The sequence below is a fragment of the Streptomyces sp. R33 genome (assembly GCF_041200175.1).
In the GTDB taxonomy this organism is placed as follows: domain Bacteria; phylum Actinomycetota; class Actinomycetes; order Streptomycetales; family Streptomycetaceae; genus Streptomyces; species Streptomyces katrae_B.
This window is the reverse complement of record NZ_CP165727.1, coordinates 7226264-7282050: the sequence shown is the minus strand read 5'-3', so window position 1 is coordinate 7282050 and position 55787 is coordinate 7226264. Positions and strand designations below refer to the sequence as shown.

At 73.8% G+C, this 55787-nt stretch carries 51 protein-coding genes (2 of these 51 running past the window's edge); 25 read left to right on the top strand and 26 right to left on the bottom strand.

Annotated features, from left to right (window positions below; translation table 11 throughout):
- A protein-coding gene (locus tag AB5J51_RS33465; RefSeq protein WP_053790747.1) for a GNAT family N-acetyltransferase crosses the window boundary here: on the bottom strand, positions 1 to 238 show its start. The gene continues 302 nt to the left of window position 1, outside the view; only the first 238 of its 540 coding nucleotides appear in the window; it begins with the start codon at positions 236 to 238; its stop codon lies off the left edge, out of view.
- 130 nt (positions 239 to 368) lie between these two features.
- On the opposite strand from AB5J51_RS33465, the gene AB5J51_RS33460 reads away from it, so the two are divergent.
- From AB5J51_RS33460 to AB5J51_RS33450, 3 genes are all read left to right on the top strand, one after another.
- Positions 369 to 911: a DUF5134 domain-containing protein gene (locus AB5J51_RS33460; RefSeq protein WP_369779334.1), complete on the top strand. Its 543-nt coding sequence runs from the start codon at positions 369 to 371 to the stop codon at positions 909 to 911.
- Between the two features lie 91 nt (positions 912 to 1002).
- Positions 1003 to 1941 carry a M56 family metallopeptidase gene (locus AB5J51_RS33455; protein ID WP_053790749.1) on the top strand — a complete coding sequence of 313 codons (939 nt, stop codon included), beginning with the start codon at positions 1003 to 1005 and terminating at the stop codon, positions 1939 to 1941.
- A 177-nt stretch (positions 1942 to 2118) separates the two neighbouring features.
- A complete protein-coding gene (locus AB5J51_RS33450) occupies positions 2119 to 2748 on the top strand; it encodes a TetR/AcrR family transcriptional regulator (protein WP_369779332.1) in 630 nt (209 codons plus the stop codon).
- Positions 2749 to 2760: 12 nt separating this feature from the next.
- Here AB5J51_RS33450 and AB5J51_RS33445 read toward each other — a convergent pair whose 3' ends face one another.
- A complete protein-coding gene (locus AB5J51_RS33445) occupies positions 2761 to 4242 on the bottom strand; it encodes an LVIVD repeat-containing protein (protein WP_369779331.1) in 1482 nt (493 codons plus the stop codon).
- Positions 4243 to 4321: 79 nt separating this feature from the next.
- Here AB5J51_RS33445 and AB5J51_RS33440 point away from each other — a divergent pair, with 79 nt between their 5' ends.
- Together AB5J51_RS33440 and AB5J51_RS33435 are read left to right on the top strand one after the other, a co-directional pair.
- Entirely contained in the window at positions 4322 to 4975 is a 654-nt protein-coding gene (locus AB5J51_RS33440) for a DUF305 domain-containing protein (RefSeq protein ID WP_133898783.1), read from the top strand.
- 52 nt (positions 4976 to 5027) lie between these two features.
- Complete coding sequence (locus tag AB5J51_RS33435; RefSeq protein ID WP_369779330.1) at positions 5028 to 6386, top strand: FAD-dependent oxidoreductase; 1359 nt, start codon at positions 5028 to 5030, stop codon at positions 6384 to 6386.
- On the opposite strand, the gene AB5J51_RS33430 is transcribed toward AB5J51_RS33435, so the two are convergent.
- The 3 genes from AB5J51_RS33430 to AB5J51_RS33420 form a co-directional block, all read right to left on the bottom strand.
- Positions 6383 to 6736, bottom strand: a complete 354-nt coding sequence (locus AB5J51_RS33430) for a helix-turn-helix transcriptional regulator (protein ID WP_053790754.1) — start codon at positions 6734 to 6736, stop codon at positions 6383 to 6385. The two genes, AB5J51_RS33435 and AB5J51_RS33430, sit on opposite strands and share 4 nt — an antisense overlap.
- Before the next feature lie 86 nt (positions 6737 to 6822).
- Positions 6823 to 7956, bottom strand: a complete 1134-nt coding sequence (locus AB5J51_RS33425) for an NADH:flavin oxidoreductase/NADH oxidase (RefSeq protein WP_369779329.1) — start codon at positions 7954 to 7956, stop codon at positions 6823 to 6825.
- Between the two features lie 80 nt (positions 7957 to 8036).
- Positions 8037 to 9392: a wax ester/triacylglycerol synthase family O-acyltransferase gene (locus tag AB5J51_RS33420; protein WP_136222295.1), complete on the bottom strand. Its 1356-nt coding sequence runs from the start codon at positions 9390 to 9392 to the stop codon at positions 8037 to 8039.
- A gap of 211 nt (positions 9393 to 9603) precedes the next feature.
- Between AB5J51_RS33420 and AB5J51_RS33415 the strand changes: the two genes are divergently transcribed.
- From AB5J51_RS33415 to AB5J51_RS33405, 3 genes are all read left to right on the top strand, one after another.
- Positions 9604 to 10695, top strand: coding sequence for a sialidase family protein (locus tag AB5J51_RS33415; RefSeq protein ID WP_136222297.1), 1092 nt, complete (start codon positions 9604 to 9606; stop codon positions 10693 to 10695).
- A gap of 23 nt (positions 10696 to 10718) precedes the next feature.
- Positions 10719 to 11405 carry a uracil-DNA glycosylase gene (locus AB5J51_RS33410; protein ID WP_053790758.1) on the top strand — a complete coding sequence of 229 codons (687 nt, stop codon included), beginning with the start codon at positions 10719 to 10721 and terminating at the stop codon, positions 11403 to 11405.
- 109 nt (positions 11406 to 11514) lie between these two features.
- Positions 11515 to 12435 carry a sirohydrochlorin chelatase gene (locus AB5J51_RS33405; protein WP_078613310.1) on the top strand — a complete coding sequence of 307 codons (921 nt, stop codon included), beginning with the start codon at positions 11515 to 11517 and terminating at the stop codon, positions 12433 to 12435.
- A gap of 91 nt (positions 12436 to 12526) precedes the next feature.
- On the opposite strand, the gene AB5J51_RS33400 is transcribed toward AB5J51_RS33405, so the two are convergent.
- The 6 genes from AB5J51_RS33400 to AB5J51_RS33375 form a co-directional block, all read right to left on the bottom strand.
- Positions 12527 to 13612: a lactonase family protein gene (locus tag AB5J51_RS33400; RefSeq protein ID WP_369779328.1), complete on the bottom strand. Its 1086-nt coding sequence runs from the start codon at positions 13610 to 13612 to the stop codon at positions 12527 to 12529.
- Between the two features lie 59 nt (positions 13613 to 13671).
- Positions 13672 to 14808, bottom strand: coding sequence for a nitric oxide synthase oxygenase (locus tag AB5J51_RS33395; RefSeq protein ID WP_133898775.1), 1137 nt, complete (start codon positions 14806 to 14808; stop codon positions 13672 to 13674).
- Positions 14809 to 15077: 269 nt separating this feature from the next.
- Complete coding sequence (locus AB5J51_RS33390) at positions 15078 to 16571, bottom strand: FUSC family protein (protein WP_136222664.1); 1494 nt, start codon at positions 16569 to 16571, stop codon at positions 15078 to 15080.
- Between the two features lie 274 nt (positions 16572 to 16845).
- On the bottom strand, positions 16846 to 17502 hold the full coding sequence (locus AB5J51_RS33385) for a class I SAM-dependent methyltransferase (protein ID WP_369779326.1): 657 nt from the start codon (positions 17500 to 17502) through the stop codon (positions 16846 to 16848).
- A 109-nt stretch (positions 17503 to 17611) separates the two neighbouring features.
- Positions 17612 to 19804, bottom strand: a complete 2193-nt coding sequence (locus tag AB5J51_RS33380) for an FUSC family protein (RefSeq protein ID WP_369779325.1) — start codon at positions 19802 to 19804, stop codon at positions 17612 to 17614.
- A 47-nt stretch (positions 19805 to 19851) separates the two neighbouring features.
- On the bottom strand, positions 19852 to 20445 hold the full coding sequence (locus tag AB5J51_RS33375; RefSeq protein WP_136222305.1) for a histidine phosphatase family protein: 594 nt from the start codon (positions 20443 to 20445) through the stop codon (positions 19852 to 19854).
- A 265-nt stretch (positions 20446 to 20710) separates the two neighbouring features.
- On the opposite strand from AB5J51_RS33375, the gene AB5J51_RS33370 reads away from it, so the two are divergent.
- A complete protein-coding gene (locus AB5J51_RS33370) occupies positions 20711 to 21280 on the top strand; it encodes an RNA polymerase sigma factor (RefSeq protein ID WP_369779324.1) in 570 nt (189 codons plus the stop codon).
- Here AB5J51_RS33370 and AB5J51_RS33365 read toward each other — a convergent pair.
- From AB5J51_RS33365 to AB5J51_RS33355, 3 genes are read right to left on the bottom strand one after another with little or no spacing between them, the layout of a single operon-like run.
- Complete coding sequence (locus AB5J51_RS33365) at positions 21207 to 22232, bottom strand: MerR family transcriptional regulator (RefSeq protein ID WP_369779323.1); 1026 nt, start codon at positions 22230 to 22232, stop codon at positions 21207 to 21209. The two genes, AB5J51_RS33370 and AB5J51_RS33365, sit on opposite strands and share 74 nt — an antisense overlap.
- 4 nt (positions 22233 to 22236) lie before the next feature.
- Positions 22237 to 23646 carry a deoxyribodipyrimidine photo-lyase gene (locus tag AB5J51_RS33360; RefSeq protein WP_369779322.1) on the bottom strand — a complete coding sequence of 470 codons (1410 nt, stop codon included), beginning with the start codon at positions 23644 to 23646 and terminating at the stop codon, positions 22237 to 22239.
- On the bottom strand, positions 23643 to 25247 hold the full coding sequence (locus tag AB5J51_RS33355; protein WP_369779321.1) for an SDR family oxidoreductase: 1605 nt from the start codon (positions 25245 to 25247) through the stop codon (positions 23643 to 23645). The genes AB5J51_RS33360 and AB5J51_RS33355 overlap by 4 nt, the downstream gene beginning before the upstream one ends.
- A gap of 110 nt (positions 25248 to 25357) precedes the next feature.
- Between AB5J51_RS33355 and AB5J51_RS33350 the strand changes: the two genes are divergently transcribed.
- From AB5J51_RS33350 to AB5J51_RS33340, 3 genes are read left to right on the top strand one after another with little or no spacing between them, the layout of a single operon-like run.
- Positions 25358 to 25837 carry an Lrp/AsnC family transcriptional regulator gene (locus AB5J51_RS33350; RefSeq protein WP_030296745.1) on the top strand — a complete coding sequence of 160 codons (480 nt, stop codon included), beginning with the start codon at positions 25358 to 25360 and terminating at the stop codon, positions 25835 to 25837.
- Positions 25838 to 25883: 46 nt separating this feature from the next.
- Positions 25884 to 26576: an HAD family hydrolase gene (locus AB5J51_RS33345; RefSeq protein WP_369779320.1), complete on the top strand. Its 693-nt coding sequence runs from the start codon at positions 25884 to 25886 to the stop codon at positions 26574 to 26576.
- Positions 26577 to 26630: 54 nt separating this feature from the next.
- A complete protein-coding gene (locus tag AB5J51_RS33340) occupies positions 26631 to 27731 on the top strand; it encodes an FAD-dependent oxidoreductase (protein WP_369780351.1) in 1101 nt (366 codons plus the stop codon).
- Here AB5J51_RS33340 and mltG read toward each other — a convergent pair.
- Positions 27728 to 28624 (bottom strand): endolytic transglycosylase MltG, encoded by an 897-nt coding sequence (mltG, locus tag AB5J51_RS33335; RefSeq protein ID WP_136222314.1) that lies wholly within the window; start codon positions 28622 to 28624, stop codon positions 27728 to 27730. The genes AB5J51_RS33340 and mltG overlap by 4 nt on opposite strands.
- Positions 28625 to 28687: 63 nt before the next feature.
- Complete coding sequence (locus AB5J51_RS33330; protein WP_240805115.1) at positions 28688 to 30631, bottom strand: ABC transporter ATP-binding protein; 1944 nt, start codon at positions 30629 to 30631, stop codon at positions 28688 to 28690.
- Positions 30632 to 30717: 86 nt separating this feature from the next.
- Between AB5J51_RS33330 and AB5J51_RS33325 the strand changes: the two genes are divergently transcribed.
- The 4 genes from AB5J51_RS33325 (at position 30718) to AB5J51_RS33310 (ending at position 37957) form a co-directional block, all read left to right on the top strand.
- The gene (locus tag AB5J51_RS33325) at positions 30718 to 31179 is read left to right on the top strand and encodes a MarR family winged helix-turn-helix transcriptional regulator (protein WP_133898765.1); all 462 of its coding nucleotides are present in this window, start codon (positions 30718 to 30720) and stop codon (positions 31177 to 31179) included.
- Between the two features lie 68 nt (positions 31180 to 31247).
- The gene (locus AB5J51_RS33320; protein ID WP_369779319.1) at positions 31248 to 34196 is read left to right on the top strand and encodes an FAD-binding and (Fe-S)-binding domain-containing protein; all 2949 of its coding nucleotides are present in this window, start codon (positions 31248 to 31250) and stop codon (positions 34194 to 34196) included.
- Positions 34197 to 34340: 144 nt separating this feature from the next.
- Positions 34341 to 36179, top strand: a complete 1839-nt coding sequence (locus tag AB5J51_RS33315; protein ID WP_369779318.1) for an ABC transporter ATP-binding protein — start codon at positions 34341 to 34343, stop codon at positions 36177 to 36179.
- Positions 36176 to 37957 carry an ABC transporter ATP-binding protein gene (locus AB5J51_RS33310; RefSeq protein WP_369779317.1) on the top strand — a complete coding sequence of 594 codons (1782 nt, stop codon included), beginning with the start codon at positions 36176 to 36178 and terminating at the stop codon, positions 37955 to 37957. The genes AB5J51_RS33315 and AB5J51_RS33310 overlap by 4 nt, the downstream gene beginning before the upstream one ends.
- 79 nt (positions 37958 to 38036) lie before the next feature.
- Here the strand turns inward: AB5J51_RS33310 and AB5J51_RS33305 are convergent, their stop codons facing one another.
- The gene (locus AB5J51_RS33305; RefSeq protein ID WP_053790774.1) at positions 38037 to 38828 is read right to left on the bottom strand and encodes a metal-dependent hydrolase; all 792 of its coding nucleotides are present in this window, start codon (positions 38826 to 38828) and stop codon (positions 38037 to 38039) included.
- 145 nt (positions 38829 to 38973) lie between these two features.
- On the opposite strand from AB5J51_RS33305, the gene AB5J51_RS33300 reads away from it, so the two are divergent.
- From AB5J51_RS33300 to AB5J51_RS33290, 3 genes are all read left to right on the top strand, one after another.
- Positions 38974 to 41496 carry an RNA helicase gene (locus AB5J51_RS33300; RefSeq protein ID WP_136222322.1) on the top strand — a complete coding sequence of 841 codons (2523 nt, stop codon included), beginning with the start codon at positions 38974 to 38976 and terminating at the stop codon, positions 41494 to 41496.
- 106 nt (positions 41497 to 41602) lie between these two features.
- On the top strand, positions 41603 to 42505 hold the full coding sequence (locus tag AB5J51_RS33295) for an acyl-CoA thioesterase II (protein WP_030296766.1): 903 nt from the start codon (positions 41603 to 41605) through the stop codon (positions 42503 to 42505).
- 50 nt (positions 42506 to 42555) lie between these two features.
- Positions 42556 to 42957: a YchJ family protein gene (locus tag AB5J51_RS33290; RefSeq protein WP_053790776.1), complete on the top strand. Its 402-nt coding sequence runs from the start codon at positions 42556 to 42558 to the stop codon at positions 42955 to 42957.
- On the opposite strand, the gene AB5J51_RS33285 is transcribed toward AB5J51_RS33290, so the two are convergent.
- The gene (locus tag AB5J51_RS33285; protein WP_369779316.1) at positions 42921 to 43790 is read right to left on the bottom strand and encodes a DUF6397 family protein; all 870 of its coding nucleotides are present in this window, start codon (positions 43788 to 43790) and stop codon (positions 42921 to 42923) included. The two genes, AB5J51_RS33290 and AB5J51_RS33285, sit on opposite strands and share 37 nt — an antisense overlap.
- A gap of 104 nt (positions 43791 to 43894) precedes the next feature.
- On the bottom strand, positions 43895 to 44293 hold the full coding sequence (locus AB5J51_RS33280) for a roadblock/LC7 domain-containing protein (protein ID WP_053790837.1): 399 nt from the start codon (positions 44291 to 44293) through the stop codon (positions 43895 to 43897).
- Between the two features lie 108 nt (positions 44294 to 44401).
- On the opposite strand from AB5J51_RS33280, the gene AB5J51_RS33275 reads away from it, so the two are divergent.
- Positions 44402 to 44830: a PPOX class F420-dependent oxidoreductase gene (locus tag AB5J51_RS33275; RefSeq protein WP_369779315.1), complete on the top strand. Its 429-nt coding sequence runs from the start codon at positions 44402 to 44404 to the stop codon at positions 44828 to 44830.
- A gap of 33 nt (positions 44831 to 44863) precedes the next feature.
- Here AB5J51_RS33275 and AB5J51_RS33270 read toward each other — a convergent pair whose 3' ends face one another.
- The 5 genes from AB5J51_RS33270 to AB5J51_RS33250 form a co-directional block, all read right to left on the bottom strand.
- The gene (locus tag AB5J51_RS33270) at positions 44864 to 45532 is read right to left on the bottom strand and encodes an ATP/GTP-binding protein (protein WP_369779314.1); all 669 of its coding nucleotides are present in this window, start codon (positions 45530 to 45532) and stop codon (positions 44864 to 44866) included.
- Positions 45529 to 45918, bottom strand: a complete 390-nt coding sequence (locus tag AB5J51_RS33265) for a DUF742 domain-containing protein (RefSeq protein WP_053790779.1) — start codon at positions 45916 to 45918, stop codon at positions 45529 to 45531. The genes AB5J51_RS33270 and AB5J51_RS33265 overlap by 4 nt, the downstream gene beginning before the upstream one ends.
- Positions 45919 to 45935: 17 nt before the next feature.
- A complete protein-coding gene (locus tag AB5J51_RS33260; RefSeq protein WP_053790780.1) occupies positions 45936 to 46379 on the bottom strand; it encodes a roadblock/LC7 domain-containing protein in 444 nt (147 codons plus the stop codon).
- Complete coding sequence (locus AB5J51_RS33255) at positions 46379 to 49102, bottom strand: nitrate- and nitrite sensing domain-containing protein (protein ID WP_369779313.1); 2724 nt, start codon at positions 49100 to 49102, stop codon at positions 46379 to 46381. Before AB5J51_RS33255 ends, AB5J51_RS33260 begins: the two co-directional genes overlap by 1 nt.
- A gap of 115 nt (positions 49103 to 49217) precedes the next feature.
- Complete coding sequence (locus AB5J51_RS33250; protein ID WP_136222328.1) at positions 49218 to 50024, bottom strand: MHYT domain-containing protein; 807 nt, start codon at positions 50022 to 50024, stop codon at positions 49218 to 49220.
- A gap of 158 nt (positions 50025 to 50182) precedes the next feature.
- Here AB5J51_RS33250 and AB5J51_RS33245 point away from each other — a divergent pair, with 158 nt between their 5' ends.
- Positions 50183 to 50782, top strand: coding sequence for a class I SAM-dependent methyltransferase (locus AB5J51_RS33245; protein ID WP_369779312.1), 600 nt, complete (start codon positions 50183 to 50185; stop codon positions 50780 to 50782).
- A 67-nt stretch (positions 50783 to 50849) separates the two neighbouring features.
- Here AB5J51_RS33245 and AB5J51_RS33240 read toward each other — a convergent pair whose 3' ends face one another.
- Positions 50850 to 51764 carry an oxygenase MpaB family protein gene (locus AB5J51_RS33240; protein WP_133898753.1) on the bottom strand — a complete coding sequence of 305 codons (915 nt, stop codon included), beginning with the start codon at positions 51762 to 51764 and terminating at the stop codon, positions 50850 to 50852.
- Positions 51765 to 51899: 135 nt separating this feature from the next.
- On the opposite strand from AB5J51_RS33240, the gene AB5J51_RS33235 reads away from it, so the two are divergent.
- A complete protein-coding gene (locus AB5J51_RS33235; RefSeq protein WP_053790785.1) occupies positions 51900 to 52694 on the top strand; it encodes a hypothetical protein in 795 nt (264 codons plus the stop codon).
- 22 nt (positions 52695 to 52716) lie between these two features.
- Positions 52717 to 53172 (top strand): SAM-dependent methyltransferase, encoded by a 456-nt coding sequence (locus AB5J51_RS33230; RefSeq protein ID WP_133898751.1) that lies wholly within the window; start codon positions 52717 to 52719, stop codon positions 53170 to 53172.
- Between the two features lie 119 nt (positions 53173 to 53291).
- Here AB5J51_RS33230 and AB5J51_RS33225 read toward each other — a convergent pair whose 3' ends face one another.
- Positions 53292 to 53474 carry a hypothetical protein gene (locus tag AB5J51_RS33225; protein ID WP_053790786.1) on the bottom strand — a complete coding sequence of 61 codons (183 nt, stop codon included), beginning with the start codon at positions 53472 to 53474 and terminating at the stop codon, positions 53292 to 53294.
- Positions 53475 to 53805: 331 nt separating this feature from the next.
- Between AB5J51_RS33225 and AB5J51_RS33220 the strand changes: the two genes are divergently transcribed.
- Both AB5J51_RS33220 and AB5J51_RS33215 read left to right on the top strand, forming a co-directional pair.
- Entirely contained in the window at positions 53806 to 55164 is a 1359-nt protein-coding gene (locus AB5J51_RS33220; RefSeq protein ID WP_369779310.1) for a GAF domain-containing protein, read from the top strand.
- A gap of 54 nt (positions 55165 to 55218) precedes the next feature.
- Positions 55219 to 55787, top strand: the beginning of a protein-coding gene (locus tag AB5J51_RS33215; RefSeq protein ID WP_369779309.1) for an aldehyde dehydrogenase family protein. The gene runs 955 nt beyond the window's last position; the window shows 569 of its 1524 coding nt (coding positions 1–569); it begins with the start codon at positions 55219 to 55221; the stop codon falls past the right edge of the window.

Genomic DNA, 55787 nt, shown 5'->3' with positions numbered 1-55787 from the left:
AGCAGGCGACGAGTTCGCCCGCGCGCTCGACGACGAGCAGGACGCCGTCGGCGGAGTCGATGATCGCGCGGACCCCTTCGGGGTCGGTGCGCTGCCCGTCCAGGTAGTCCGCCTCGGTGGTCCAGCCGGCGCGACTGGCGTCCCCGCGGTAGGCCGACTCGACGAGCTCCACCAGGTCCGGTACGTCCGCCTCCACGGCACTGCGGAAGTTCAGGGCGGTGGGGTGGGCGGTCGGCATCGGGGGCTCCGTTCGGCTCAGCGGCATATGACATGCCCGGTGCGGCACGCAGAGCCTAACCCGGGGCGGCGTGCGGGCGTCGGGGCCGGGGCATCTCTTCCGGTGACGCCGACGAACCGGGGGTTCCGCCGTGCACGGTCCCGCCCTGTCCCTTCCCGCTTCCCTCCCCGCCTGGCTGCTCGTGCTGCTGTGCGCCGTGAGCGGTGCGTACTGTCTGCGGCGGGTGCGCAGATCGGGCCGCGAGGCGCGCGGCGGGGCTGCCGGCGAGGCGCTCATGGGGTTCGGGATGGCGGTGATGGCCGTGCCGCCGGGCATCGGGCCGTGGGGGCCCGGGATCCTGCTGGCCGTGTTCTGCGGGGCCGCACTGCACGCCCTGTGGCTGCTGCGGGGCGGGGTGCACCACGCGCACCACCTGGTCGGCTCGCTGGCCATGGCGTACATGGCGCTGACGATGGCCGACGGGCACGGGCACGGCGGGGGCCTGCCGCTGGTCACCGGGGCGCTGCTGCTGTATTTCGCGGGGTACGTGCTGCTCGGCGGCGCGCGGCTGGTGACGGCGGGCGGGAGTGTGCAGCCGACCCCGGACAAGCCGCAGGTGGTGCCCACGGAGCTGACGCGGGCGTGCCGACTGGCCATGGGGATGGGGATGTTGGCGATGCTGTTGAGCGTGTGACGCTTCCGGACGCGGCGGGCAAACGTGTCCTGCGTCACCAATGACGAAAGCCCGTACCCGCAGGTAGCCCCGCGCTCATAGGCTGGCGTGCATGATGGTCCCCGCCGCACTCCTGTTGCTCGGCGCCCTGACCGCAGTGCTCGCCCCCCGCCTGCTGGCCCGGGCCGAATGGCCCGACCGTGAGCCCGTCGTCGCCCTGTGGGTGTGGCAGTGCGTGGTGGGTGCGGTCCTCCTGTGCTTCGCCCTGTCGATGGTGCTGAGCGCGGCCGCGGCCTGGCTGGCGGTCCGGGGCCGGCTCTTCGCGGCGGCCCCGCACGGGGTGGTCGACGCGTACGCGCTGGGCCCGACCGGCGGCCCGTGGGCCGTGGGCACCGCGCTGGCCCTGGCGGGCGGCGGGCTGTGGACCGGGGCCCGGCTGACCCGGGAGGTGCTGCGGGCCCGGGCCCGGCGCCGGGCCCGGGGCGCCGAGCTGCTCGTACGGGCGCCGCTGCTGCCCGGGGAGGATCCGGCCGGGGCGCGCCTCGTCGTACTGGAGGGAACCCGGCCCGACGCGTGGTGGCTGCCGGGCGCCGCCCCGCAGCTGGTGGTGACCACGGCCGCGCTCGGGCGGCTCAAGGGGAGCCAGCTGGATGCCGTGCTGGCGCACGAGCAGGGGCATGCGGAGGCCCGGCACGACTGGCTGCTGCACTGCTCGCGGGCGCTGGCGGGGGGATTCCCGCAGGTGCCGGTGTTCGCGGCGTTCGAGGCGGAGATGCACCGGCTCGTCGAACTGGCCGCCGACGACGTGGCCTCGCGGCGGTACGGGAGACTGACGATCGCGCTCGCGCTGGTCGGACTCAACGAGGACCGGGGGGTGTTCGGGCCCTACCCGAGCCCGCAGCCGCACGTGTCCGAGCGGGTGCGGCGGCTGCTGTCGGCTGCGCCGCGGCTGTCGGCGGGCCGCCGGCTGCGGCTGACGGCCCTGGCCACGCTGGTCCCGGCGGTACCGCTGGTGGTGGCCCTGATGCCGGGTCTGAGCGCGCTCACCTGATCGGCCGGGTCCGGTCACGCCGGCCTGATCCCGCCCGTCAGGGTGCGGAGAGGCCGAAATCCGTCGTTCTCCGAAGTGTGGGAGTCCCTGCTCTGGGTGATCCCCCGCGTCACCCAGAGCAGGTGGCCCCCGTGCGCTGAGTATATTGGCTGGGAGCCAGTCAACGCAGGAGTAAGCATGTCCCCGCGCAGCGCATCGGTCAATGAAGAATTGCGCAGGCGTTCCCGGGAGCGGCTGCTCCAGGCCACGGTCGATCTCGTCGCCGAGCGCGGCTACGAGGCCACGACGCTCGGCGACATCGCCGACCGGGCGGGCACGGCCCGCGGCCTGGTCTCGTACTACTTTCCGGGCAAGCGGCAGCTGCTGCAGTCGGCGGTGCACCGGCTGATGCACCTCACGCTGGACGCGGCCCTGGAGCGGGAGCCGCGCAGCGACGACGGCCGCGAGCGGCTCGCCCGTGCCGTCGACGCGGTCCTCGGGCTCGCCCGGGACGAGCCGCTGCTGATGCGGACCCACATGGCGGGCATCCTCCAGGCCGAGGGGTTCGTCCAGTGCCCGGAGCAGCAGCGGCTGGCGGAGCTGCTCCGGGACACGGTCGCGCGGTACGGCTCGGCGGACGTGGACACCGACTACCCGCTGCTGCGGGCGCTGCTGATGGGCGCGGTGGTCGCGGTCCTGCTGCCGGGGGCTCCGATGCCGCTGGCGCGGCTGCGGGCGGAGCTGTTCCAGCGGTACGGGCTGGAGTGGGAGCTCGGCGTCCCGCCGGACGGGGGACCGCCCGGCGGAACGCTTACGTCAAAGGGGTGACACCGTCGGCCGTCAGTGGTATTCGGGCTGGCTCTGCACGTTGAGCCGGTCCATCCGCACCCACTTCGCGCCGTCGGTGCGCCAGTCGTCGATCCGCAGCACGTCGAACCCCTTGGCGATGTCGTTCGAGTAGATGTGGCCGTTGTAGTAGTACGCCGACCAGGACCCGCCGAGGCCGAGCTTGTCGGTGGTGAGCGGGCCGCGTTCGAAGTAGCCGATCTCCTTGGGCCGGGCGGAGTCGGTGAAGTCCCACACCGAGACGCCGCCCTGGTACCAGGCCTGGACCATGATGTCGCGGCCGCCGCCGACCGGGATCAGCGAGCCGTTGTGGGCCACGCAGTTCTCGGTGTCGGCCTGCAGGCGCGGGATCTTGAAGTAGCTGCGGAAGACGAGCTTGCGCTGGTCGCCGCGGCCGGTGATGTCGTAGATGCCGTCGGCCCCGCGGTTCGGGCCGGTGGCCTCGTTGCAGGTGGGGCCGCCACCGCCGCCCAGCTCGTCGGTGAACACCACCTTGTCGGCCTTCTCGTTGAAGGTCGCCGAGTGCCAGAACGCGAAGTTCACGTTGTCCTGCACGCGGTCGATGACCCGCGGCTGCTCGGGCTTGCTGATGTCGAAGAGGATGCCGTCGCCCATGCAGGCTCCGGCGGCCAGCTTCTTCGAGGGCAGCACGGTGATGTCGTGGCAGCCGGTGGTCTTGGTGACACCGGGGTTGGTGGGCCCGCCCGGGTTGCCGCCGTCCGGGAAGAGGACGGGGAAGGCGACGACCGCCGCCTGCGTCGGGTTCTTCTTCGGGACCTTGATCACGGAGATGCCGTCGTGCGGAGGCTGGCAGTCCGGGAACGCCTCGTTCGGGGAGTACGAGGCGACGTAGAGGTAGATGTCGCGCTCGCCCGGCACCAGCGTGTGGGTGTGGGAGCCGCAGTTGGTCTCGACGGACTTGATGTACTTCGGGTTCTTCTTGTCTTTGATGTCGAAGATCTTGATGCCCTCCCACGAGGACTTCTCCGTTGCGGGCTGCGAGACGCTGTTGCAGGAGTCGTCGCTGCGCGAGGAGTCGGTGGAGAGGAAGAGCAGGTCCCCCTGGACGGAGACGTCGTTCTGGCCGCCGGGGCAGAGCACCTGGCTGACGGTCTTCGGGGCCTTGGGGTTGGCGATGTCGTAGATCGTGAAGCCGTTGTAGTTGCCGGCGTAGGCGTATCTGCCCTGGAAGGCCAGGTCCGTGTTGATGACGCCCGGGTACGTGCTCGGGATGTTGGTCAGGTGCCTGACGTTGGCGCTGTGCACGATCTCGTCCTGGCCCGGGATCTCGCCGGGGGCGAGTTCGCGGCCCGGGGCCGGGTCCGCGCCCTGCGTCGAGGCGCCGGGCGATAAGTCCCCCGGATCGGGGGTGGCGGCCGCGGGACCGGCCGCGAACAGCGTGGCGAGCAGCCCGGCCGCGGCCACGGCCGCCCCCAGACTCCTGTGCCGCACTCTGGTGGTGTGCTTCGAGGTCACTGTGCCCTCCCATGGGAGTCCGATCGGATTCCGCTCGTGGTGGGAACGGAACCAGGACCCCGGCAGTATGTTCCTTACCATGGACATGGCAAAGGGCTTACTCGGTCGAACCACCGGGGCGGTCGTGGCCGCGGGCCTCCTGCTCGCCCTGGCCGGCTGCCGGGACGACGACGGCCAGGGCGCGGCGGAGCACGGTGGTGCGCAGGTCATCGCCCCCGGCAGACCGGGTGAGAAGGCCCGCACCCTCTCCCCCGGGGAGGCCGCGAAACGGCAGCCGGACGACAGTCCCAACGCGGCGGACCGGGCGTACGTGCAGCACATGGTCGAACACCACCGGCAGGCGCTCACCATGAGCGCACTGGTCCCGGAGCGGGCCTCCTCGGACGGGGTCAAGCGGCTCGCCGAGCGCATCTCGGCCGCCCAGCAGCCCGAGATCCGCGCGATGGAGAGCTGGTCGGCCCGCTACCCGGCCCCCTCCGGGGCTCCGGCCGGCCACGACCACGGCGCGATGCCGGGCATGGCGACCGAGCAGCAGCTGAAACAGCTCGCCGAGGCGAAGGGCGCCGACTTCGACCGGCTCTTCCTCACCCTGATGACCGCCCACCACGAGGGCGCGGTGAAGATGGCGGGCGAGGCGCTGGCCACCGGAAACAACGGGGCGGTGGAGGAAATGGCCAACGAGGTGGTGGCCACCCAGACGGCCGAGATCCACCGGATGCGCGCGATGGGCTGACGGCCGCCGGGCCCGGTGGCATGCTGGGAGCACCTGCGGGAGGAGCTCCGCCGTGCTTCGTGTCGCCGTCGTCGGTTCGGGCCCCAGCGGGGTCTACGCCGCTCAGACACTCGTACAGCAGCGTGAGGTGCCGGGCGTCCGCGTCGACGTGCTGGACCGGCTGCCCGCGCCGTACGGGCTGGTGCGCTACGGGGTGGCCCCCGACCACGAGAAGATCAAATCGCTGCAGGGCAGCCTGCGCACCGTGCTGGAGGACGAGCGGATCCGCTTCCTCGGCAACGTCGAGGTCGGCGGGCCGCAGCTGACCACCGAACGGCTGCTGGAGCTGTACCACGCGGTGGTGTACTGCGTGGGCGCCGCCCGCGACCGGATGCTCGGCATCCCCGGCGAGGAGCTGGCCGGGGTGCATTCCGCGACGGCGTTCGTCGCCTGGTACAGCGGGCACCCGGACGCCGTGGGCGAGGCCTTCGACCTGCCCGGAGTGGACTCGGCGGTGGTCGTCGGGGCGGGCAACGTCGCCGTGGACGTGACGCGGATGCTGGCGCGGGGCGAGCCCGAGCTGGCCCCGACCGACATGCCCCAGCCGGCCCTCGGCGCACTCGCCGAGAGCGGGGTGAAGTCGGTGTCGATGGTGGCCCGACGCGGGCCCTCGCAGGGCAAGTTCACCACCAAGGAGCTGCGGGAGCTGGGCACGCTGCCGGGCGTGGCCGCCGTGGTGGACCCCGCCGAGCTCGCGCTCGACCCCGCGTACGCCGACCCGGGCGCAGCCGCCGCGCTGCCCGCGGTGGCCCGGCGCAACCTCGAGGTGCTGCGCGGCTGGGCCAGGCAGGACCCTGGCGACGCCGGGCGCCGGATCGCCCTGCGGTTCTACCTGCGCCCGGTGGAGGTGCTGGGCGGCCCCGACGGCCGGGTCACCGGGATGCGCTTCGAGCGGACCGCCCCGGACGGCCGCGGCGGGGTCACCGGGACGGGCGTGTACGAGGACGTCGAGGCGCAGCTGGTGCTGCGCTCGGTGGGGTACCAGGGCGTCCCGCTGCCCGGTCTGCCGTTCGACCCCGCGAAGGCCACGGTCCCGCACGCCGCGGGACGGGTGATGCGCGCGGGCCGGGCCTCGGTCGGCGAGTACGTCGCGGGCTGGATCAAGCGCGGCCCGACCGGTGTGATCGGCACCAACCGGCCCTGCGCCAAGGAGACGGCCTCCTCGCTGCTGCAGGACGCGGGGGCGCTGGCCCGCCGGGAGCTGCCGGGCGACCCGCTGGACGCGCTGCGGGCGGCGGGACTCCACCCCGTGGAGTGGCCGGGCTGGCTCGCGATCGAGGCGGCGGAGGCCGACCTGGGGCGCTCGCTGGGGCGCGGCTCGGTGAAGATCCCGGACTGGACGGGCCTGCTGGGCGCGGCCACTGGCGGCTAGGGAGTGTCCGCCCCGCGGGCCTCCTCCGCATCGGCGGCGCTGAGCACGCTGTCGAGCAGCCCTGGGAACAGGCTCTCCAGCTCCGCACGGCGCAGGTCGTTCATCTTCGCCGTCCCGCGGTAGGTCTGGCGGATCACGCCGGCCTCCCGCAGGACGCGGAAGTGGTGCGTGGTCGTCGACTTGGTGACGGGGAGGACGAAGTACGAGCACGCCAGCTCGTCCGGCGTGACCGCGAGGTCCCGCACGATCGACAGCCGCACCGGGTCCGACAGCGCGTGCAGTACCGCCTCGAGCCGGATCTCCGCGGGTTCGGGGTGGGCGAGCGCACGGGTGGTGGCCGTATCCGTCACGTCTGCTGCTCCGTTCGCCCCCGGTCCGGTGTGTTGTACGAGAAACACCGTAGTACACCGGGCGACCGGACCACCCCTCGGTTCCCCTACCAGGCGCGGTGGTACGGGGTGGGGACCCTGACCCCGGCGCCGAGTTCGGCGGCCGCGCGGCGGGCCCAGTACGGGTCGCGCAGCAGTTCGCGGCCCAGCAGGACCGCGTCCGCCTGCCCGTCGGCCAGGATCTTCCCGGCCTGCTCGGGCTCGGTGATCAGCCCGACGGCGGCCACCGGGAGGCCGGTCCGGGCCTTGACCTCGGCCGCGAACGGCACCTGGTAGCCCGGGCCCACCGGGATGTCCGCCTTCGGGGCCAGCCCGCCGCTGGACACGTCCAGCAGGTCCACCCCGTGCGCCTGGAGCAGCCCTGCCAGCCGGACCGTGTCCTCGGGGGTCCAGCCGGACTCCTCCAGCCAGTCGGTGGCGGAGACCCGGAAGAACAGCGGCAGCTCCTCGGGCCACACCGCCCGTACGGCGTCGACGACTTCGACGGCGAAACGGGCCCGGTTCTCGAAGGAGCCGCCGTACTCGTCGGTGCGCCGGTTGATCTGCGAGGAGAGGAACTGGCCTATGAGGTAGCCGTGGGCGCCGTGGATCTCGACGACCTCGTAGCCGGCGGCCAGTGCACGCCGCGCGGCGGCCGCGAACCGGCCGGTGATCTCGTGGATCTCGGCCCTTGTCAGCTCGTGCGGCACCGGGTCGCCCTCGGCGAACGGCACCGGGCTCGGTGCGCTCGGCAGCCAGCCGTCAGCCTCGGGGCCGACGTAGCGGCCGCCTTCCCAGGGGCGGCCGGTCGAGGCCTTGCGCCCGGCGTGGGCGATCTGAATCGCCGGGATGGCGCCCTGGGCCTTGATGAACGAGGTGATCGGGCGGAGCGCCTCGACCTGGGCGTCGTTCCAGATGCCGAGGTCGTACGGGGAGATGCGGCCCTCCGGGGAGACGGCGGTGGCCTCCTGGAGGATCAGGCCGGTGCCGCCCACCGCGCGGGCGGCGTAGTGCGCGAAGTGCCAGGCGTGGGCCACGCCCGCGTTCGGGCCGGAGGCCTCGGCGACGTGCTGGCACATCGGTGCCATCCACACCCGGTTCGGGACGGTGACCGAGCGCAGGGTGAGGGGGGCGAAGAGGGCGGCGAAGGCGGCGGGAACGCCGGCGGCAGGGGTCGCGGGGGCGAGCGGGGCAGCACTCATGAAGGACTCTCCGGATGTGGCGGGGCACGCCGGCGATCGGCGGCTTGTACGAGCATCACCGTACTACGAAATTACTCGTACTACGAGACTTCTCGTACAAGCTCGTCGAGCTCGGCGTGCAGCGCCTCTGCCAGGGCCGCCAGGTCCGGCACCGCCGCCCCATCGGCGACCAGGCCGTAGTGGACCGTGCCCTTGTACGTGGAGACCGCGACCGCGAGTGAGTGGCCGCGGGCGAGCGGGGCGAGCGGATAGACCTCCCGGACCCGGCTGCCGCCGAGGGAGAAGGTGAAGCTGGGCAGCGGGACGCTGGTGACCAGGATGTCGAAGAGCAGCCGGGCCGCCTGCGCGACCAGCGGGCCGCCGAGCCGGTGGCCGAGCGGGTGGACGTGGTCGGCCAGCAGCGCGACGGCCCCGGCGCCGCGGGCGGGTCCGGCCTCCTTGTTGCGGTCCATGCCGGTCCGCACCCGGTGCAGGCGCAGCAGCGGGTCCGGCTCGGCGAGGGGCAGCCGGAGCAGGTAGCCGGAGAGCCGGTTGCCGTACTGCGCGCCGCCCGGCCGACGACGGGAGACCGGTATCAGGGCGCGCGGCCCGGGCCCCTCCGGCTCGGGGTCGCCACGGCCCACCAGCCAGCGCCGCAGGGCGCCCGCGACCATGGCGATCAGGACGTCGTTGACGGTGCCTCCGGCGACCTTCCGGATGCGGTTGACGTCGTCGAGGTCGAGCGCGAGGCCCGCGACCGCGCGGGTGCCGGTCTGCGCCGGAACGGCCGTCAGGGCGGCCGGGACACCGAGGGGCAGGCCGGCGCGGGCGACGGACGCGCCGATCTCCAGCGCCTGGCCGACGTCCTGGACCCGGGCGGCCAGGACCCCGGGAAGGCTGCGCAGGGCGGAGCCGCCGGGCTGCGGTACGGGGGCCGGCCGCGCGGGACCCCGTACGGTCGGGCCCTCGTCGAAGAGCATGGCCGCCAGCGCGAGGGCGCCGAGCCCGTCGGCGAGGGCGTGGTGGAACTTGAAGAGCACCGCGAACGATCCCGGATCGGGCCCGGCCAGGACGTGCGCCTCCCAGGGCGGGCGGCTGCGGTCCAGCGGCCGCGCCATGAGGGGCCCGGCGGCGGCCTGCGGGTCGCCGGTGCGCACGAGGAACACGTGCCGGGCCGGATCGAAGTCCGCGTCGGGCGACCAGGCGGCCGCGCCGAACGGCAGCAGCACGTCGTGGATGCGGCGGCGCAGGCCGGGGACGGCGGTGCAGCGGGCGGTGAGCAGTGCGGCGGCACGGACCGCCGGGTCGGGCCCCCGGCCGGGGCCGGCGGCGGAATCGGGGCCCGTGTCCTGCGGGGCGGCTTCGAAGACCGCGAGGGCGCCGAGGTGCATGGGGTGGGTGGCGGATTCGATCCGCCAGAAGGCGAGGTCGAGCGGCGAAAGGTGCTCGGTGGCCACGTAGTGCCTCTCGTGCGGTGGCAGAGGTGGAAGTCAACCCCTTTCGGACTCCTACGATCAAGTAGCCACCCTTTGGATACGCCTGTTGATCGATGGCGACCGGCTGGTCAGCGCAGCGGAGCGGCTGCCCGGCCGCTGTCGGCGGGCGGGTGCAGACTGGCTGGAACGAAGTTCAGCACGCCCGTGACGGCGCAGTCCGGAGGTGTCGACCATGTCCGAGGTGCTCCTGCTCGCAGGGACCCGCAAGGGCCTCTTCATCGGCCGCAGGCGGGGCGGCGGCCCCTGGGAGCTCGACGGGCCGCATTTCAACGCCCAGGCCGTCTACGCCGTCGCGGTCGACCGGCGGGAGTCGGTACCCCGGCTGCTCGTCGGCGCGGACAGCTCGCACTGGGGGCCGGCCGTGTTCAGCTCCGACGACCTGGGGGCGAGCTGGCAGGAGCCCGCCGAGCCCGCCGTGAAGTTCCCGAAGGACACCGGCGCCTCGCTGGAGCGGGTCTGGCAGCTGCATCCGGCCGGCCCGGAGGCGCCGGACGTCGTCTACGCGGGGACGGAGCCGGCCGCGCTGTTCCGCTCGACGGACCGCGGGAAGTCCTTCGAGCTGGTCCGCCCGCTGTGGGAGCACCCGAGCCGCAAGGACTGGGTGCCGGGCGGCGGCGGTGAGGGCCTGCACACGGTGCTGACGGACCCGGCCGACCCCGACGCGGTGACCGTGGCGGTCTCCACCGCCGGGGTGTTCCGCACCCTGGACGGCGGGGCCGGCTGGGCCCCGTCCAACGAGGGGGTCTCGGCGGTGTTCCTGCCGGATCCGCATCCGGAGTTCGGCCAGTGCGTGCACAAGGTCGCCCAGGACGCCGGGAACCGGAAGCGGCTGTACCTGCAGAACCACTGGGGCGTGTACCGCAGCGACGACGCCGGGGCCCGGTGGACCGACATCGGCGCGGGCCTGCCCTCCGACTTCGGCTTCGCGGTGGCCGCGCACCCGCACCGGCCGGACACCGCGTACGTCTTCCCGCTCAACGCCGACTCCGACCGGGTCCCGGCGGAGCACCGCTGCCGCGTCTTCCGTACGCAGGACGCGGGCGCCACCTGGGAGCCGCTCACGCGCGGGCTGCCGGCCGGGGACCACTACGGGACGGTGCTGCGGGACGCCCTGTGCACGGACGACGCGGACCCGGCGGGGGTCTACTTCGGCAACCGCAACGGCGAGCTGTACGCCAGCCACGACGACGGGGACAGCTGGCAGCTGCTGGCCGAGCACCTGCCGGACGTGCTGTGCGTACGGGCGGCGGTGCTGGCTCACTGAATCGGCCAGTAGAGTGACTCCCCGTGGCAGCACGACCGTTGAACGAGATCGTCGAGCCGGGCTGGGCCCGGGCTCTGGAGCCGGTGGCGGCGCAGATCGCCGCGATGGGCGACTTCCTTCGCTCCGAGATCGCGGCGGGGAGGACGTACCTGCCGGCCGGGGCGAACGTACTGCGCGCCTTCCAGCAGCCCTTCGACGACGTGAAGGTGCTGATCGTCGGCCAGGACCCGTACCCCACCCCGGGGCACGCGATGGGCCTGTCGTTCTCGGTCGCGCCCGACGTCAGCCCGTGGCCGCCCAGCCTGGACAACATCTTCCGCGAGCTGTACGCGGACCTGGGGGTGCCCCGGCCGGCGAACGGGGACCTCACCCCGTGGACGCGGCAGGGGGTGCTCCTGCTGAACCGCGCGCTGACCACCGCCCCGCGCAAGACCGGGGGCCATCGCGGCAAGGGTTGGGAGGCCGTCACCGAGCAGGCCATCCGGGCGCTGGCCGCGCGCGGCAAGCCCCTCGTGTCGGTGCTGTGGGGCCGGGACGCCCGCAATCTGCGGCCGCTGCTGGGCGAGTTGCCGGCCGTGGAGTCCGTCCACCCCTCCCCCATGTCCGCGGCGAACGGGTTCTTCGGATCCAGGCCGTTCAGCCGTACGAACGACCTGCTGGTCCGTCAGGGAGCACAGCCGGTGGACTGGCGGCTCCCCTCCGCCAGTTGATCATTCCGTTGAACGGTATACGACATTCAACGGATAAATACGGACAGAAGCCGCCCGATGAGGCCCTGCCCGAACACTCCGTTCCGATAAGCCAGTAGCATGCGGCGCCATGAGCTCCCCCACTGGGCCCGCAAATGGCCTGCCCGTACGAATGCCGCGACCCCGCCCTGCCGGACGGCACCGCCGACCCGAGCCCGCGGTGGCGCCCGAGGGCGCGCCCGCGCTGGTGCTCGCCGTGCCCGGTGCCCCTTCGGCCGCCTCGCGGGGGCTGGCGGAAGAGATCATCAGCATCGGCCGCTCCGAGCTGCCGGGCCTGGACGCCCGCATCGGCTTCCTCGAGGGTGATGACGCCGAGGGCTCCGAGTTCCCGGCCCTCGCCGACGTACTGACTGCTGTCGCGGCCGAGCGCGTCGCGCGCGCGGAGTTCGCCCGCGCCGCCGGCCACGAGGTACCCGCGCCGACCGGCCCGGATGCCGTGGTCGTCCCGCTGCTGGCCGGCCCCGACGCCGACCTGCTGCGCCGGATGCGCCAGGCCGTCATGGACTCCTCGGCCGCCGCCGAGCTGGCCGAGGTGCTCGGCCCGCACCCGCTGCTCGCCGAGGGCCTGCACGTGCGGCTCTCCGAGGCGGGCCTGGCCCGCGCCGACCGCGCGCGGCTGTTCACCGTCACCACCGCCGCGGACGGCATCATCGTGGCCACCACCGGCGGCGCGGAGGCCGTCCAGGTCGCGGGTGTCACCGGCATGCTGCTGGCCGCCCGCCTCGCGGTGCCCGTCAAGGCCGCCGCGCTCGACCAGGAGGGCTCGGTGGCCGCGGTCGCCGAGCAGCTGCGCAGCGAGGGCTCCACGCAGCTCGCGCTGGCCCCCTACCTGATCGGTCCGGAAGCCGCCGAGGGGCTGCTGGACACGGCGTGCAAGGAGGCCGACTGCGCGGCCTCCGAGGTACTCGGTGCCTACTCGGCGCTTGGCAAGCTCGTCGTCACCCAGTACTCCGCGGCGCTCGGCCTCTCCCAGGGCGCCGCTGCCCACTGATCCTTCCCAGGACCGCTCGTACGAGGGCCCGCGCCCCGGAATGCTTCCCGGGGCGCGGGCCCTCGGCCGTTGCGCACACGGGTGGCCGTGGTCAGCCGAAGACCACACAGGTGGCGGCGGGAACCGCCACCGAGCCGGCCCGGCGCGGCTGCCCGGTCAGCGGGTCGACGTCGAACCAGGTGACGTCCCCGGAGCGCTCGTTGGCCGCGTACAGCCGGCGGCCCGAGGGATCGGCGGCGAGGTCCCGCGGCCAGCTGCCTCCGCAGTCCACGCTGCCCGTGAGCCGCGGTTTCCCCGCCCCGGCGGCGAGCGAAAGGGTGGCGATGGTGTCGGCTCCGCGGACCGCGGCCCAGACGAACCGCCCGTCGGGCGAGGCCACCACGGCCGAGGGATAGGCCCGTACGCCCCCTGGAGCGCCCGCAGAGGCGATCGGAACCTCGTCAACCGGTTCCAGTTGCCCGGAGACCGGATTCCAGCGGCAGACGGTCAGCTGCGGCTCCAGCTCGTGCAGGACGTAGACCGCCTCGCCGTCCGGGTGGAAGGCGAGGTGGCGCGGGCCCGTCCCGGAGCGCAGCGCGGTCTCGCCGTGCAGGCGCAGTGCCCCGGTGGTCCGGTCCGGTGCGCAGATACGGACCGAATCGGTGCCGAGGTCCACGCTGAGCACCCAGCGGCCGCTCGGATCGGGCAGCACCTGGTGGGCGTGCGGCCGTTCCTGGCGGCTCGTGTCGGGCCCGGAGCCCTGGTGGCCCAGGACCGCGGCGGGCCCGGACAGGGCGCCGTCCGGGGCGAGCGGGAGGCTGCTGACGCTGCCGGAGGTGTAGTTGGCGGTCAGCAGCCGGCGCCCGGCCACGCTGAGGTGGGTCGGCCCGGAGCCGCCGACGCGGACGGCCGGGCCGAAGGCGGTCAGGCCCTCGGGGGTGGGCCGGAAGGCGGCGGCCGCGCCCTGCTCGGTCTCGCTCACGGCGTAGAGCACGCCGGTGGCCCGGTCGACGGTGAGGTACGAGGGGTCCGCGACCGCATCGGTGGCGGAGAGCAGGGTCAGTGCACCGGTCGCGGGGTCCGCGGCCGCGGTGGTGATGCCGCGGCCGCCTCCCGAGGTGAACGAGCCGATGTGGACCCGGTGTCCGCCGCTCCGGGCTCTTTCGTACGCGCCCTCGGTACCGTCCGCGTCACCCACGGGATGCCCCTCTCCACCGTTCCGGATCGATCCGTGCGGAGCCGACGGTAACAGAAGGTCTAGACCAGATCCCGCCCTTGGGCGCGTTCCTGTGCGCCGGGGTGGTGCACGTACGCCGTCGAGCTCGGCCGGTCGTCGTACGTGCGGTGGAAGACCGGGGTGGCGGAGCCCGAGATCGGGGGCACGATCCAGGACCAGTCGGCGCCCACCTCGCGCCCCTTGCGCTCCTCCCGCTCTATGTGGCTCAGGAAGCGCCGCGATTCGGTGTGGTGGTCCGCGATGGTGACGCCCGCCCGGTCGTAGGAGTGCAGCACGGCCCGGTTGAGCTCGACGAGCGCGCGGTCCTTCCAGAGCGAGCGGTCGCTGGAGGTGTCCAGGCCCAGCCGCCGGGCGACGGCGGGGAGGAGGTTGTACCGGTCGGTGTCGGCGAGGTTGCGGGCGCCGATCTCGGTTCCCATGTACCAGCCGTTGAACGGCGCGGCCGGGTAGTGGATGCCGCCGATCTCCAGGCACATGTTGGAGATGGCGGGTACGGCGTGCCAGCGCAGTCCCCAGTCGGCCCAGCCCGCGTCGTCGGGGTGCTCGATCGGGACCTCCAGCACGGCGTCGGCGGGGGTGTCGAACCAGCGGGGCTTGTCGTCGACGCCCTGGACCACGAGCGGCAGCAGGTCGAAGGGGGTGCCGGAGCCGCCGGCCCAGCCGAGGGCGAGCAGCGCACTGGTGAGGGGCGCGTTGCGGGCATCGCCCACGGTCACGGAGTGGTGGTCGCCGTAGCCGGCGTACCGGACGAGCTGTTCGCTCCAGATCAGCGGGCCCGGGCGGTCCGGGGTGTCCGGGGCGAAGACGGTGATGGTGGGTCTGACGCGGCCCCCGTTGGTCGCGTCGCGCAGATGCTCGAAGCACTCGGCGGCGATGTCGTCGGCCGCGGTGAGCTCGCGACGGTCGCGCACGCGCAGCGAGTTCCAGTACAGCCTGCCTATGCAACGGTTACTGTTGCGCCAGGCGACACGGGCCCCGTGGACGAGTTCCTGCGAGGTGTGCCGGTAGCTTCCGGTCTCCGCGAGCTCGGCCCGTACGGCGGCGAGCCGGGCCCGGGGATCACCGGCCAGCGGATTCTCGCGGTGGAAGAGTCGGACGAACTCCTCGGCTGCTTCCCACACTTGGGCTGTGGTCGAGCGCTGTTGAAGTATTTCCATCCCGGGCGGTTACCCCCTGTCCGACCAGATCCACCCTGTACGTGCCGGATGAATGTGCAATCAACAATCACCCGTTGTACATGCCGCAGGTCAGCGGGATACGGCACGCGCGTCCGGAACACTCCACCGAGTGATCTTCGGGCCATTGCCCTGCGGAGCGGGCCTGACAGGGCGTAGGATCCGCCGTCATCAGGTCTCTGACCTCGGGAATCATGCACAGGGCCGAGGGCCCGGCGGCCCTTGGCGGCCGGGCCGTCGTGCGGCCGGTGTCAGGCGCTGATGACGAGGGGCGAGCGCGGGTCGGTGCGCAGCGGGGCGTGGAGGGCCACGAGGGCGTGCTCCAGGCCGTGCAGGTGCGCGAGGGCCGGTTCCGCGGCGGCGGGCCGGGGGTGGCTGGGAACGGCGGGGCCCGTCGTGGCCTGCGGAGCGGTCAGCGCCTCCACGGCCGCCTCCACCCGCCAGCAGGCCGCGGCCAGCCGGGCGTCGTGCGAGGCCTGCGGATCGGCGGCGACGGCCACCAGGCCGCGCACCTCCCGGGCGCAGTCGTCGAGCAGCCCGAGGACCTGCCGGGCCCGGGCCTTGCGGGCGCGCAGCGGGCTCAGCGGGTGGACGAGGGGCGCGAGGGCCATCCGTACGCGGCCCAGCAGCAGTTCGAGTTCGGCGGCGTGCGGGGCGGGATCGGCGTCCGGGTCCCCGGCCAGGCGGTCGAGGGAGGCCGCGGTGGAGGCCCGTACGCAGTGCAGGGCGCGCTGGATCCAGGCGTCGTTGGCGGCGTGCGTGGTCACCGGGAGGACGAGCACGACGGCGAGGGCGGCGCCCAGCGCGCCGATCGCGGTCTCCTGGAAGCGCAGGACCAGCAGCCCGGGGTGCAGGACGCCGAGGAGCCCGTACAGCAGCCCGGCCATGACGGTGACGAAGAACATCATCCAGGAGTACGAGGGGGCCGCGGTGTAGAAGATCCCGAAGACGCATACGGCGACCAGTGCGGCGGTGGGCGCGGGCGCGCCGTGCAGCGGTACGGCGATCAGCAGCCCGGCGGCGATGCCGACGACCGTGCCGAGGACGCGGCGGAACCCGCGGACGAGGGTCTCGCCCCGGGAGGCCGTGTTGACGAAGATCCACCAGGCGGTGCCGACGGCCCAGTACCAGCGGTCGTCGGAGAGCGCCTGGCCGATACCGAGGGCGAAGGCGCAGGCGGCGGTGGCCTGGAAGGCCTGCCGCGTGGTCGGCCGGGCCAGCCCGGTGCCGGGCAGGCCGGGCGGGGCGGCGGGCGGTGGGGTGCGCCGCTCGATGGGCCACAGCAGGAACCGCACCGCGCCCGCGGAGAGCAGCGCCAGTCCGACGGCGGCGTACAGCTCGGGCAGCTGGCCGGGGACGGCGTGCAGGAACTGGGTGACGAAGAACATCATGAAGCCGAAGATCCCGAGGGCGTGCCCGCGCGGCCCCCAGCGGCGGGCGTAGACCCCGGCGAACACGACCGCGAGGAAGGCGGCGTCCCGGGCGAGCGGCACCCCGTGCAGGGTGGTGGCCAGCGCCAGGACGGGGAAACCGGCGACGGGGAGCAGGGCGCTGGTCACGCGCTGGGCACGCACGGTCGGGTCGAGCACGGTGAACAGGGTGAGCAGGGCCGCGAGTCCCCCGGTGATGGAGGCGGTGAGGGAGAGGCCGCACAGCTCGGCCACGGCGACGGCGAGTCCGACGCCGAGCACGGCCCGCAGGGAGTTCCTCAGCCTCAGGCGCCCCGGATCCGGAGCCACGAACATTCTCTTCACGGCGGTGTGCCGCCCCCCTCGAGGTGGTGCGCGCCGTCCCGGCGGCCGCCCGGGGGTGGTGGACGGCAGGCGGGCACGACGAAGGCACCGCGCTCCGGACCGGCCTCGTTGCCGTCCGGCGCTGCGCGGCGCCGTAAGTACATGGATACGACACAGATAAGCATCCGAGGGCCCACTGGCTCAACTCAGCACCGGATCACTGGGCCATTGGCCCAGTGTCGAGGTCCGGATTTCGGCCACCCGCGGCCAACGGTCCAGCAGGGGCTCAGGCGGGGCGGCGGGCGTAGCAGAAGAGGTGGTCCTCGGGCTCGGCCGCCGCGGCGGCTCCGGCGGCCCCCGCGGCCTCGGCCGCGGGCCGGAACAGCGCGGTGTGGTGCTCCAGCACCTCGAGCCCGGCCGCGTCCAGCAGCCGCAGGTGCTCGGCCGTGGACAGGCTGCTGACGGTGACCTCGTGCCCCATCCACACGATGTCGAGATCGCTGATGTCGCCCGGCACGGTGGCCATCACGAAGTACCCGCCGGGCGCCACCCACGAGGCCATCCGCTCCAGCGCCGCCGCCACCTCCTGCTGGGACATCACCAGCAGCGGGAAGAAGGAGCACACCGCGTCGAAGCCGCCCTCCGCGGCCGCGTACGTCCGGACGTCGGCCTGCTCGAACCGGGCCTGCGGCACCCGGGAGCGCGCGAGGTCGACCATGTGCGCCGAGACGTCGATGCCGGTCACCGCGCAGCCCGCCCGCGCGAGGGCCTCGGCGGTCGGGCGGCCCGTGCCGCTGCCCACGTCCAGCACACGGGCGCCGGGGGCGAGCCGACCGGTGAGCCAGTCCAGTGCGGCGAGCTGGCCGGGAACCCGCCCGAACACCTCCTCGTACCGCACTCCGACCTCGTCGAACACCTCCGCCGCGGACTTGCCGCCACTCATCGGCGCCCCTCGCCCTCATCCTCGGTTCGCGCTTCCCGCCGCCCGTTCGGTCCCGGACGCCGTGGAGTTCCTGCCCGGGCGCGCGGCCGGGAAACGGCGGACTACGGGATCACACCGCCCCGTGGGGTGCCGCCGCGGCGCGGCCCGACTCGATGATCCGCAGGTCCGCCGTCAGCGAGTCGAGCCAGGCCGTCGTGGCGAAGTACACGGGCCCCGCGTCGGGCGGCGCCGCCTCGGCGGACCCGGGCGCGGCCGGCACACCGGATCCCGCGGCCCCGGGACCGCCCGGCGTGCCGGTCCCGCTCGAAGGGGTCCTGTCACGGGTCTTGTCACGGGTCTTGTGCGGGGCGTCGGCCACCGCCGCCGCCCGGCGCAGTCCGGCCGCCACGCGGGCGGCGTAGTCCCCGAGCTGCGCCGCCTCGCTGCGCGCGAGCGGCGTCCCGTCCACGCTGCCCAGGACCCTCCCGGCGCCCCAGAGCACGTGGTGCCCGGTCATCACCGTGGCCTGCCAGTCCGGACCCGGCCCGGCCGGGCGCTGCGTCTCGCTCTGGTACTGGGCGTACGCGGACTCGGCCATGACCAGCGTGATCCGGACCCGGTGCTCCGCGTCCTGCGGGGTCTGTGCGAGCCCCCGGGGCGCCGTGGCGACGGCGGTGGTGGACTCGACGTCGTCCGCGCAGGCCCGCAGCAGCCCGGCCACCGCCCGGCCGAGTTCGTCGTGGGCCCCGCGCGGCCAGGCCAGGATCCCGCACACGATCCCGATCGCGCTCCCGATGGTCACGTCGAGGAAGCGGACCTCGGCCAGCTGCCAGGTGACCGCGGACAGCTGGGCGAAGACGACGGCGACGACCAGTGTGAACAGCGCCTGCGCCCAGCCCACACCCCGCACGGGCCCGATGGTGAACGTGAACAGCATCAGCGGCGGGAGCACGATCGCGTACACCAGGGTCTCCCCACCGGTCAGGGCGAGCACCGTACCGGCGGCGAGCGCGCCCAGGCAGGTGCCGATCAGCGCGGTGCGCACGGTTCCGCGGGTCTGCACGGCAGTGGTCCGGGTGAGGCTGATGACCGCGAGCATCGCCCAGAACCCGTGCGGAAGGGAGTCGAGTCCGGCCACGGTACGGGCCACCGCGAGGGCCAGCGCGATCCGTACGGCGTTCTGGAAGTGCACCGACCGCGGCCCGGTGTGTGCGGCGATCCGGTGCCACCACAGCTGCACGGTGTTCTGCCGGACGTACCAGAACCGGTCCGCCGCGTCGCCCTGCGGGTGCGCTCCCCTCCCCTCCACGGCGATCTCCGCTGCGGTGCGCAGCACCACCGCGGCGTCTGCGACCTCCAGGAGAGCGGCCTGCCGGCGGCGGGACTCGGGCAGGTCCGCGGGGGTGCGCGAGTTCCGGGCGCGCAGGCGGAGCAGTTCCGTCGAGTCCACGACGGGCCGCCGTCCGTCGCGCAGCAGTGTGGAGGTTCCGGTCGCCGATGTGCGGACCGCGCCCAGCAGGTCGAGTCCGGCCTGTCTCGGCTCCCGTCCGGCCGGCGGTGGGGGCAGGTTGCGGAGCCGGGAGAGCAGGGTGCGCGCGGCCAGCCCGGTGTGAGCCAGGGCCCGCTCGCGCAGGCCCGGCCCGGCGGGGCGTTCCGCCTCCGGGACCCGGGAGGACCGCAGTGCCTCGGCGGCCGTCCGGGCCCGGTCGGAAGCGGAATCGGTCAGGGCGTAGGGCGGCCGTTCCAGGGCGGCGGCGCAGCGGGCCGCCTCGGCCACGGAGCCCGCGGCCCGCTCGGCGTACGTCGCCACCCGCGGGTCGGGCAGCACCCACGCCTCGGCCAGGATCAGCAGCAGCAGGCCGGTGAGGGCGCCGCCGAGCCGCTCGTCGAGGGTGTGCGGGGCGTACGGCGGGAAGCTCGGCAGGATGTACAGCAGTTGCAGCCCGGCCGCGGCGCCCGCCGGCCGGGGGCCTGCCGCCGCCGAGAAGGCCACGCAGAAGCCGATGACGGCCATGCCGAGGACGGCGCTCCAGGTCCGGACGGCGAGGAAGGTGCCGAGGGTCACCAGGACACAGGCCACCGGAAGCAGCCTGACCATCACGGCGGCCCGCTGCCGTCCCGTGCCCGGGATCCGGGAGAGGCCCGCCAGCGAGACGGCGCCGAAGAGGGCGTAGGTGGCGCTGACGGGCCGGTCGAGTCCGTACAGGAACAGGTAGAAGCCGCCGCAGGCGGCGATCGTGGTCCGGACGGCCCGGCGTGCGGCCGCCGGCACCGGGCCGGTGCCCGTCCGGAGATCCCGTTCGAGTTCCCCAAGGGCTCGCACGGTTTCAGAATCCCACGCGGACGGCCGCGGGACCTGGGGACGGGTCCTCAGGGGTGGGTGTTCCAGCCTGCGATCACCGGGAGGCCGTGTTCGGTGGACAGGACGCTGACCGTGCCGGTGCGCAGCAGGAAGAGCCTGCCGTCCTGCGGGGGCAGCCCCAGGTAGCGCGCGGTCAGGACGCGCAGGAAGTGGCCGTGGGCGACGAGGACGGCATCGCCGCGGTCCTCGGCGAGGACCGCGGCCGCCCGGGCCAGGGCGCGGTCCGCGCGGGCGCCGACCTGGGCCGCACTCTCGCCGGGGTGTTCCGGGTCGCCGGGCGGGACGCCGTCGGTCCACAGGGACCAGTGCGGCCGGGTCCGCTCGATCTCGGCCGTGGTGACGCCCTCGTAGCCGCCGTAGTCCCATTCGCACAGGTCCGGGTCGGTGACGCCGTCGCTCAGTCCGGCGAGTTCGGCCGTGGCGACGGCCCGCCGCAGCGGGCTGGTCAGCACCAACGCGAAGTGCCGGTCGCGGAAGTAGGGGGCCAGCGAGATGGCCTCCTCGACGCCGGCGGCGGTCAGGGGCACGTCGGTCCGCCCGGTGTGCCGCCCCGTGGCGCTCCATTCCGTCTCGCCGTGCCTCACCAGCAGCAGGTCGCTCATTCTCCGGACCATAAGCCCTCCGGCATGTCGGCGCCGGGGTATCCGGGCGGCATGTCACTGTCGGGCCTCATGGACGTGAGCGCGCACCCGTCGCGGCAGCGGCTTCGGAGGCCTCGGGCGGCGCTGGTTGGTGATCGGCCCGGCGATCGAGACGGGGCTGATCCTGGGGCAGGACAGCGCGCTCGGGTACGGGACGACGGTCGCCCAAATCGATGCGAAAACGCTGCGAGTGGTCCGCGCGGGGCGTGGTGGCGAGGCTCGGGCCATGGACGGAAGCGAGGAGTGCATCGCAGCGGGCTTCGCAGCGGGCGACGAGCACTGCATGGAGGCGGTCTACCGGCGCTGGCGGCCTCTGGTCCACTCGCTCGCGCACCGCTGCCTGGGCGACGAGCGGGAGGCCGAGGACGTCACCCAGCAGGTGTTCCTCGCCGCCTGGCACGGCCGGCGCCGCTACCGGCCCGGACCGGGCGGGCTCGGCGCCTGGATCACCGGCATCACCCGGCACAAGGTGGCCGACGCGCTGGAGGCGCGGACCCGGCGGGCCCGGGCGGCCGCGGCCGCCGCAGGCGCCGCCCCCGGTCGGGCCGACCGTCCCGGAAGCCTGCCGCAGCAGGAGTCGGAGCAGGTCCTGGACCGGGTCCTGGTCCTCGGAGAGCTGGCCAGGCTGCCGTTCGAACAGCAGCGGGTACTGCGCCTCGCTTTCTACGCGGACCTGACCCAGACGCAGATCGCGGACCGCACCGGGCTGCCGCTGGGCACCGTCAAGAGCCATATGCGAAGGGCCCTGCACCAGCTGCGCCGGTCGCTGCCCGCGGCGGCGCGAGCGACTCGATGACCGCGAGGCCCGAGCGCAGCCCGTACAGCCTCTCCGTGCGCGGGGCCGGCGCTTGCGTGCCCCAGCCGGGTCCGGCGAGCAACAGCGCCGGGCTGCTGCGGGCACCCCGCAGGCCCCACTCGATACCGGCCACCGACCGGGCCAGGGCCGGGTCGGCGGTCGTACGGGACTGCGCCCACAGCACGACGGCCCGCGGGCCGGTGCGCCGCACGGCGTCGTGCAGGGCGTCGGCGGGCAGGGCGGCCCCGAACATCCGGGCGGGCAGACCCCGTTGGCCGAGGACCGCGGTGAGGGCCTCGATGGGCAGGCTGTGCTGCTCGCCGGGCACGCAGGCAAGGAGTACGGGCGGGGTCCGGGGCGGCTCGGGCGCGGGCCGGATCCGGTGCAGCGCCGCGGAGACCTGCCAGGACAGCAGGTGTTCGACCTCGACGTAACGCTCCCCGGCGGTGGCCCATTTGCGGCCCACGGCGTGCAGGGTCGGCGCGATGACCTCCTCCCATGCGGTGACCGGCCCGTGCTCGGCCAGGGCCGCCTCCAGCAGTTCCGCGACGGTCGGCGCGTCCAGGCGTACGGCGGCCCGGGCGAGCCCCCGGCACTCCGGGCGGACCGCCCCGAGCGGAAGGGCGCCCGTCCCGCCGGGGGTCGGCGCGGGTGCCGCCGACTCGGCAGGGAGCTCGTCGCCGCCGCCGAGGGCTGCCCGGGCCGCCTCGGCCGGCGGGACCCCGTCAGCGGTGAGCCGGCACATCAGCTCCAGCCGGGCGATGTCCCGCGGGGTCCAGCGGCGGTGCCGGCCGGCGTCGCGGCGGGCCGGGCCGATCGCGTAGCGGCGCTCCCAGGAGCGCAGCGTGGTCGGCGAGACCCCGAGGCGGCGGGCGACCGCGCCGGTGCTCAGCGCGGCGGCGGGCCGGGGCCGGGGCTGGGGCTGCGGTGGTGTCCTGGGCACGCGGTCCACCCGCTCACGATAGGGCTCCGGGGCCGGCGTCGGGCGCTCCTGCGGCTCCGCGTCCGCGCCGGAACCGGTCGAGCCCGTCGGCGAGTTCCACGATCCGGTCGGGGTAGGCGTACCGGGCCCGCTCGGGGGCGGGCAGCCGCCAGGGTTCGTGCACCTGCGGGGCGTCCAGCCCGGCGAGCTCCGGCACCCAGCGGTGCACGTAGCGGCCGGCCGGGTCGTAACGCATCCCCTGGCGGACGGGGTTGAGGACCCGGTTGGGCCGGGTGTCGGTGCCCGTACCGGCCACCCACTGCCAGTTGAGCTGGTTGTCGGCGAGGTCCCCGTCCACGAGGAGGTCCAGGAAGTACCGGGCCCCGATCCGCCAGTCCACGTACAGGGTCTTGGTGAGGAAGCTGGCGGTGAGCAGCCGGCCCCGGTTGTGCATCCAGCCCTCGTGGCGCAGCTGGCGCATGGCCGCGTCGACCACCGGGTAGCCGGTGCGGCCCTCCTTCCAGGCCTCGGTCTCCTCCTCGGCGGCCGCCCCGGTGCGCCAGTGGTCCCGGCGGTCGCGGTAGTCCCGTACGGCGGTCTCGGGGCGGGCCGCGAGCACCTGGTGGTGGAAGTCGCGCCAGCAGATCTGCCGGACGAAGGCCTCGGCGCCGGGGCCACCGGCGCCGGCGCGGGCCCGGTGGACGGCCTCGGTGGGCGAGAGGGTGCCGAAGTGGAGGTGCGGGGAGAGCCGGGAGGTGGCGTCGCCGGCCAGGTCGTCGTGGGCGTCCGCGTAGCGGGAGAGCCCCGCGCGCAGCCAGCGCCTGAGGAGGTCGCGGGCCTCGCGCTCGCCCCCACGGGCAAGGCCCGGGGAGACGCCGGTGACGGCCCCGCGCCGGGGCAGCGGGTCGGAGCCGATGCCGTCGGGCACCCGGACGGAGCGCGGGGCGGGGGCGACGGCGCGGGGCGGCAGGTCGCTCCAGCGGCGGAAGTACGGGGTGAAGACGGCGAAGTGGTCCGAGCCGGCGGGGAGCACGGCCCCGGGGGCGACGGCCGTGATGACCGCCTCGTGCACGTAGAGCCGTACGCCCTCGGCTTCGAGGGCGGCGCGCAGCCGTTCCTCGCGGGCCTGGGCGTACCCGCTGACCCCTGCGGCCATGTGGACCTCGTCGGCGTCGCACTCGTGGACGAGGGCGCACACCTCGGCGACCGCGTCGCCGGAACGCAGCACCAGGCGGCCGCCGCGCTCGCGCAGTCCGGCGTCGAGGCCGGCCAGGCAGTCGGCGAGGAAGGCGAGCCGGTTGGGCGCGGCGAAGCCGGCCGCGTCGACGGCCCGGTCGCGGACGAAGAGCGGCACCACCCGGTCGCAGGAGGAGAGGGCCGCGCGCAGCGGCGGATGGTCGTGCAGGCGCAGGTCGGAGGTGTACAGGACCACCGCGACGTTCATGGGTTCGCTCGCTCCGCATCGGGGCCGGGGGGACGTTCGTCGTCCTTTCCTTCGCCCGTCGGGGCTCCGCCGGATGCGGCGGCCTCGTCGTCCAGGCGGCGCGCGGTGCGGGTGATGTTGCGGGCCATGCCGCCGAACACGAGGGCGTGGAAGGGCGACACGCTCCACCAGTAGAGGTGTCCGAGCAGCCCGTGGGGATGGAACAGCGCCCGCTGCCGGTACGTGGCCCCCCGCCCCGGCACGGCGTCGGCTCCCGGTTCCGCAGCCGGCGGGTCCGCGCGGAGCTCCAGCCAGGCGAGGCCCGGCAACCGCATTTCGGCGCGCAGGCGCAGCAGGCGGCCCGGTTCGATCTCCTCCACCCGCCAGAAGTCCAGGGAGTCCCCCACGCGCAGCCGGGCCGCGTCACGGCGGCCGCGCCGGATCCCGACCCCGCCGACGAGCCGGTCCAGCCAGCCCCGTACCGCCCAGGCCGGCGGGAAGGAGTACCAGCCGTTCTCCCCTCCGATGCCCTCCATCACCCGCCACAGCGCGGCGGGCGAGGCATCGACCGCGCGCTCGCGCTCGTCGGTGTAGAGGCTGCCGCCCGCCCAGTCGGGATCGGTGGGCAGGGGGTCGCTGGGGGCGCCCGGCACCCCCGCGGAGGACCAGCGGGTGGTCACGTTCGCCTCGCGCACGCGCTGGAGGGCCAGGGACACGGCCTGGTCGAGGCCGATCGGGGCGCCGGGCGGATCGGGGACGTACCGCGCGATGTCGTGTTCGGCGCACACCACCTCGTGGCGCAGGGATTCGGCGAGCGGCCGGGCCAGTGCGGGCGGGACGGGGGTGACCAGGCCGATCCACTGGCTGGACAGCCTCGGCGTCAGCATCGGGACGCGCAGGATGAACCGCGGCGGCAGCTGCGCCACGGCGGCGTAGCGGCGCATCATCTCCTCGTACGTGACCACGTCGGGGCCGCCGATGTCGAAGGCGCGGTTCACCTCGGGCGGCATCTCGGCGCTGCCGACGAGGTAGCGCAGGACGTCGCGGACGGCGACGGGCTGGACGCGGGTGCCGACCCAGCTGGGCGTGACCATGACCGGCAGCCGTTCGGTCAGGTAGCGCAGCATTTCGAAGGAGGCCGAGCCGGAGCCGATGATGACGGCGGCGCGCAGGACGGTGACCGGCACGCCGGAGGCGAGGAGGATCTCGCCGACCTCGGCGCGGGAGCGCAGGTGCGGGGACAGCTCGCGGACCGGGATCCCGGCGGGGGTGAGCCCGCCCAGGTAGACGATGCGGCGGACGCCGGCCGCGCGGGCCTGTTCGGCGAAGACGCGGGCGGCGGCGCGGTCTCGGTCCTCGAATCCGGATCCGGCGCCGAGGGCGTGGACGAGGTAATAGGCGACGTCGATGCCGCGCAGGGCCGCCGCGACGGATCCGGCGTCGGTGGCATCGCCGCGGACGACCTCCGTGCGCCCGGCCCAGGGGTGGTCGCGCAGCTTCTCGGGGGAGCGGGCCAGGCACCGGACGCGGTGCCCGGCATCGAGCAGCTCGGGCACCAGGCGGCCGCCGATGTAGCCGGTGGCACCGGTGACCAGGCAGTGCAGACCGGTGGTGGTCGTCATCGCTGTCTCCTCCTCGACGTGTGCCCGTACGGGATTCCGGCGGACCGCTGCCTGCGGATGCACCGGTCGGCCGGAAGGGCACTGCACTGGGCCATTGGTACAGTCGCGGCATGGCAGTGGACGAGCTCGACACCCGGATCCTGCGCCTGCTGATCGAGCAGCCGCGCACCAGCGTCCGCGAGTACGCCCGGCTCCTCGGGGTCGCGCGCGGCACCCTGCAGGCCCGGCTGGACCGGCTGGAGCGCACCGGGGTGATCACCGGGACCGGTCCCGTGCTCTCCCCCGCGGCGCTCGGGCATCCCGTGCTGGCCTTCGTGCACATCGAGGTCACGCAGGGGCACCTGGACGAGGTCGGCGAAGCGCTGGCCGCCGTACCCGAGATCATCGAGGCCTTTTCGATCACCGGCGGCGGGGACCTGCTGACCCGGGTGGCGGCCCGGGACAACGCGCACCTGGAGGACGTGATCCAGCGGCTGATCCGGCTCCCGGGCGTGGTCCGCACCCGTACGGAGGTGGCGCTGCGCGAGCGCGTGGCGCACCGGCTGCTGCCGCTGGTGGAGTCCGTGGGACGGGCGGCGCGCAAACCCTGACAGGATGGCCGGGGCAGGTACACGACCGGCAGGACGGGCAGAGCGGATGATTTCCGTCATATTCGATCTCGACGGCACCCTCGTGGACAGCGAGCCGAACTACTACGAGTCCGGGCGGCGCACCCTGGCCCGGCACGGCGTCCCCGATTTCACCTGGGAGCAGCACTCCCGCTTCATCGGCATCGGCACCCTGGAGACGCTGGAGATCCTCAGGGACCGGTACGGGATCCAGGCCCCGGTGGAACAGCTGCTGGCCGAACAGAACGCCGCTTATCTGGAGCTGGCCCGGACCGGGACCGAGGTCTTCCCCGAGATGCGGAAGTTCGTGGAGCGGCTGTCCGCGGAGGGCGTCCCGATGGCGGTGGCCTCCGGGTCCTCGCGCGAGGCGATCGACGCCGTGCTGGCCGGGACGGGCCTGGACGCGCTGCTGAGCACCGCGGTCTCCGCCGAGGAGGTGGCGCACGGAAAGCCCGCCCCCGACGCGTTCCTCGAGGCGGCCCGCCGCCTCGGCGCGGACCCGGCCGACTGCGTGGTCCTCGAGGACGCGGCGCCCGGCGCCCAGGCGGCCCACGCGGCCGGCATGGACTGCGTGGCCATCCCGTACGTGACCGCCACGGCCGACGACCCGGCCTTCGCGACGGCCGGCCTGCTCTTCCGCTCCGGTCAGGCGGAGTTCCTCGCGGACACGGCCTACACCTGGCTCTCGTCCCGCCGGCCCGCGGCCTGGGGGGTGTCCTGACCGGCAGGGAAGATGCCTCCGCACCCGTGAGTTGGTAGAACCGTGAACGAAATCATGCGGGGTGCGGCGGACGTCGACGTGGTGGTCGTGGGTGCCGGGCAGGCAGGGCTGTCCAGCGCGTACCACCTGGCGCGGGCCGGGATCGACCACGTGGTGCTGGACCATGCACCGCGGCCCGGCGGCGCCTGGCAGTTCCGCTGGCCCTCGCTGACGTACGGCAAGGTGCACGGGATGCACGCCCTGCCCGGCATGGAGCTCACGGACGCCGACCCGCTGCGGCCGTCCTCGGCCGTGATCGCGGAGTACTTCGGCGCGTACGAGGACCGGTTCGGGCTGCGCGTGCGGCGGCCCGTGGACGTCACGGCCGTACGGGACGGCGCCGACGGGCAGCTGCGCGTGGAGTCCTCGGCCGGGACCTGGTCGGCGCGGGCCCTGATCAACGCGACGGGAACCTGGGACCGCCCCTTCTGGCCTCGCTACCCGGGCCAGGAGACGTTCCGGGGCCGCCAGCTGCACACCGCGGACTACCCGGGGCCGCAGGAGTTCGCCGGGGCCCGGGTGGTCGTGGTGGGCGGCGGCACCTCGGCGGTGCAGCACCTGCTGGAGATCGCCGAGGTCGCGGCGGAGACCACCTGGGTGACCCGGCGGCCCCCGGTGTTCCGCGACGGGAGCTTCGGCGAGGCCGAGGGACGGGCCGCGGTGGCCATGGTCGACGAGCGGGTACGCCAGGGGCTGCCCCCGCAGAGCGTGGTCAGCGTGACGGGACTCCCGCTGAACGAGGCCGTCCGGGCCGGGCTGGCCTCGGGGGTGCTGGACCGGCGGCCCGTGTTCGAGCGGATCACGGCGACGGGCGTCGCCTGGGCGGACGGGCGGCACGTGGAGGCAGATGTGATCCTGTGGGCCACCGGGTTCCGGGCCGCCATCGACCACCTGGCGCCTTTGCACCTGCGCGAGCCCGGCGGCGGCATCCGGGTCGAGGGCACCCGCGCGGTCCGCGACGAGCGGATCCACCTGGTCGGCTACGGCCCGTCGGCATCGACGATCGGCGCCAACCGCGCCGGCGGCGCCGCGGTCCGTGAGATCCGCCGCCTGCTGGCCCGGGGCGCCGACGGCACCGAAGGCGCCCGCGAACCGGTCGCCGTCGGCTCCGTCTAGTCGGCCTGGTCGGCGCGGGAGCCCGCCTGGGCCCGCCCGGCGCCCTCGGTGCTGCCGGCACCGGCGCCGGCTGCGGCCCGGATCCGGTTGAACTCCGCGACGTGCTTCTTGTGCTCCTCGTACGTCGCCGAGAAGCGGGTGTCCCCCGGTTTGACGGTGACGAAGAACAGCCAGTCGCCGGGTGTCGGCGCGACGGCCGCTGTCATGGCCTCCAGGCCCGGGCTGTCGATCGGCGTCGGCGGGAGCCCTTGGCGCTCGTAGGTGTTGAAGGGGCTGTCGATCCGGGTCTCGCTCAGGGTGGTGTCCACCGTGCTGCGGCCCAGCGCGTAGTTGATGGTGGAGTCCATCTGGAGCGGCATGGACCGTGCCAGCCGGTTGTGCACCACCCGGGCGACCTTGCCCTGGTCGGCGCGGGTTTCGGCTTCCGCCTCGATGATGCTGGCGAGGGTGGCCGTCTGATACGGGGTCATCCCGTGCGCCTTGGCGCCGTCGGCGACGGCTGTGGTCGCGAGCTTCCGATGGGCCGTCTGCACCATGTACGCGAGCAGGGTGGCCGGCGTGGACTTCGAGGTCACCGGGTACGTCGCCGGGAACAGGAAGCCCTCCGGATTGCCCTTCGCCTCTGCGGGCAGGGCCAGTCCGGCCGTGGCGACCGCCGCCTTGGCGGAGCCTGCCGGGAGCTTCAGCTCGCGGTCGATCGCGGCGTACACCTGGGGTGCCCGCCAGCCCTCGGGAATGGTCAACTGGCGTGGCTTCTCGGGGGCTTCCCCGCTCCGCAGCAGCGGAATGAGGGCGGCCGCACCGAGGGCGAGCAGCATGCCGAGGAGGAGCGCCAGACGGCCCCGGCGGGTGAGCCGAGATCGACGCCGTGGCGGCTGGTACTCATGACGCATGCGGGCACGCTAACGCGCGAAGCGTCACATGTCGGGCATCACGCCCGCACATACGTCATACGATCACACGTTTACCGGTGCGGGCTGCGCGGCCCCCTCGGCCGACCCTGCCGACTCCCCCACCGTGGCCGCCTTGGCAGCCTTGGCAGCCGGCGCTTCCCGGACCACTCGGGCCGCTGCCGTCTCCGGGGTGAGCGCGGCTTCCCGGTCGCGGCGGACCAGGGCCGCGTACCGGCCGTCCGCTTCCAGCAGCTCCTCGTGCGTACCGCGCTCGGCGATACGGCCCTTGTCCAGGACGACGATCTGGTCGGCGTCGCGGACGGTGGAGAGCCGGTGGGCGATCGTGATCGTGGTGCGCCCCTGGGACAGGTTGTCGATGGCCCGCTGCACGGCATGCTCGGTGCGGGTGTCGAGAGCACTGGTGGCCTCGTCGAGGATCAGTACCGGGGGATCGCGCAGGATGGTGCGGGCGATGGCGAGGCGCTGCTTCTCGCCTCCGGAGAAGCGGTAGCCGCGCTCGCCGACCAGGGTGTCGTACCCGTCCGGCAGGGACTCGATGTGGTCGTGGATCTGGGCCGCGCGGGCCGCCTCGGCGATCTCCTCGTCGGTGGCGTCCGGCTTGGCGAAGCGCAGGTTGTCGGCGACCGAGGCGTGGAAGAGGTACGTCTCCTGGGAGACCACGCCGATGGAGCGGGCCAGCGAGTCGAAGTCGAGGTCGCGTACGTCCACCCCGTCCAGGGCGACCCGGCCGCCGGTCACGTCGTAGAGCCGGGGCACGAGGTAGCTCAGGGTGCTCTTGCCGGAGCCGGTCGGCCCGACCACGGCGAGCGAGCCGCCGGCCGGGACGGTGATGTCGATCCCCGTCAGCGTGGGCCCGTGCTTGGCGTCGTACGCGAAGTGCACGTCCTCCAGACGGACCTCGCCCCGGGCCCGGTCCAGGCGCACCGCGTCCGCGCGCTCGGTGATGTCCACCGGCAGGTCGAGGTATTCGAAGATCCGCGCGAAGAGGGCGAGCGAGGTCTGGATCTGCACACCGGTGGACAGCAGGCTCACGGCGGGCCGGAACAGGCCCTGCTGGAGCGTGACGAAGGCGACGAGGGTGCCGACGGAGAGCGAGGGGGCGCCCGACTGCAGGGCTATGCCGGCGGCCCAGTAGATGAGGGCAGGCATGGCGGCCATGACGATGCCGATGGTGGACATCCGCCAGCGCCCGGCCATGCTGGAGCGCACCTCGAGGCCGACGAGCTTCTCGGACTCGTCGGAGAAGGACCGGGTCAGCGAGTCGGCGCGGCCCATCGTGCGGCCGAGCAGAATGCCGCTCACCGACAGGGACTCGGTGACCGTGGCGGCCATTGCGGCCATCTGCTTCTGCCGCTGGAGCGTGATCCTCTTGCGCTCGCGGCCGACCCGCCGGCTGATCCACACGAACACCGGCAGCAGGAGCAGCGAGACGAGGGTGAGCCGCCAGTCGAGCGCGAGCATCGCGACGACGGAGGCGATCACGGCCGTCAGGTTGGAGACGAGCGAGGTCGCGGTGGAGGTGACGGTGGCCTGCATGCCGCCGATGTCGTTGGCTATGCGGGACTGCACCTCGCCGGTCCGGGTCCGGGTGAAGAAGGCCAGCGGCATCCGCTGGAGCTGGGCGTACACGGCGGTCCGCAGGTCGTGCATGACGCGCTGGCCGACGGTGGTGGAGATCAGCGTCTGGAGCACGCCGAACACGCTGGTGACGACTGCGGTGAGGATCATGCCGAGCGCGAGCAGGCTGAGCAGCCCGGTACGCCCCTCGGGGATGGCGACGTCCAGGATCTCCTTCAGCAGGAACGGCGAGGCCACTGCGACCAGCGAGGAGGCGCAGACGAGCAGCCCCACGACGGCGAGGCGGCCGCGGTAGGGGCGGAACAGGCCCACGATCCGGCGCAGCTCACGCGGCTGCTCCGCGGGGGCGGGGCGGTTGGGGTCGAGGGCTTCTTTCGATGGGGTCCACTTCGGTTCTTCGGGGCGCATGGGCCTCCTTCTGACGAGACTCGCATGAGCATAGCTCATTGTTACCTATACTCACAATGAATCTGGTCCTGGTACTGTTTCCCAGTATGAGCACCGCTTCCGAAACCGACAGCACAGACGGCGTCCTCGCCGAACAGCTGCTGCGGCTGACCCGCCGGCTGCACCGGATCCAGAAGCGCCACCTGGAGCCGCTCGGCATCACCCCCGCCCAGAGCCGGCTGCTGCGCCTCGTCTCGCACTACGACGGCGCCGAGCCGCCCCGGATGGCGGACCTCGCCGCCCGCCTGGAAGTCGTGCCCCGCGCCGTGACCACGCTGGTGGACGGCCTGGAGGCCGCCGAATGCGTGCGCCGCGCGCCCGACCCGGCGAACCGGCGCGTCATAAGGATCGAGCTCACCGACACGGGCCGCGCCACGCTGCGCCGGCTGCGCAACGCGCGAACCGACGCGGCAGAGGAGATCCTGGCTCCGTTGACCGCCGGGCAGCGCGAGGTGCTCGGCGGCCTGCTGAACGCTCTCACGGACGCCCCGATGGAGCGCAGCTGCTGAGAAGGCCGCCCCCGAGCCCGGGAACGGGTCCCCGGGACTAGGCCGAACGAGTAGGCAAGGGGTCGCGCATGCCGCTGCTGGAACCGAGGCCCGGGGCCCTGCGCCCGCGCAGCATCAGCGGCCCCGCCCCGGACCGGGTCCCGGAGCACCTGGCCGCCGGCACCCCGGAGCCGCTGCGCACCGAGCTGACGGAGCTGCTGGGCGCCGGGAAGGTGCTGTGGAAGGTCTCCGACCTGGTCCGCTACGCCTCCGACGCCTCGCCGTACCGGTTCGTACCGCAGGTGGTGGTGATCGCCGAGGACATCGACGACGTCTCCGCGGTCCTCTCGTACGCCCACGGCCGCGGGCGCGAGATCGTCTTCCGCGCCGCCGGGACCTCGCTGAACGGGCAGGCCCAGGGCGAGGACATCCTGGTCGACGTACGCCGCCACTGGGCCGGCATCGAGGTGCTGCAGGACGGCCGCCGGGCCCGGATCCGGCCCGGCACCACCGTGGCGCGGGCCAACGTCGCGCTCGCCCGGCACGGCCGCGTCCTCGGCCCGGACCCGGCGAGCGCCGTCGCCTGCACGCTCGGCGGAGTCGTCGCCAACAACGCGTCCGGCATGACGGCGGGCACCACGCGGAACTCGTACCGCACGCTCTCCTCCCTCACCTTCGTACTGCCCGGCGGCACCGTCGTGGACACGGCCGATGCGCTGGCCGACGAGGAGCTGGCGCGCGCGGAGCCGGCGCTGTGCCGAGGGCTGATGGAGATCAAGCAGGAGATCGAGGCCGATCCGGAGCTCGTCGCCCGGATCCGGGCCAAGTACGAGATCAAGAACACCACCGGCTACCGCCTCGACGCGTACCTGGACGGGACCACGCCCGTCGAGATCCTGCGCGGGCTGATGGTCGGCTCGGAGGGCACGCTCGGCTTCATCGCCGAGGTCGTCTTCGACACCGTGGCGCTGGACCGCGAGCTCACCAGCGCCCTGCTGTTCTTCCCCTCGCTGCCCGCGGCGGCCGCCGCCGTACCGCTGTTCAACGAGGCGGGCGCCCTCGCGGTCGAGGTGATGGACGGCAACACGCTGCGCGCCTCGGTCAGCGTCGAAGGCGTCCCTGCCGACTGGTCCGGCCTGCCGAAGGACACCACCGCCCTGCTGGTCGAGTTCCGCGCTCCGGACGAGGCGGGGCGTGCGGAGTACGAGCGCCGCGCCGCCGGGGTGCTCGCCGGGCTGGACCTGGTCGCTCCCGTGGCCTCGGTCACCAATGCGTTCACCCGTGACGCGAAGACGATCAACGGGTACTGGAAGGCCCGCAAGGCCTTCGTCACGGCGGTCGGCGGGGCCCGAGCGCCCGGCACCACCCTGATCACCGAGGACTTCGCGGTGCCGCCCTCCCGGCTGGCCGAGGCCTGCGAGGCGCTCCTCGCGCTCCAGGCGGAGCACGGTTTCGACGCGGCCGTCGCCGGCCACGCGGCCCACGGCAACCTGCACTTCCTGCTCGCGTTCGACGCCGCGAAGCCCGCCGACGTCGAGCGGTACGGGGCCTTCATGGAGGCGTTCTGCCGGCTGACGGTGGAGCGGTTCGACGGCTCGCTGAAGGCCGAGCACTCCACCGGCCGCAACATGGCCCCCTTCCTGGAACTGGAGTGGGGGTCCCGGGCCACCGAGCTGATGTGGCGGACCAAGCGGGTCGTCGATCCGGACGGACTGCTGGCCCCGCGCATCCTCCTGGACCGCGACCCGACGGCCCATCTGCGCGGGCTGAAGACGATTCCGCAGGTGGAGGCGGTGGCCGACCCGTGCATCGAGTGCGGTTTCTGCGAACCGACCTGCCCCAGCGAGGACCTGACGACCACGCCCCGCCAACGGATCGTGCTGCGCCGGGAGATGATGCGCCAGCAGCCGGGCTCCCGCGTGCTGGACGGGCTGCTCGAGGTCTACGGCTACGACGCCGTGGACAGCTGCGCAGGCGACTCCACCTGCAAGCTGGCCTGCCCCGTCGGCATCGACACGGGCGCCCTGATGCGGGACTTCCGCCACCGGCGGCACAGCCCGCGCGAGGAGCGCGCCGCCGCACTCGCCGCGACGCGGTTCAAGGCCGTGGAGGGCGCCGCCCGGCTGGCCGTTGCCGCCGCCGACAAGCTGGTCGACCGGCTGGCCGACGGGGTCGGGAACCGGCTGCTGGAGGCGGTGACCGGGGCCGCGCGCAAGGCCGTACGCCCCGACCTGGTTCCGCAGTGGCTGCCGCAGATCCCCGGCGCGGCGGCACGGAAGCTGCCCGGAACCCGGCGGGTGGGCGCTGCGGCCGTGTACTACCCCGCCTGCGTGAACCGGATCTTCGGCGGCCCGGAGGGCCGGCCGAGCCCCTCCCTGCCCGAGGCCTTGGTGGCGGTGTCGGAGCGGGCCGGGAAGCCGGTGTGGATCCCGGGCGACGTCGCGGGCACCTGCTGCGCGACGATCTGGCACTCCAAGGGCTACGAAGCCGGGAACCGGGTGATGGCCAACCGGATCGTGGAGGCCGCCTGGGGCTGGACCGCCGGCGGCCGGCTGCCGCTGGTGGTCGACGCCTCCTCGTGCACGCTGGGCATCGCGCACGAGGTGGTCCCGTTCCTGACGGACGACAACCGGGCGCTGCACGCGGAGCTGACGGTCGTCGACTCGGTCGTGTGGGCGGCGGACGAGCTGCTCCCGCATCTGGAGATCCGGCGCACGGTGGGCTCGGCCGTGCTCCACCCGACCTGTTCGATGCGGCACTTGGGCGACGAGGCGCAGCTGCGGGCGGTCGCCGAGGCGTGCGCGACGGAGGTGGTGGTACCGGACGATGCGGGCTGCTGTGCCTTCGCGGGCGACCGGGGCATGCTGCACCCGGAGCTGACGGCCTCGGCGACGGAGCGCGAGGCGGCGGAGGTGACCTCGCGCGCGTACGACGCACATCTGTCGGCGAGCCGGATGTGCGAGGTGGGCATGGACCGGGCCACCGGCCGCAGCTACTGCTCGGCGTTGCTGGAACTGGAGCGGGCCACCCGTCCTTGACGGGGCGACACTCGGCCGGGCGGGCGGCACGGGTGCCGCACGACCTGCCGCGTAAGGCCTTGGCCAACGCTAAATCGATTGCCCGGAACCGGTCCGGAAGGCGAACCTTGCACGGTTTGAACCCCTCGACCGTCATGAGGCGTCATGCAGATCAGCGATCTTCCGTATCCGGACCCCGGGGTACCCGATGCTCGCTCCGGCCCGCGCTTCCTGGTGTGGCTGGGGCGAGGCCAACTCGGGGGGCAGGCCAAGAGCCTGTGCTGGGGCCTCGTGCACTTCTGCGGCATCGCCGGGCTGCCGTACGCGGTGGGCCTGGGCGTCGACGCGGTCGTACGGCGCGACGGCGCCGGGCTGCTGCTGGTCGGCGCGCTGCTGGTGCTGATCGGCGTCGCCATCTCGGTCGGCGACGCGATGCTCCACCGGACCGCCGTCACCAACTGGATCACCGCCGCCGCGCGCGTGCAGCAGCTGCTCGCCCGCAAGACGGCCGAGCTGGGCTCCGCCCTGACCCGGCGCGTCGCGGCGGGCGAAGTCGTCGCCGTCTCCACGGGCGACGTGGAGAAGATCGGCTGGTTCGTCGAGGCGGTCTCCCGCTTCCTCGCCGCCGCCTTCTCCGTCATCGCCATCTGCGTCGGGCTGCTGTTCTACGCACCGTCGATCGGCGTGGTCGTCGCGATCGGCGTCCCGGTGCTCGCCCTGTCCGTGCTGCCGCTGCTGCCGCGCGCCACCCAACGCGCCGACATCCAGCGGGAGAAGGCCGGGAAGGCGACCGAACTGGCCTCCGACACCGTGGCGGGCCTGCGGGTGCTGCGCGGCATCGGCGGCGAGGAGCTGTTCCTCGGCCGCTACCGCGAGGCCTCGCAGGAGGTCCGCAAGGCGGCCGTGCGCAGCGCCCGGATGTGGGCGCTGATCTCCGCGATCCAGGTGCTGCTGCCGGGCGCGCTGCTGATCACCGTGGTCTGGTACGGCTCCGCGCTCGTACTGGACGGCCGGCTGGCGGTCGGCGAACTCGTGGCCGCCTTCAGTGCGGTGGCGACGATGCTCTACCCGCTGCGGCACTTCGAGGAGATCGCCATGGCGTACTCCTTCTCCCGGCCCTCGGCCCAGCGGGCCGCCCGGGTGCTCTCTCTGACGCGTACGGACGCCCCGGAGCCAGCGGCTGCGGACGCCGGGACTGCGCAGGCTCCGGCCGCGGGCGGGGACCTGTACGACCCCGCGACCGGTCTGCTGGTCCCGGCGGGCCGGTTCACCGCCGTGGTGTGCGGGGACCCGGACCTGGCGGGCCGCCTGGCCGAGCGCCTCGGCGGCCATCCGGCGGACGACGGGCCGGCCGCCGACCGGGGCTCGGTGCTGCTGGGCGGGGTCGCGCTGGACGAGCTCGCGCTGGACACCGCGCGCACGCTGGTCCTCGTACAGGACAAGGACCCGGTGCTGCTGTCCGGAACCCTGCGCGAGCTGTTCGCCGTACCGGCGTCCGGAGCGGTCGAGCCCGGGGCGGCGCTGGCCGCCGCCCAGTGCGGGGACGTCCTGGACGCCCTGCTGCAGTCGGCGCCGGACGGGGTGGACGACCCGATGGACGCGCGGATCACCGAGCGCGGCCGGTCCCTGTCCGGCGGGCAGCGCCAGCGGCTCGCGCTGGCGCGGTCCCTGGCCACCGACCCGGAGGTGCTGGTCCTGGACGAGCCGACCTCGGCAGTCGACTCGCACACCGAGGCGCGGATCGCGGACGGTATCGCCGCCCTGCGCGCCGGGCGCACGACGGTGGTACTGGCCTCCTCTCCGCTGCTCCTGGACCGCGCCGACCGGGTGGTCCTGATCCACGAGGGCGCGGTCGCGGCGACCGGTACGCACCGCGAACTGCTGCACGGCGAACCGCTCTACCGGGCTGTCGTCACCCGCGAGACGGACGAGGAGCAGCAGGTGGCCCGGATGGAACTGACCCGGCTGGAAGAAGCACTCACAGAGATCGAGGAATCCGCATGATCGGCCTGGCGCCGCCGCAATACGATCCGGCGGCCCCCGAATCGGCCGCCACCCTGCCGGTGGGCACGACGGCGACCGTACGGGGCTATGTGCGCGGCCTGTTCCGGCGGCACCGGCGGGCCTTCCTGGTGCTGGTGACGGTCAACGCGGTCGCGGTGATCGCCTCCATGGTCGGCCCGTACCTGCTGGGCCGGGTCGTGGACCAGCTGGCGGCGGGGGCGCGCGAGCTCCATCTGGGGCGCGTGGCCCTGCTGTTCGCGCTGGCCCTCGTGGTCCAGACGTTCTTCGTCCGGCTGGTCCGGCTGCGCGGCGCGATGCTCGGCGAGGAGATGCTGGCCGATCTGCGCGAGGACTTCCTGGTGCGGTCAGTGGGCCTGCCGCCGGGCGTGCTGGAGCGGGCCGGCACCGGTGACCTGCTGTCGCGGATCACCACCGACATCGACCGGCTGGCCAACGCGATGCGCGAGGCCGTGCCGCAGCTGGCGATCGGCGTGGTCTGGGTGGGGCTGCTCTTCGGGGCGCTCACGGTGACCGCGCCGCCGCTGGCCCTGGCCGCGCTGGTGGCGCTGCCGGTGCTGGTGACCGGCTGCCGCTGGTACTTCAAGCGGGCGCCCTCGGCGTACCGGTCGGAGGCGGCCGGGTACGCGGCGGTCGCGGCCGCGCTCACCGAGACGGTGGACGCGGGCCGCACGGTCGAGGCACACCGCCTCGGGCCGGCCCGGATCGCGCTGTCGGAGCGGCGGATCAAGGAGTGGACGGCGTGGGAGCGGTACACGCTGTTCCTGCGGACGGTCCTCTTCCCCGTCATCAACGTCACCTTCGTAACGATCCTCGGCTCCGTGCTGATGATCGGCGGCTACTGCGTGCTGCAGGGCTGGATGTCGGTGGGGCAGCTGACCACGGGCGCGCTGCTGGCCCAGATGATGGTCGACCCGATCGGCCTGATCCTGCGCTGGTACGACGAACTGCAGGTCGCCCAGGTCTCCCTCGCCCGCCTGGTGGGCGTACGGGAGATCGAGCCGGACGCGGGCGACGCGGCCGTCTCGCCGGCGGGGCGGGACGTCCGGGCCGACGGGGTGCGCTTCGGCTACCGGGAGGGCGTGGACGTACTCCACGACGTGTCCATGTCCGTGCCGCCGGGCACCCGGATGGCGCTGGTCGGCCCTTCGGGGGCGGGCAAGTCCACGCTGGGCCGGCTGCTGGCGGGCATCTACGCGCCGAGGACCGGCGAGGTGACCCTCGGCGGGGCGCAGCTGTCGCGGATGCCCGCGGAGCGCGTGCGCGAGCAGGTGGCGCTGGTCAACCAGGAGCACCACGTGTTCGTGGGCTCGCTGCGGGACAACCTCCGGCTGGCGCGCACCGGGGCGGCCGATGCCGAGCTGTGGGCGGCGCTGGACGCGGTGGACGCGGACGACTGGGCCAGGGCGCTGGAGACCGGTCTGGACACGGAGGTGGGTTCGGGCGGTGCGGCGCTGACCCCGGCGCAGGCGCAGCAGATCGCGCTGGCCCGGCTGGTGCTGGCGGACCCGCACACGCTGGTCCTGGACGAGGCCACCTCACTGCTCGACCCGAGGGCCGCCCGGCATCTGGAGCGTTCGCTGGCCCGGGTGCTGGACGGCCGTACGGTCATCGCCATCGCCCACCGGCTGCACACGGCGCACGACGCGGATGTGATCGCGGTGGTCGAGGGCGGCCGGATCAGCGAACTGGGCTCGCACGACGAGCTGGTCGCGGCGGACGGCGCCTACGCGGCCCTGTGGCGCTCCTGGCACGGCTGACCGGCCCGCACGGCCTGTCGTACGAGGCCCCGCATCCCCCGCTGCTGCGCGGGGCATGCGGGGCCCTTGCCGACATCCTCTAGATGAAGCCGAGGGCGGAGGCTCCCCCTATGCCGCCGAGCAGCATGAACACGGGCATGAGGACCTTGAGCTCCACCCAGCTGCCGGCCCGGAAGCGCATCCCCTTGGGCGGGCCGATGGGGTACCAGCGCTTCCCGGCGATCGGGAGGGGCCACAGGATGGGGCAGCCGGAGACGGTCAGGGCGTCGCCGATGTCGTGGACCAGGGCGCCGAGCAGGATCGGCAGGCCGAGCCAGAGGTATTCCTGGCCGGGGCCGGTGAACAACCATCCGGCGCCGTTGCCGGGCTGGTCTAGGACGCCGGCCAGGATCCAGGCGCTGGTGGCGCCCAGCAGCCAGACGAGTACGTCGCTGGACATCCGCGCGGCCCGCCACAGCAAGCCCTCGACGGCCAGGACCAGGTGGACGAACAGCAGGACGAGCACGCCCCAGCGGTCGGCGGTGGCCGCCAGCGCGGAGGATCCGGCGCCGATCAGGACGGCCCAGAGCCAGGTGTGCGTCAGGGTGCGGTGCCCGCCGGTGCGGCGGGCGTCCTTCGGGGCGCGGGTCGCCTTGTAGACGGCGTAGGAGATCTTGTCGACCACCTCGCACAGGCCCCGGGACAGCGGGCCGAAGGCGCGCGAGATCGTCGCCGACTTGTGGTCCAGGTCGGGGGCGAGGGCCGCGCCGGCGCAGATGAGCGCCCCCACGACGAGAACAGGCCAGGGCATCGGGTGCCCGGCGGCCGCGGCGGCCGCTCCCACCCCCAGCCAGGCTGCCGCCCCGGACAGTGAGTGCGCCGGACCCATCATGGTCGTTTCCCGCCCCAGTCGTGTGGTGGTCGGGCCCTGTTGACGGTTTCGTTCGGGCCCGGTCAACGGCACAGCGTACCGGCGGTGATCTTCGCCGTATCGGCCGGTTCCCTCTTCCGGCAGGAAGCCAGGCAAGATGGGGGGTGTGACCCTCATTGATCAGCTCCCGCCGAACGCCGACCCCGACGCCCTCTTCGAGGCTTTCTCCTCGTGGGCGGAGGATCAGGGCATCACCCTGTACCCGGCGCAGGAGGAGGCGCTGATCGAGGTCGTCTCCGGGGCGAACGTGATCTTGTCCACCCCGACCGGCTCGGGCAAGAGCCTCGTCGCGGCCGGAGCGCACTTCACCGCCCTCGCCCAGGACAAGGTGACCTTCTACACCGCCCCGATCAAGGCGCTGGTGTCGGAGAAGTTCTTCGACCTGTGCAAGCTCTTCGGCACCGAGAACGTCGGCATGCTGACCGGCGACGCCTCCGTGAACGCGGACGCCCCGGTGATCTGCTGCACCGCCGAGGTGCTGGCCTCCATCGCCCTGCGCGACGGCAAGTACGCCGACATCGGCCAGGTCGTCATGGACGAGTTCCACTTCTATGCAGAGCCGGACCGCGGATGGGCCTGGCAGATCCCGCTGCTGGAGCTCCCGCAGGCGCAGTTCATCCTGATGTCGGCGACGCTCGGTGACGTGAAGCGGTTCGAGGAGGACCTGACCCGGCGCACCGGCCGGCCGACGTCCGTGGTCCGCTCCGCGAGCCGGCCCGTCCCGCTGTCGTACGAGTACGTCACCACCCCGATCACCGACACGATCACCGAGCTGCTGGAGACCCGGCAGGCCCCGGTGTACATCGTGCACTTCACGCAGGCCCAGGCTGTCGAGCGGGCGCAGTCGCTGATGAGCATCAACATGTGCACCCGCGAGGAGAAGGACAAGATCGCCGACCTGATCGGCAACTTCCGCTTCACCACCAAGTTCGGGCAGAACCTCTCCCGCTACGTCCGGCACGGCATCGGCGTCCACCACGCCGGCATGCTGCCCAAGTACCGGCGCCTGGTCGAGAAGCTGGCCCAGGCCGGCCTGCTGAAGGTGATCTGCGGTACCGACACCCTCGGCGTCGGCGTCAACGTCCCCATCCGCACGGTGCTGTTCACCGCGCTCACCAAGTACGACGGCAACCGGGTCCGCACCCTGCGCGCCCGCGAGTTCCACCAGATCGCCGGGCGCGCGGGCCGGGCCGGCTTCGACACTGCGGGCTATGTGGTCGCCCAGGCGCCCGAGCACGTCATCGAGAACGAGAAGGCCCTCGCGAAGGCGGGCGACGACCCGAAGAAGCGCCGCAAGGTGGTGCGCAAGAAGGCTCCCGAGGGCTTCGTCGCCTGGTCGGACACGACCTTCGAGAAGCTCATCGCCGCCGACCCGGAGCCGCTCACCTCGCGCTTCAAGGTCACCAACATCATGCTGCTGTCGGTCATCGCCCGTCCGGGCGATGCCTTCCAGGCGATGCGCCACCTCCTCGAGGACAACCACGAACCGCGCAAGGCCCAGCTGCGGCACATCCGCCGGGCCATCGCGATCTACCGCTCGCTGCTGGACGGCGGCGTGGTCGAGAAGCTCGACACCCCGGATGCGGAGGGCCGTACCATCCGCCTCACCGTCGACCTCCAGCAGGACTTCGCGCTCAACCAGCCGCTGTCCACCTTCGCCCTGGCCTCGTTCGACCTGCTGGACCCCGAGTCCCCCTCCTACGCGCTGGACATGGTCTCCGTCGTCGAGTCCACGCTGGACGACCCGCGCCAGATCCTCGCCGCCCAGCAGAACAAGGAACGCGGCATCGCCGTGGGCGCGATGAAGGCCGACGGGATCGAGTACGAGGAGCGGATGGAGCGTCTCCAGGACGTCACCTATCCCAAGCCGCTCGAAGAGCTCCTCTTCCACGCCTACGATGTGTACCGCAAGAGCCACCCGTGGGTCGGCGACCACCCGGTCTCCCCGAAGTCGATCATCCGCGACATGTACGAGCGCGCGATGACCTTCACCGAGTTCACCTCCTTCTACGAACTCGCCCGCACCGAGGGCATCGTGCTGCGCTACCTGGCGAGCGCGTACAAGGCGCTGGACCACACCATCCCCGACGACCTCAAGTCCGAGGACCTCCAGGACCTCATCGCCTGGCTGGGCGAGCTCGTCCGCCAGGTCGACTCCAGCCTGCTCGACGAGTGGGAGCAGCTGGCGAACCCGGAGGTGGAGACGGCGGAGCAGGCCCAGGAGAAGGCCGACCAGGTCAAGCCGGTCACCGCGAACGCGCGCGCCTTCCGCGTCCTGGTCCGCAACGCCATGTTCCGCCGCGTGGAGCTCGCCGCGCTGGACCACGTCGACCAGCTGGGTGAGCTGGACGGCGAGGCCGGCTGGGACGCGGAGGCCTGGGGCGAGGCCATGGACGCGTACTGGGACGAGTACGACGACCTGGGCACCGGTCCCGACGCCCGCGGCCCGAAGCTGCTCCAGATCGAGGAGGACCCGGCGCACGGCCTGTGGCGCGTCCGCCAGACCTTCGCGGACCCGAACGGGGACCATGGCTGGGGCATCAGCGCCGAGGTCGACCTCGCGGCCTCCGACGAGGAAGGCCGTGCGATCATCCGGCTGACCTCGGTCGGTGAGCTCGGCGCGCTCTGACCTTCCCCCGGACTCCGTCCGGGTGGACCCCCACCCGCAAGCGACCGGCCCCGCCGGCCCCGGTTTCCCGCCGGCGCCGCCCGGACCCGACAGTGGAGAACCTCTGATGACGAACCCGGCCGAGAGACTGGTCGATCTGCTCGATCTGGAGCAGATCGAGGTCAACATCTTCCGCGGCGCCAGCCCCCAGGAGTCCCTCCAGCGGGTCTTCGGCGGGCAGGTCGCCGGCCAGGCGCTGGTGGCCGCCGGCCGCACCACCGAGAGCGACCGCCCGGTCCACTCACTGCACGCGTACTTCCTGCGCCCAGGCATCCCGGGCGTGCCGATCGTGTACCAGGTGGAGCGGGTGCGCGACGGGCGGTCCTTCACCACGCGCCGCGTCACCGCGGTCCAGCAGGGCAAGACGATCTTCAATCTCACCGCCTCCTTCCATCATCCGGAGCAGGGCAGCATCGAGCACCAGCTGCCTCCCCGACTCGACTTCCCCCACCCGGACACGCTCCCGAAGGTCGCGGACGAGATCCGCGAGCACTTGGGCGCGCTGCCCGAGGCACTGGAACGGATGGCCCGCCGCCAGCCGTTCGACATCCGGTACACGGACCGGCTCCGCTGGACTCCCGAGGAGCTCAAGGACGCCGATCCGCGCAGCGCGGTGTGGATGCGCGCGGTCGGCCCGCTGGGCGACGACCCGCTGGTGCACACCTGCGCCCTCACCTACGCCAGTGACATGACCCTCCTCGACGCCGTGCGCATCCCCGTGGAACCCCTGTGGGGCATGCGCGGCTTCGATATGGCGTCGCTGGACCACGCCATGTGGTTCCACCGCCCGTTCCGCGCGGACGAGTGGTTCCTGTACGACCAGGAGTCGCCGATCGCCCACGGCGGCCGGGGCCTGGCCCGTGGCCGTATCTACGACCTGGAGGGCAGGCTGCTGGTCTCCGTGGTCCAGGAAGGCCTCTTCCGCCCGTACGCCGAGAACGCGGCCAAGCCGCCCGTGTCCCCGCAGTAGTCCGCCCCCTTCCGGCAGCCCGCCCCGTCCCCGAGGAGCTGAGCACACCCATGCCCACCCCGGCCCTCCCCTGCCCCTGCGGGCTGCCCGCCGCCTACCCGGAGTGCTGCGGCCGCTTCCACTCCGGTGCGCAGCAGGCGCCCACCGCCGAGCTGCTGATGCGCTCCCGCTTCAGTGCGTTCGCCGTCGGCGACACCGCCTATCTGCTGCGCTCCTGGCACTCGAGCACCCGGCCCGCCCGGCTCGACCTGGATCCCGACCAGCGCTGGGAGCGCCTCGAGATCCTCGGCGCCGAGCGCGGCGGGATGTTCGAGACGGAGGGCTCGGTGGAGTTCCGGGCGTACTACCGCGAGGGCCGGCACGCCGGTTCCCTGCACGAGGACAGCGCCTTCACCCGTGAGGCCGGGGCCTGGGTCTACGTCGGCCCGCTCTCCCCCGTCGACTTCGACTGATCGCGCGCCCCGGTCAGCGCGAAGTCCAGGCTGGTGCGGTACCAGTGGATCTCGTCCGGCGGCTGCGCCCGTAACAGCCGGAGCGCCACGGCCGCGGCGGCCGGGATCTGCGGGTGCCCGTACGGCGGGGGCGGTGCGAGGGCGGCGAGCACGATCCGGTCCGCCGGGTCGGGCACGGCCTCGCGCAGTTCGTCCTCCGGCAGTACGGAGGCCAGGACCGCAGCCCGCTCCCAGGGGTCGGCGGTTCGTCTCAGCAGCAGCCCCACATGCCGCGCGCGCCACTTCCGCGGTCGCAGGTCCGCCTTGGCCGCCATCAGCTCCCGGTCCGCCGGGGGCGCGCTCCCGCGCAGCATCCCCGCCTCCCGGGCGGCGAACTCCCGCAGCTCCGCGGCCAGATAGAGCCAGACCACCACCCGGTAGCGGTTGATCCGGTAGCCGACCGGGGTGATGTGCCCGCAGCGCGCGAGCCGGGTGAACCGGCCGGGGCTGGTCCACAGCACACCGCCCGCTGCCTGGGCTCCGGCCACGGTCTCGACCCGCTCGCGCAGCGCGCCCGGAAACCCGTCCGCCGAGCGGATCCGGTCCAGCTCCGCCCGCGTGTACCGCGCGGCCCCGCCCGGCGCCGGCGGTCCGGCGCGCACGATGCCCAGCTGGACGGCACGGGCGAACTCGGTCCGGGTCAAGCCCAGTTCCCCGGCGGCCCGGGCGCCGCCCACCGCCGCATCCGGCAGCGCAGCCGCCCGTACCACCACCGGCCCGTGCGCCCGTACCTCCGGCAGGGCCGGCGCCCCTGCATCCGGCAGCACGCGCCCCGACTGCGTCGCGACCTTCATGACGGTCCTCCCCCACGAGTAGCGATTACTCTGCGTAAAGACCGTAACTCAGCGCTACGACACCCCGCGAGGCCTGTGGACAACTCCCGAAAGCCCGAACGGCATCACCCCCCGGTGATCCGCCGCTCCGTCACGCCCAAGTGCTCTCCCACCCGGTTGACCAGCAGCGTCATCTCGTACGCGACCTGACCGATGTCGGCCTCGGCGGCGCTGAGCACGCACAGCGAGCTTCCCGCGCCCGCCGCCATGACGAACAGGACGCCGTCGTCGTACTCGACCATCGTCTGCCGTACCTCGCCGGCGCGGAAATGCCGGCCCGATCCCTTCGCCAGGCTCTGCAGCCCCGCCGCCACCGCCGCCAGGTGCTCCGCGTCCTCCCGCGCCAGCCCCGCGCTCGCACCCGTCACCAGGCCGTCGTTGGACAGCACCACCGCATGCCTGACCTGCTGGACCCTGCGCGTCAGGTCGTCGAGCAGCCAGTCCAGCTGCTTGTCCAGTGCCATTTCGAGCCCCTCCCCGTTGACGCCGCCGGCCCGGCTGCGCCCCACCCCTCGTAGTAAGTGCACGCCAGCCTTCCCCACCAGCGCCTTTCGGGCAAGGAGGATGTCCCCATGGCGAAGAAGATGACTCAAGAGGAATGGCGGGCATTCGTCTCGTACGGGACCCGCACCGGAAAGCTGTCCACCGTCCGCGAGGACGGCAGTCCGCACATTGCACCCATCTGGTTCGTTCTCGACGGCGATTCCTTCGTGTTCAACACCGGCAAGGACACGGTCAAGGGCCGCAACCTGCTCCGCGACGGACGGGTCGCGCTCTGCGTGGACGCCGAACGTCCGCCGTTCTCCTACGTCACCCTCCAGGGACGCGCCGAGATCAGCGAGGACTTGGAGGAGATGCTCCCCTGGGCGACGCGGATCAGCGCCCGTTACATGGGCCAGGAGAGCGCCGAGGCCTTCGGCCTCCGCAATGCCGTCCCCGGCGAACTCCTCGTCCGCGTCACCATCGACAAGGTGATCACCGCTGCCGGCATCACCCACTGAGGCGGGCACCGCCCCGCCCACCGCAGGTCCGCCTCACACGGAATCGGCCTGCGGCTCCACCGAGTCGAGCAGCCGGGCGGTGTGCACCCGCCCTGCGTACTCGACCAGCCTGATCAGTACCTCCTTCCCCGAATCCTTGTCCCGCGCATCGCACAGCACCACCGGCGTCCCCGACTCCAGGTCCAGTGCCCGCGAGACCTCGTGCGCCCCGTACCGCCGCGCGTCCGTGAAGCAGTTGACGGCCACCACGAACGGGATGCGCCGGTGCTCGAAGTAGTCCACCGCCGGGAAGCAGTCCTCCAGCCGGCGGGTGTCCGCGAGCACCACGGCGCCGAGGGCTCCCTGCGAGAGCTCGTCCCACAGGAACCAGAACCGGTCCTGCCCCGGTGTCCCGAACAGGTAGAGCGACAGCCCGGACCGGATGGTGATCCGCCCGAAGTCCATGGCCACGGTCGTGGTCGTCTTCTGCGCCACCCCGCCCGTGTCGTCGACCAGTTCGCCCGCCTGGCTGAGCAGTTCCTCCGTCCGCAGCGGCCGGATCTCGCTGACCGCGCCGACCAGCGTGGTCTTGCCGACCCCGAACCCGCCCGCCACGAGTATCTTCAGCGCGAGCGCGGCCAGTTCCCCGTCGGCCTCCGGATCCTCGTCCGGGCCGGGCACCGGGGCCGGTCCGCCGGGTCCGTCGTGGTGTTGTCCCATCACAGCGCTCGCAATCCCTCGATGACTTCACGCAAAATCCGCTCGTCCGGCAGCCGGGCCGGCGGCACCGGCCGGCTGACCTTGACGTGCCCGCCCTCCAGCAGGTCCCCGAGCAGCACCCGCACCACGCCCACGGGCAGGTCCGCGTCCGCGGCGAGCTCCGCCACCGACTGGGTCTCGGACCGGCAGAGCCCGAGCAGTGCCCGGTGTTCGGGGCCGAGCAGCGACTCGGCCGCCGCATCCGTGCCCGCAGCGCCCTCGTTGTCCATGACGACCAGCGCGATCAGGTCGAACCGGACCCCGTGCGGTCCCGGCTTCGTACGCCCGCCGGTCATGGCGTATGGGCGCACGAGCGGGCCCGCGTCGGCGTCGTACCACTGGCCGTTCATGTACCGGACCGCCGCTCTCAGCCTGCGGCCGGCGGCTGCGCCGCGAACCGGGGCGGGGTGTACAGGTGCTCCCCGACCCGCTTCACGAGCCGGGCCATCTCGTAGGCGATCAGCCCGATGTCGGCGCTCGCCGCGCTGAGGACGGCGAGGCAGGAACCGTCCCCGGCGGCCGCGACGAAGAGGAACCCCTCGTCCATCTCCACCATCGTCTGGCGCACGCCCCCGACGTGGAAATGCCGGCCCGCGCCCTTCGCCAGACTGTGGAACCCGGAGGCCACGGCGGCCAGGTGCTCCGCGTCCTCCCGGCTCAGCGCACTGGACGCGCCCACCGCCAGGCCGTCGTTGGACAGGACCACGGCATGCCGGACCTCGCGGACCCGGACCACCAGGTCGTCCAGCAGCCAGTCCAGTTCGCCGGACCTGCGGACGCCGTCGAGATCGAATCTCTGGTGCTCGATCATCACACTTCTCCTTCACTGCCTGCGTGGGCGCCGGTCTCCCGGGCGCCGGTCTCCTGGGCCCCGCGGACCCAGCCGGCCCGGTAGGCCGCCATCCGGTCGCGGGCCTGCTCCGGGCTGCGCCCCGGCGCTTCCTCGGACGGGCGCGCCCCGGCCGGGGCCTTCGGGACGGGGGTCTCGCGCAGCTGCGGCACGAGGCTGGCCTGGCGTACCCGGCGCGGCAGTTCGGTGACCGGGGCGTCGGGCACGGAGGCGGAGCCTCCGGCGCGCCGCGGGGCCGGAGCGGGTGGAGGCGCCGGGGCCGGGGCGGAATCCGAAGCCGGCGCCGGAACCGGTGCGGCCTGCGTACGGGTTCCCGGGCCCCCGGAACCCCGCGGCCGCAGCGAGGCCACCGGGGCCGGGCGCGGCTCCTCCCGTACGGGGCCGCGGTCCGGGAGCGGGATGCCGCGCCCGTCCTCCCGTATCGCCGAGCGCCGGGCGTCCTCCCGTACGACGGTGATCGCGGGCGGCGGCGGTGCCGGCTCCTGCCGATCCACCGGGGCCTCGACCAGCTGGTCGTGGTCCGGGGCCGCAGCCGGCGGCGGGCCGGTCTCGATGGCGCCCTGGAGCAGGGAGTTCGGCAGGAGCACCACGGCGGTGGTGCCCCCGTACGGTGACGTGCGCAGGTGCACCCGCACACCGTGGCGGGCCGCGAGTCGGCTGACCACGAAGAGCCCGAGCCGGTCGCTGTCGAACAGGTCGAGGGCCTCGGACTGTTCGATGCGCCGGTTGGCCTCGTGGAGGGTCTCGCGACCCATGCCGAGCCCGCGGTCCTCGACCTCCAGGACGTAACCGGCGCCGACGGGCTCGCCACTGACGCGGACCTTGGTGTGGGGCGGGGAGAACTGGGTGGCGTTCTCGATGAGTTCGGCGAGCAGGTGCGTGAGGTCGGCGACGGCGCCACCGGCCACGGCGGCCTCGGCCAGCTGGCGGACCTCGACGCGCGGGTAGTCCTCGATCTCGGAGACGGCGGCCCGTACGACGTTGGTCAGCGCGACCGGCATCCGCCAGGCGCGCCCGGGAGCGGCGCCCGACAGGATGATCAGGCTCTCGGCGTGCCTGCGCATCCGCGTCGTGAGGTGGTCGAGGCGGAAGAGGTCGCCGAGTTCGCCGGGGTCGTCGGCGCGCCGCTCCATCGAGTCGAGCAGCGTGAGCTGCTTGTGCACGAGGACCTGGCTGCGGCGGGCGAGGTTGACGAAGACGCCGCTCACCCCGCTGGCGAGCTCGGCCCGCTCGACGGCAGCGCTGAGGGCTGCCCGGTGGACGGTGGCGAGCGCCTCGCCGACCTGGGTGATCTCGTCGTCGGCGGGCGGTGGGGGCGGGATCTCGGCGTCGACGTCGATGTCCTGGCCGGCCCGCAGCCGGTCCATGGCGTGCGGGAGCTTGCGGTGGGCGATCTCCAGGGCGGTGTTGCGCAGCGAGACGAGTTCCACGACGAGGGCGCGGCCGATGCGGACGGAGATGACGAGGGAGGCGGCGACGGCCGCGAGGCCCAGCAGCACGGCGGCTCCGGCAGGGCTGAGCCCGGCCTGGGCGAGTGGGTCGGTGCGGTCGGCGGATGCGGTGTGCGCGGCGGCCCCGATCTCGCGCAGGGAGGTGCTGATGCTCGAGTACGCGGCGTCCCAGCCGGCCGGCGCGCCGCGGGCCGCGTCCTTGGCCGACCCACCGGCCGACCCACCGGCCGACCCACCGGCCGACCCACCGGCCGTCCCGGTGCCCGTGGCCGTCCCCGTGGCGAGCGCCCGGTCCTCGGCAGCGGTGAGCTCGGCGTAGGCGGCGCTCTTGGCCACGGACTGCCAGGCGGCCTGCTGGGCGGCGGGCAGGTCGACGGCGGAACTCGCGGTGAGGGCGCGGCGGGTCTCGACGACGCCGGTGAGGCGCCGGAGCGTTTCGGCGGTGCGCGGGCCGGGCGCGGCGATCAGGGCGTCCTCGCGGGAGAGGAGTTCCCCGGCGCGGGCGAATTCGAGCAGGACGCGCGCATCGGGGCCGAGTTCGGCCTTCCGGCCGCCGGAGAGGGCGCCGTCGACGGAGAGGGCGCTGTCCACCACGCGGGTGTACGTCTCGTACGCCGCGTCCTGGGTCGCTCGCCGGTCCGCGATGTCCTTGCGGGTGGAGCCGAGGGCCTCCGCCGCGGCCACGAAGGCCCCGACCCGGACGACGACTTCGGTGCGGTGGTCGCCGGACTCGGCGACGGTGTGCCGGTCGCCGAGCCGCAGCCGCGCGACGGCGGCGTCGGTACGCCGCGACTGCTGCTCCAGGGCGGCGCCCTGGTCGGCGGCGGGGTCGGCCAGGTAGCGGACGGCGGCGCGGCGTTCGGCCTGGAGCTCGGTGACGGCGGCCGCGACGGGGGTGCGTATCTGCTCGTCGACCCGCTGGACGCGACTGAGCCGGGCGATGTCCTGGGCGGTGCTCACGGTTGCGAAGCCCCAGAGGGCGAGCAGGGAGACGACCGGGACCATCAGCAGCGACACGATCTTCGCGCGGACGGTGGCGGGGCGCAGCCGCAGCCGCGGCCGGCGGGATCCGCCGGCGGCTTCGGCGGCCGCCGGACCGGGGCGGCCGGTCCGCGGGTCCTGCTGCGCCGCAGGCTCCTCGGCGGGCGGTCCGGCGTGGGCCCGGCGGCCGCGCGCCGGGGGCGCGGGCAGCTGCGGCGCCGCTGCTTCCGGTGGTCTGCGGGGTGTGCGCATGGGCTCCTCGTTCGGGGTGCGGTCCAGCGGGGTCGAGTCGGGGAGTCGGGCCGGACCGGACACCGGACCGGGCCCGGTCACAAGCGGGCGGGCCGATCAGGCCCGGCCCGGCGGCTCAGCGGGCCGGCGCGGCCGGCGCCGCCGGCCCGGGCGCCTGCCCGCCCAGGTGCCGGGCGGCCGAGGCGGAGGCGGCGCGCTCGTCGGCGGTCGGGGAGAGCGCGACGAACGCGGAGGTGATGAAGAGGTACGAGCCGAGCCCGACCGCGAGCGGGAAGATGAACTGCATCGCGGTGGCGCCCGGCAGGGCGTGGTCCGAGGGGACGACGCGGACGGCGACCGCCATCATCCCGGTGTAGTGCATGCTGCTGACGGCGGCGCCCATGACGAGCGAGGCGACGGCGACGGCGGCCGGCGCTTTGATGTTGAGCGCGGCCCACAGCGCGGCGGTGGCCGCGACGACGGCGATGGCGACGGAAAGCCCGACCGTGAGCGGGTCGTACGAGATGCTGCCGTGCAGGCGCAGGGCGGCCATGCCGAGGTAGTGCATGCTGGCGACGCCGAGGCCGGTGGTGAGCCCGCCGAGGACCAGGGCGCGGCCGCGTTCCTTGCCGTAGCCGACGGCGAAGACGCCGGCGCCCACGACGATCATGGCGACGAGCAGGCTGAGGATGGTCAGCGGCACGTTGTAGTGGATCTCGGTGCCGGTGACGTTGAAGCCGAGCATCGCGACGAAGTGCATCGTCCAGATGCCGGTGCCGATGGCGGAGGCCGCGGTGAGGAGCCAGTTGCGGCGGGAGGACCCGGTCGTCGCGGCGAGTGCGCGGACGGTGCAGCGCAGCCCGAGGGCGGCGCCGATCGATGCCATCACATATGACAGTACGGGTGTCAGCCAGCCATAGGCCGCGTGGTCGAGGTGTCCCATGGCCCCGGGACGCTAGTCCGGGTGAGGGCACGAACACGGGGCGCATTTCGAAAGCAGCTGGAACTGCTGGAATATGACAGAGCTACGTTCATCTTCGATCACGCCACGTGCCACCTTGCGCACGCACCGCGCGGAGCCCCATGAGGGATCATGTCCACATGAGCGAAGACCACACACACGTGCAGGAGTTCTTCGGGGCACGCGCCGCCGACTGGGACCGGAAGTTCCCGGACGACGGGCCCGCGTTCACGACCGCCGTGGCCGAGTTCGGCCTGCGCCCCGGGGACCGCGTGCTCGACGCGGGCTGCGGGACCGGGCGGGCGCTCTCGGCGCTGCGCGCCGCCGTCGGCCCCGCCGGCACCGTGCTCGGCGCGGACCTGACCCTGCAGATGCTGGCCGCCGCGCGGCAGGCCGGCCGGGGCGCGCAGGGCGCGCTGCTGCTCGCGGACGTGGCCCGGCTGCCGCTGCGCGACGGGGTGCTGGACGCCGTCTTCGCCGCCGGGCTGATCGCGCACCTGCCCGACCCGGAGGCGAACCTGCGCGAGCTCGCCCGCGTCGTCCGCCCCGGCGGCCGGCTCGCCCTGTTCCACCCGATCGGGCGAGCGGCCCTCGCGGCGCGGCAGGGCCGCGAGCTGACGCCGGACGACCTGCGGGCCGAGCACAACCTCGGCCCGCTGCTGGCCGGTTCGGGCTGGGAGATGACCTCGTACGCCGACGAGGACGCCCGCTTCCTGGCGCTCGCGCTGCGCCGCGCCTGACCGGCACACCCCTCACACACGTCTCGTACGTCGGCACCTCGCCCGGGGTCCGCGGAGGCGCCCCGGATCAGGCCGGAGGCTGGGCATCGGCCCCGGCCGGCCGGCGGGGATGCGGCACGGGGCATCCCCCCGAGCCGGGCACGGGAAACGTGCCGAGCTCGCCCACGTCGTAGCCGTGGGGGTAGCCCTTGATCTCCGGGTTCTGCCGGGCGTAGTGCGGGGCCTTGCGCGGCGGCAGCAGCCGGACGGCGCGGCCGCGCAGCTTCAGGGCACCCCGGAACAGCGCCTTGACCTGCGGGCGGGGGCTCTCGTAGCGGAAAGCCGACAGCAGCGGCTCGTCGAGGAGCGAGAGGCTCAGTGCGCGCACGGCGGGGGCGAGCGGCGCCGGGTACCAGGAGGCCATCAGGCCGATGGTGGAGTCGGCGACCTTGCGGCCGCCCTCGTCCCAGCCGAAGTGGGCCTCTTCGTAGGCGTTCAGGGTCTCCTCGAACTCCTCGTAGGAGCCCGGGATGTCCGTGATGCCCATGTGCCGGCCGAGTTCGGCGTAGTAGTTCGCGCTGGCCCGGCGCTCGTGGTGGGTCATCGGGCGCCAGCCGTAGGCGTCCAGCCAGCGCACCGGAATCACCACGAAAGTGCACAGGACGTACCGCATGTCCTCGTTGCCGATGTCGTAGGCGCGGTGCATCTGGTTGACGCGGCGGATCGCGGTTCGCGCGGTCTCGCTCTCGAATCCGTGCTCCACGACGGCGTCGAGGAGCAGCGCGGTGTCGTCGTAGCGTTTCTGCGGGCGGTCGGTGAACTCGGCGGTCTCGGCCAGCAGGCGGCCGATGCTCGGCACGGCGTAGGTGCGGAAGAGGGCGAGCTCCAGCGCGCGGGTGAAGTCCCAGGGGAATTCGTAGGTGGCGGTGAGCCGGTAGATGGTGAGGAAGTCCTTGTCGGGGTCGAGACGGAGGATCTCCCTCAGCCGGTCGTAACGCTGCACCGGGTGTCCCTTTCTGTGGCGGGGTCCCAACTCTACGTGCAGGTAGCGGGCTTGGAAATCGTCGCCCGCAGGCTCTCGACGCGGGGGTTACCCGCTGGTTAGGGTGCGCCGACGAGAGAGCGACGGGGAGGCCACGTGTCCGACGAGGAGGAGGGCGGTTCCCTCTACGTGCTGACCGCCGTGCTGCTGACCCCCGCGCAGTTTCCGAGCATCCTGGGCGATGATTTCCCGGAGGCCTGCGCGCTGCTGGGCGTGAAGCCCGTGGCACGGGGGTACGGGCTGGTGCTGGGCCAGGACGAGGAGGGCGCGCGCTGGACCGTCGTCGTGGACGACGTCTCGCTCGTGGCCATGGCGATCGCCTCCTGGGACTGCGGCATGGAGTACGACCTGTCGCCGGACGAGCGCACGATCGTGGTCTCCCTGGCGGGCTGGCCGCTGGACCTGTCGGTGGCGACTCCGGGGATCCCGGATCCGCACGATCCGGAGCAGGGCGCCGACGGCACCGGGCGGGTGCCGCTGGCACCGCCCTCCGCCGAGGCGTGGGGACCGGTGCAGCGGCGCATGGGCGCGGACCAGATCGCCCGGGAGTGGTCCGACTGGCGCGAGCGCGTCGCGACGGACGGCGGGGCGGCGGCCGCGGCGCACCCCGGGCTCGCGCGGGCGCTCAAGGAGGCCGTGGAGTACGTGCAGAGCCCGCCTCCGCCCGGACGGGTGCGGTCCTCCTTCGCGGGCGAGGGGGCGCGGACCCTGAGGGTGGACGGGCCCGGCTGGTCGCTGGTGGCCCGGACGGACGACGCGGCCTTCGTGCTGCTGGACGACGAGGCGGGCGAGGTGCTGGCGGTCCCCCGCGACGGGGATCCCGATCTCGGTCTGCCGAAACTGCCGGAGCTGCTGGCGGCGCTGGACCGCATCGCCGTACGCCCGGTCTGAACCCGAGGGAGACGCTGTGCTGGTGGAGTCGGAGCCGGTGGCCGTGGTGGTGGGCGGCCGCGCGGAGGTCGTCGACGACGACTGGGGCCGGGAGACGGCCGTGATCCGCCTGGACGGCCGCCGGTTCGGCCCGGACGCCCTGTACGGGCTGGCGGAGTTCTCGCACCTCGAGGTGGTCTACCACTTCGACCGCGTCCCGGTGGAGAAGATCGAGACGGGCGCGCGGCACCCCCGGGGCAACCCGGACTGGCCGCTGGTCGGCATCTTCGCCCAGCGCGGCAAGAACAGGCCGAACCGGCTGGGTGTCTCCCGGTGCCGGATCCTGAAGGTGGACGGCTTGGACGTGCACGTGGAGGGCCTGGACGCGGTGGACGGCACCCCGGTGCTCGACCTGAAGCCCTACCTGGCCGAATTCGGGCCCCGCGGAGACCTCCGCCAGCCGGACTGGGCCACGGCGCTGATGCGGGACTACTACTGATCCGGGCCCGCCACGACGTGGCGGGCCCGGACGCCCCGCCCGGGCCCGGCCCGCTGGGCCGATCCCGGGTACGTACCTACGGGGTACGGACGGTGTTCGGCGCACGCGGCCGCGCCCGCTCAGCGGCCGAGCTGCCTCCTGGACACACCCCGCAGACGACGCCGCTGGGAGGAGTCCAGCAGCAGGTAGGCGGCCGCCGGCACCCCGATCAGGACCAGCAGCCCGGCCCAGAACCCGACCGTCCAGAACAACACGATGGCTGCCACGACTCCGGCAACCGCGACCTTGCCGCGCTTGGACATCTGCGGACACCTCCACCTGTCGTCGTCCACTACCCCCTCAACGCACCACCGCGACCCCGCGTTCCCACCCCCGGGCTCCTGACGAAGACGCCGTACGTACGGCCCCCGCCCGAGGCCTCCCCCGTCCGGGCCCGGTCCCGCCGGCCGGCGGCCACCGTGCGCGACCGGCTCGCCACGGACCTGGCCGCCCGGGCCGGGGGCTTCGGCCCGGGTCCGCCCGGCAGGCCCTGGCGGCGTTTCGGCGGTGCGTGGCCGACGTGGTGCTTGTCGGGGCCCGGGGCCGGGACGACGATGGGGCGTTCCGGGTAGCGCGGCACCACGGGAGGGTGACATGGACGATCCGTCGGTGGCGCTGCCGGGCGGGACCGATCCCGCCGAGCGCACGCGCGTACTGCGGCGGGCGCACACCGCGTTCACGCAGGACGGGCGGGTCGAGGCTCCGGTCCGGGCGGTGATCGCGAACTCCTGGCGGCGGTGCGCCAGGGCCCGGATCGGCCCGGAGTGCGCGCCCCGGGTGGACCTGGCGGAGGCGGAGCTGCGGTCGTACCGGGCGCAGCACCCGCTGGCCCGGGTGATGCCGGTGTTCCGGGACCTCGTGGGGGCCTTCGCGGCGCACGGGGCCCATCTGCTGGCGGTGTGCGACGCGCGGGGCAGTCTGCTGTGGGTGGAGGGCGAGACGGCCACGCTGCGCCGGGCCGAGGGCCTCGGCTTCGTACCGGGCGCCCGCTGGGCCGAAACGGCGATGGGGACCAACGCACCGGGCACGGCGGTTGCCGTCGGAGAGCCGGTCCAGGTCTTCGGCGCCGAGCACTTCAGCCACCGGGTCCACCCCTGGACGTGTGCGGCGGCCCCGGTGCACGACCCCCGTACCGGCCGGCTGCTCGGCGCGGTGGACATCACCGGCGGCGACGGCCTGGCCCATCCGCACTCCCTCGCCTTCGTGCAGGCCGTCGCCCGGGCCGCAGAGGCCCAGCTGGCGCTGCTCGACCCGTTCCCGCAGGCCGCCGGGGACACCCTCGGCGCCCTCGGCCGGGACGAGGCCCTGCTGGTCGGCGGTGACGGTACGAGGATCCGCCTGGGGCGGCGGCACAGCGAGATCATGGCGCTCCTCGCGCACCACCCCGAGGGGCTGTCGGGCGAGGAGCTGGCGATCGCGCTGTACGAGGACGAGTCGGTGTCACCGGTGACCCTGCGCGCCGAAATGTCACGGCTGCGCGGGCTGTTGGGGGGCCGCGCCCCGCTCTCGCGGCCCTACCGGACGGCGGCGCCGCTGGAGGCGGACTTCAGCGTCGTGAGCCGTCAGCTGGCGGCCGGCGCCGTGTCGGCCGCGCTCCACCACTACGCGGGCCCGCTGCTCCCCGGCTCGACCGCGCCGGGCATCGTCCGGCTGCGGCGCCGGATCGAGGACCAGGCACGGGCCGCCGTGATCGCCCGGGCGGACGTGGGGCTCCTGACCGACTGGGTGTGCGCCCCGTGGGGCGCGGACGATCCGGCGGTGTGGCGGTCCCTGGCCGCAACCCTGCCGCCGGAGGGCCGCACGGCCGCGCTGGCCCGCGTACGGGCCCTCGACAGCGAACTCGGCACCGGGGGACCCGGCCGAGGCTCAGGCGCCGGCGCCGAACCACCTACCGTACGCCGGGAGCCGACGCGGCCGGGCCGTGCAACGTATCCGCAACCTGCCCGCTCCTAGCCTCCTCCCGAGCGCTGTCCGACGGCGGCCGGCGCCCGGCAAGGGGAGGACACCATGGCCCGTTACGCTGCGCCCGGCACCGAAGGCGCGCTCATGTCGTACGCGTCGCGCTACGCCCACTTCATCGGCGGCGAGTACGTCGAGCCCGCCCGCGGCCAGTACTTCGCCAACCCCTCCCCCGTCACCGGCCAGACCTTCACCGAGGTCGCGCGCGGCACGGCCGAGGACGTGGAGCGGGCCCTCGATGCGGCGCACGCGGCGGCGCCCGCCTGGGGGCGCACCTCGGTCACCGAGCGGTCCACGATCCTGCTGCGGATCGCGGACCGGATGGAGCAGAACCTGGAGGCCCTGGCGGTCGCCGAGACCTGGGAGAACGGCAAGCCGGTCCGGGAGACCCTGGCCGCCGACATGCCGCTGGCCATCGACCAGTTCCGCTATTTCGCGGGTGCGCTGCGCGCTCAGGAGGGCGCGCTGAGCCAGCTCGACGACGACACCGTCGCCTACCACTTCCACGAGCCGCTGGGTGTGGTCGGGCAGATCATCCCGTGGAACTTCCCGATCCTGATGGCGGTGTGGAAGCTGGCTCCGGCGCTGGCGGCGGGGAACACCGTGGTGCTGAAGCC

Coding starts and splice junctions, on each gene's coding strand:
- AB5J51_RS33225 (WP_053790786.1), bottom strand. CDS start 53,474: ATGTCCAAGCGCGGCAAGGTCGCGGTTGCCGGAGTCGTGGCAGCCATC.
- AB5J51_RS33450 (WP_369779332.1), top strand. CDS start 2,119: ATGTCCCCGCGCAGCGCATCGGTCAATGAAGAATTGCGCAGGCGTTCC.
- AB5J51_RS33360 (WP_369779322.1), bottom strand. CDS start 23,646: ATGAACGTCGCGGTGGTCCTGTACACCTCCGACCTGCGCCTGCACGAC.
- AB5J51_RS33345 (WP_369779320.1), top strand. CDS start 25,884: ATGATTTCCGTCATATTCGATCTCGACGGCACCCTCGTGGACAGCGAG.
- AB5J51_RS33395 (WP_133898775.1), bottom strand. CDS start 14,808: ATGGAAATACTTCAACAGCGCTCGACCACAGCCCAAGTGTGGGAAGCA.
- AB5J51_RS33350 (WP_030296745.1), top strand. CDS start 25,358: ATGGCAGTGGACGAGCTCGACACCCGGATCCTGCGCCTGCTGATCGAG.
- AB5J51_RS33310 (WP_369779317.1), top strand. CDS start 36,176: ATGATCGGCCTGGCGCCGCCGCAATACGATCCGGCGGCCCCCGAATCG.
- AB5J51_RS33415 (WP_136222297.1), top strand. CDS start 9,604: ATGTCCGAGGTGCTCCTGCTCGCAGGGACCCGCAAGGGCCTCTTCATC.
- AB5J51_RS33325 (WP_133898765.1), top strand. CDS start 30,718: ATGAGCACCGCTTCCGAAACCGACAGCACAGACGGCGTCCTCGCCGAA.
- AB5J51_RS33255 (WP_369779313.1), bottom strand. CDS start 49,102: ATGCGCACACCCCGCAGACCACCGGAAGCAGCGGCGCCGCAGCTGCCC.
- AB5J51_RS33275 (WP_369779315.1), top strand. CDS start 44,402: ATGGCGAAGAAGATGACTCAAGAGGAATGGCGGGCATTCGTCTCGTAC.
- AB5J51_RS33260 (WP_053790780.1), bottom strand. CDS start 46,379: ATGATCGAGCACCAGAGATTCGATCTCGACGGCGTCCGCAGGTCCGGC.
- AB5J51_RS33220 (WP_369779310.1), top strand. CDS start 53,806: ATGGACGATCCGTCGGTGGCGCTGCCGGGCGGGACCGATCCCGCCGAG.
- AB5J51_RS33280 (WP_053790837.1), bottom strand. CDS start 44,293: ATGGCACTGGACAAGCAGCTGGACTGGCTGCTCGACGACCTGACGCGC.
- AB5J51_RS33285 (WP_369779316.1), bottom strand. CDS start 43,790: ATGAAGGTCGCGACGCAGTCGGGGCGCGTGCTGCCGGATGCAGGGGCG.
- AB5J51_RS33340 (WP_369780351.1), top strand. CDS start 26,631: ATGCGGGGTGCGGCGGACGTCGACGTGGTGGTCGTGGGTGCCGGGCAG.
- AB5J51_RS33405 (WP_078613310.1), top strand. CDS start 11,515: ATGAGCTCCCCCACTGGGCCCGCAAATGGCCTGCCCGTACGAATGCCG.
- AB5J51_RS33320 (WP_369779319.1), top strand. CDS start 31,248: ATGCCGCTGCTGGAACCGAGGCCCGGGGCCCTGCGCCCGCGCAGCATC.
- AB5J51_RS33245 (WP_369779312.1), top strand. CDS start 50,183: ATGAGCGAAGACCACACACACGTGCAGGAGTTCTTCGGGGCACGCGCC.
- AB5J51_RS33330 (WP_240805115.1), bottom strand. CDS start 30,631: ATGCGCCCCGAAGAACCGAAGTGGACCCCATCGAAAGAAGCCCTCGAC.
- AB5J51_RS33390 (WP_136222664.1), bottom strand. CDS start 16,571: ATGTTCGTGGCTCCGGATCCGGGGCGCCTGAGGCTGAGGAACTCCCTG.
- AB5J51_RS33370 (WP_369779324.1), top strand. CDS start 20,711: ATGGACGGAAGCGAGGAGTGCATCGCAGCGGGCTTCGCAGCGGGCGAC.
- AB5J51_RS33305 (WP_053790774.1), bottom strand. CDS start 38,828: ATGATGGGTCCGGCGCACTCACTGTCCGGGGCGGCAGCCTGGCTGGGG.
- AB5J51_RS33440 (WP_133898783.1), top strand. CDS start 4,322: ATGGACATGGCAAAGGGCTTACTCGGTCGAACCACCGGGGCGGTCGTG.
- AB5J51_RS33250 (WP_136222328.1), bottom strand. CDS start 50,024: ATGGGACACCTCGACCACGCGGCCTATGGCTGGCTGACACCCGTACTG.
- AB5J51_RS33315 (WP_369779318.1), top strand. CDS start 34,341: ATGCAGATCAGCGATCTTCCGTATCCGGACCCCGGGGTACCCGATGCT.
- AB5J51_RS33455 (WP_053790749.1), top strand. CDS start 1,003: ATGATGGTCCCCGCCGCACTCCTGTTGCTCGGCGCCCTGACCGCAGTG.
- AB5J51_RS33290 (WP_053790776.1), top strand. CDS start 42,556: ATGCCCACCCCGGCCCTCCCCTGCCCCTGCGGGCTGCCCGCCGCCTAC.
- AB5J51_RS33425 (WP_369779329.1), bottom strand. CDS start 7,956: ATGAGTGCTGCCCCGCTCGCCCCCGCGACCCCTGCCGCCGGCGTTCCC.
- AB5J51_RS33355 (WP_369779321.1), bottom strand. CDS start 25,247: ATGACGACCACCACCGGTCTGCACTGCCTGGTCACCGGTGCCACCGGC.
- mltG (WP_136222314.1), bottom strand. CDS start 28,624: ATGCGTCATGAGTACCAGCCGCCACGGCGTCGATCTCGGCTCACCCGC.
- AB5J51_RS33385 (WP_369779326.1), bottom strand. CDS start 17,502: ATGAGTGGCGGCAAGTCCGCGGCGGAGGTGTTCGACGAGGTCGGAGTG.
- AB5J51_RS33295 (WP_030296766.1), top strand. CDS start 41,603: ATGACGAACCCGGCCGAGAGACTGGTCGATCTGCTCGATCTGGAGCAG.
- AB5J51_RS33265 (WP_053790779.1), bottom strand. CDS start 45,918: ATGAACGGCCAGTGGTACGACGCCGACGCGGGCCCGCTCGTGCGCCCA.
- AB5J51_RS33375 (WP_136222305.1), bottom strand. CDS start 20,445: ATGAGCGACCTGCTGCTGGTGAGGCACGGCGAGACGGAATGGAGCGCC.